The 57671-nt window shown below is 68.2% G+C and carries 55 protein-coding genes, 2 tRNA genes and 1 pseudogene (1 of these 58 running past the window's edge); 27 read left to right on the forward strand and 31 right to left on the reverse strand.

Annotation, left to right across the window (positions count from 1 at the left end):
• The coding region (locus A5752_RS03740; RefSeq protein WP_197500533.1) for an Rv3626c family coenzyme F420 biosynthesis-associated protein at positions 1-592 on the reverse strand (592 nt) is incomplete at its 3' end.
• The gene (gene dacB / locus A5752_RS03745; RefSeq protein ID WP_067082303.1) at positions 589-1968 is read right to left on the reverse strand and encodes a D-alanyl-D-alanine carboxypeptidase/D-alanyl-D-alanine endopeptidase; all 1380 of its coding nucleotides are present in this window, start codon (positions 1966-1968) and stop codon (positions 589-591) included. The genes A5752_RS03740 and dacB, both read right to left, overlap by 4 nt.
• A 114-nt stretch (positions 1969-2082) precedes the next feature.
• On the opposite strand from dacB, the gene A5752_RS03750 reads away from it, so the two are divergent.
• Positions 2083-2568 carry an inorganic diphosphatase gene (locus A5752_RS03750; protein ID WP_067082307.1) on the forward strand — a complete coding sequence of 162 codons (486 nt, stop codon included), beginning with the start codon at positions 2083-2085 and terminating at the stop codon, positions 2566-2568.
• Between the two features lie 83 nt (positions 2569-2651).
• On the forward strand, positions 2652-3173 hold the full coding sequence (locus A5752_RS03755; RefSeq protein WP_502686642.1) for a 2-oxo-4-hydroxy-4-carboxy-5-ureidoimidazoline decarboxylase: 522 nt from the start codon (positions 2652-2654) through the stop codon (positions 3171-3173).
• Positions 3174-3189: 16 nt separating this feature from the next.
• Here A5752_RS03755 and A5752_RS03760 read toward each other — a convergent pair whose 3' ends face one another.
• Positions 3190-3729 (reverse strand): hypothetical protein, encoded by a 540-nt coding sequence (locus A5752_RS03760; protein ID WP_067082310.1) that lies wholly within the window; start codon positions 3727-3729, stop codon positions 3190-3192.
• Positions 3723-3959 (reverse strand): hypothetical protein, encoded by a 237-nt coding sequence (locus A5752_RS03765; protein ID WP_067082313.1) that lies wholly within the window; start codon positions 3957-3959, stop codon positions 3723-3725. Before A5752_RS03765 ends, A5752_RS03760 begins: the two co-directional genes overlap by 7 nt.
• A gap of 108 nt (positions 3960-4067) precedes the next feature.
• On the opposite strand from A5752_RS03765, the gene A5752_RS03770 reads away from it, so the two are divergent.
• The gene (locus A5752_RS03770) at positions 4068-5219 is read left to right on the forward strand and encodes a serine hydrolase domain-containing protein (protein WP_067082316.1); all 1152 of its coding nucleotides are present in this window, start codon (positions 4068-4070) and stop codon (positions 5217-5219) included.
• Here A5752_RS03770 and A5752_RS03775 read toward each other — a convergent pair.
• Both A5752_RS03775 and A5752_RS03780 read right to left on the reverse strand, forming a co-directional pair.
• On the reverse strand, positions 5201-5593 hold the full coding sequence (locus A5752_RS03775; protein ID WP_067082319.1) for a hypothetical protein: 393 nt from the start codon (positions 5591-5593) through the stop codon (positions 5201-5203). The genes A5752_RS03770 and A5752_RS03775 overlap by 19 nt on opposite strands.
• Positions 5594-5638: 45 nt before the next feature.
• On the reverse strand, positions 5639-6646 hold the full coding sequence (locus A5752_RS03780; protein WP_067082420.1) for a TerC family protein: 1008 nt from the start codon (positions 6644-6646) through the stop codon (positions 5639-5641).
• 288 nt (positions 6647-6934) lie between these two features.
• On the opposite strand from A5752_RS03780, the gene A5752_RS03785 reads away from it, so the two are divergent.
• The 6 genes from A5752_RS03785 to A5752_RS03810 all read left to right on the forward strand — a co-directional run bounded on the left by A5752_RS03785 (position 6935) and on the right by A5752_RS03810 (position 16656).
• Positions 6935-10840: a Pls/PosA family non-ribosomal peptide synthetase gene (locus tag A5752_RS03785; protein ID WP_231983320.1), complete on the forward strand. Its 3906-nt coding sequence runs from the start codon at positions 6935-6937 to the stop codon at positions 10838-10840.
• Complete coding sequence (locus A5752_RS03790; RefSeq protein ID WP_067082321.1) at positions 10837-12168, forward strand: M1 family metallopeptidase; 1332 nt, start codon at positions 10837-10839, stop codon at positions 12166-12168. Before A5752_RS03785 ends, A5752_RS03790 begins: the two co-directional genes overlap by 4 nt.
• On the forward strand, positions 12126-13442 hold the full coding sequence (locus A5752_RS03795; RefSeq protein ID WP_502686643.1) for a polysaccharide biosynthesis protein: 1317 nt from the start codon (positions 12126-12128) through the stop codon (positions 13440-13442). Before A5752_RS03790 ends, A5752_RS03795 begins: the two co-directional genes overlap by 43 nt.
• A gap of 64 nt (positions 13443-13506) precedes the next feature.
• Positions 13507-14484 (forward strand): UDP-glucose 4-epimerase GalE, encoded by a 978-nt coding sequence (gene galE / locus A5752_RS03800; RefSeq protein WP_067082424.1) that lies wholly within the window; start codon positions 13507-13509, stop codon positions 14482-14484.
• Between the two features lie 7 nt (positions 14485-14491).
• A complete protein-coding gene (locus A5752_RS03805) occupies positions 14492-16258 on the forward strand; it encodes a hypothetical protein (RefSeq protein ID WP_156613588.1) in 1767 nt (588 codons plus the stop codon).
• A gap of 26 nt (positions 16259-16284) precedes the next feature.
• The gene (locus A5752_RS03810; RefSeq protein ID WP_067082327.1) at positions 16285-16656 is read left to right on the forward strand and encodes a carboxymuconolactone decarboxylase family protein; all 372 of its coding nucleotides are present in this window, start codon (positions 16285-16287) and stop codon (positions 16654-16656) included.
• A 15-nt stretch (positions 16657-16671) separates the two neighbouring features.
• Here A5752_RS03810 and A5752_RS03815 read toward each other — a convergent pair.
• Both A5752_RS03815 and A5752_RS03820 read right to left on the reverse strand, forming a co-directional pair.
• A tRNA-Thr gene (locus A5752_RS03815) sits at positions 16672-16747 on the reverse strand.
• A 69-nt stretch (positions 16748-16816) separates the two neighbouring features.
• On the reverse strand, positions 16817-18025 hold the full coding sequence (locus A5752_RS03820; RefSeq protein ID WP_067082330.1) for a DNA polymerase III subunit delta': 1209 nt from the start codon (positions 18023-18025) through the stop codon (positions 16817-16819).
• Positions 18026-18113: 88 nt separating this feature from the next.
• On the opposite strand from A5752_RS03820, the gene A5752_RS03825 reads away from it, so the two are divergent.
• A complete protein-coding gene (locus A5752_RS03825) occupies positions 18114-19748 on the forward strand; it encodes an adenylate/guanylate cyclase domain-containing protein (protein ID WP_156613597.1) in 1635 nt (544 codons plus the stop codon).
• Positions 19749-19775: 27 nt separating this feature from the next.
• On the opposite strand, the gene topA is transcribed toward A5752_RS03825, so the two are convergent.
• The 3 genes from topA to A5752_RS03840 all read right to left on the reverse strand — a co-directional run bounded on the left by topA (position 19776) and on the right by A5752_RS03840 (position 23633).
• Positions 19776-22574, reverse strand: a complete 2799-nt coding sequence (gene topA / locus A5752_RS03830) for a type I DNA topoisomerase (protein WP_067082335.1) — start codon at positions 22572-22574, stop codon at positions 19776-19778.
• 134 nt (positions 22575-22708) lie between these two features.
• A complete protein-coding gene (locus A5752_RS03835) occupies positions 22709-23299 on the reverse strand; it encodes a hypothetical protein (protein ID WP_067082338.1) in 591 nt (196 codons plus the stop codon).
• A 130-nt stretch (positions 23300-23429) separates the two neighbouring features.
• Positions 23430-23633, reverse strand: a complete 204-nt coding sequence (locus A5752_RS03840) for a cold-shock protein (RefSeq protein ID WP_006243848.1) — start codon at positions 23631-23633, stop codon at positions 23430-23432.
• A 278-nt stretch (positions 23634-23911) separates the two neighbouring features.
• Here A5752_RS03840 and A5752_RS03845 point away from each other — a divergent pair, with 278 nt between their 5' ends.
• Both A5752_RS03845 and A5752_RS03850 read left to right on the forward strand, forming a co-directional pair.
• Positions 23912-26239, forward strand: coding sequence for a DEAD/DEAH box helicase (locus A5752_RS03845; protein ID WP_067082341.1), 2328 nt, complete (start codon positions 23912-23914; stop codon positions 26237-26239).
• A 153-nt stretch (positions 26240-26392) separates the two neighbouring features.
• Positions 26393-27418 (forward strand): PAS domain-containing protein, encoded by a 1026-nt coding sequence (locus A5752_RS03850; RefSeq protein WP_067082344.1) that lies wholly within the window; start codon positions 26393-26395, stop codon positions 27416-27418.
• Here A5752_RS03850 and A5752_RS03855 read toward each other — a convergent pair.
• The 7 genes from A5752_RS03855 to ssd are packed head-to-tail and all read right to left on the reverse strand — an operon-like array spanning position 27415 to position 31868.
• Positions 27415-27828, reverse strand: coding sequence for an Rv3654c family TadE-like protein (locus A5752_RS03855; protein ID WP_353612295.1), 414 nt, complete (start codon positions 27826-27828; stop codon positions 27415-27417). The genes A5752_RS03850 and A5752_RS03855 overlap by 4 nt on opposite strands.
• Positions 27752-28033, reverse strand: a complete 282-nt coding sequence (locus tag A5752_RS27665) for a TadE family type IV pilus minor pilin (RefSeq protein ID WP_197500534.1) — start codon at positions 28031-28033, stop codon at positions 27752-27754. The genes A5752_RS03855 and A5752_RS27665 overlap by 77 nt, the downstream gene beginning before the upstream one ends.
• 41 nt (positions 28034-28074) lie before the next feature.
• Positions 28075-28275, reverse strand: a complete 201-nt coding sequence (locus tag A5752_RS03865; RefSeq protein WP_067082347.1) for a DUF4244 domain-containing protein — start codon at positions 28273-28275, stop codon at positions 28075-28077.
• 29 nt (positions 28276-28304) lie between these two features.
• Entirely contained in the window at positions 28305-28874 is a 570-nt protein-coding gene (locus A5752_RS03870) for a type II secretion system F family protein (protein ID WP_067082350.1), read from the reverse strand.
• On the reverse strand, positions 28871-29647 hold the full coding sequence (locus tag A5752_RS03875; protein ID WP_067082353.1) for a type II secretion system F family protein: 777 nt from the start codon (positions 29645-29647) through the stop codon (positions 28871-28873). Before A5752_RS03875 ends, A5752_RS03870 begins: the two co-directional genes overlap by 4 nt.
• The gene (locus A5752_RS03880; protein ID WP_067082356.1) at positions 29644-30810 is read right to left on the reverse strand and encodes a TadA family conjugal transfer-associated ATPase; all 1167 of its coding nucleotides are present in this window, start codon (positions 30808-30810) and stop codon (positions 29644-29646) included. Before A5752_RS03880 ends, A5752_RS03875 begins: the two co-directional genes overlap by 4 nt.
• Positions 30807-31868 carry a septum site-determining protein Ssd gene (gene ssd / locus A5752_RS03885; protein WP_067082359.1) on the reverse strand — a complete coding sequence of 354 codons (1062 nt, stop codon included), beginning with the start codon at positions 31866-31868 and terminating at the stop codon, positions 30807-30809. Before ssd ends, A5752_RS03880 begins: the two co-directional genes overlap by 4 nt.
• A 417-nt stretch (positions 31869-32285) precedes the next feature.
• On the opposite strand from ssd, the gene A5752_RS03890 reads away from it, so the two are divergent.
• On the forward strand, positions 32286-33143 hold the full coding sequence (locus tag A5752_RS03890) for an HAD-IB family hydrolase (RefSeq protein ID WP_067082362.1): 858 nt from the start codon (positions 32286-32288) through the stop codon (positions 33141-33143).
• A 415-nt stretch (positions 33144-33558) separates the two neighbouring features.
• On the opposite strand, the gene A5752_RS03895 is transcribed toward A5752_RS03890, so the two are convergent.
• Complete coding sequence (locus A5752_RS03895; protein WP_156613592.1) at positions 33559-34326, reverse strand: Fic family protein; 768 nt, start codon at positions 34324-34326, stop codon at positions 33559-33561.
• Between the two features lie 104 nt (positions 34327-34430).
• Between A5752_RS03895 and acs the strand changes: the two genes are divergently transcribed.
• A complete protein-coding gene (gene acs / locus A5752_RS03900) occupies positions 34431-36389 on the forward strand; it encodes an acetate--CoA ligase (RefSeq protein ID WP_067082365.1) in 1959 nt (652 codons plus the stop codon).
• A gap of 9 nt (positions 36390-36398) precedes the next feature.
• Here acs and A5752_RS03905 read toward each other — a convergent pair whose 3' ends face one another.
• Entirely contained in the window at positions 36399-37067 is a 669-nt protein-coding gene (locus A5752_RS03905; RefSeq protein WP_067082439.1) for a S1 family peptidase, read from the reverse strand.
• Positions 37068-37299: 232 nt separating this feature from the next.
• Here A5752_RS03905 and A5752_RS03910 point away from each other — a divergent pair, with 232 nt between their 5' ends.
• Positions 37300-37809 (forward strand): phage holin family protein, encoded by a 510-nt coding sequence (locus tag A5752_RS03910; RefSeq protein WP_067082367.1) that lies wholly within the window; start codon positions 37300-37302, stop codon positions 37807-37809.
• Positions 37810-38751 carry an alpha/beta fold hydrolase gene (locus A5752_RS03915; protein WP_067082370.1) on the forward strand — a complete coding sequence of 314 codons (942 nt, stop codon included), beginning with the start codon at positions 37810-37812 and terminating at the stop codon, positions 38749-38751.
• On the opposite strand, the gene marP is transcribed toward A5752_RS03915, so the two are convergent.
• The 4 genes from marP to nth are packed head-to-tail and all read right to left on the reverse strand — an operon-like array spanning position 38748 to position 42066.
• Positions 38748-39935, reverse strand: a complete 1188-nt coding sequence (gene marP, locus A5752_RS03920) for an acid resistance serine protease MarP (RefSeq protein WP_067082373.1) — start codon at positions 39933-39935, stop codon at positions 38748-38750. The genes A5752_RS03915 and marP overlap by 4 nt on opposite strands.
• Positions 39932-40708, reverse strand: coding sequence for an NUDIX hydrolase (locus A5752_RS03925; protein ID WP_067082376.1), 777 nt, complete (start codon positions 40706-40708; stop codon positions 39932-39934). The genes marP and A5752_RS03925 overlap by 4 nt, the downstream gene beginning before the upstream one ends.
• On the reverse strand, positions 40705-41364 hold the full coding sequence (locus tag A5752_RS03930; RefSeq protein WP_067082378.1) for a TlpA family protein disulfide reductase: 660 nt from the start codon (positions 41362-41364) through the stop codon (positions 40705-40707). The genes A5752_RS03925 and A5752_RS03930 overlap by 4 nt, the downstream gene beginning before the upstream one ends.
• Before the next feature lie 21 nt (positions 41365-41385).
• Positions 41386-42066 (reverse strand): endonuclease III, encoded by a 681-nt coding sequence (nth, locus tag A5752_RS03935; protein WP_197500536.1) that lies wholly within the window; start codon positions 42064-42066, stop codon positions 41386-41388.
• 231 nt (positions 42067-42297) lie between these two features.
• Between nth and A5752_RS03940 the strand changes: the two genes are divergently transcribed.
• Together A5752_RS03940 and crp are read left to right on the forward strand one after the other, a co-directional pair.
• Positions 42298-42630 carry a hypothetical protein gene (locus A5752_RS03940; RefSeq protein WP_067082383.1) on the forward strand — a complete coding sequence of 111 codons (333 nt, stop codon included), beginning with the start codon at positions 42298-42300 and terminating at the stop codon, positions 42628-42630.
• An 88-nt stretch (positions 42631-42718) separates the two neighbouring features.
• Entirely contained in the window at positions 42719-43393 is a 675-nt protein-coding gene (gene crp / locus A5752_RS03945) for a cAMP-activated global transcriptional regulator CRP (RefSeq protein WP_064347819.1), read from the forward strand.
• Between the two features lie 20 nt (positions 43394-43413).
• On the opposite strand, the gene A5752_RS03950 is transcribed toward crp, so the two are convergent.
• The 3 genes from A5752_RS03950 to sp36 are packed head-to-tail and all read right to left on the reverse strand — an operon-like array spanning position 43414 to position 44800.
• A complete protein-coding gene (locus A5752_RS03950) occupies positions 43414-44190 on the reverse strand; it encodes an MBL fold metallo-hydrolase (RefSeq protein WP_067082386.1) in 777 nt (258 codons plus the stop codon).
• A complete protein-coding gene (locus tag A5752_RS03955) occupies positions 44187-44642 on the reverse strand; it encodes a RidA family protein (RefSeq protein ID WP_067082390.1) in 456 nt (151 codons plus the stop codon). Before A5752_RS03955 ends, A5752_RS03950 begins: the two co-directional genes overlap by 4 nt.
• Positions 44639-44800 carry a Sp36 family protein gene (sp36, locus tag A5752_RS27385; RefSeq protein WP_090278496.1) on the reverse strand — a complete coding sequence of 54 codons (162 nt, stop codon included), beginning with the start codon at positions 44798-44800 and terminating at the stop codon, positions 44639-44641. Before sp36 ends, A5752_RS03955 begins: the two co-directional genes overlap by 4 nt.
• Positions 44801-44876: 76 nt before the next feature.
• Between sp36 and bagA the strand changes: the two genes are divergently transcribed.
• Positions 44877-45896, forward strand: a complete 1020-nt coding sequence (bagA, locus tag A5752_RS03960) for an ATPase BagA (protein WP_067082393.1) — start codon at positions 44877-44879, stop codon at positions 45894-45896.
• 31 nt (positions 45897-45927) lie between these two features.
• Positions 45928-47055, forward strand: coding sequence for an ATPase BagB (bagB, locus tag A5752_RS03965; RefSeq protein ID WP_067082397.1), 1128 nt, complete (start codon positions 45928-45930; stop codon positions 47053-47055).
• A 34-nt stretch (positions 47056-47089) separates the two neighbouring features.
• Here the strand turns inward: bagB and A5752_RS03970 are convergent, their stop codons facing one another.
• Positions 47090-47446: a WhiB family transcriptional regulator gene (locus A5752_RS03970; RefSeq protein WP_064399335.1), complete on the reverse strand. Its 357-nt coding sequence runs from the start codon at positions 47444-47446 to the stop codon at positions 47090-47092.
• A gap of 295 nt (positions 47447-47741) precedes the next feature.
• On the opposite strand from A5752_RS03970, the gene ponA2 reads away from it, so the two are divergent.
• The 4 genes from ponA2 (at position 47742) to A5752_RS03990 (ending at position 52690) form a co-directional block, all read left to right on the forward strand.
• Positions 47742-50204, forward strand: a complete 2463-nt coding sequence (ponA2, locus tag A5752_RS03975; RefSeq protein ID WP_067082400.1) for a transglycosylase/D,D-transpeptidase PonA2 — start codon at positions 47742-47744, stop codon at positions 50202-50204.
• A gap of 71 nt (positions 50205-50275) precedes the next feature.
• Positions 50276-51238 carry a metallophosphoesterase gene (locus tag A5752_RS03980; protein ID WP_067082403.1) on the forward strand — a complete coding sequence of 321 codons (963 nt, stop codon included), beginning with the start codon at positions 50276-50278 and terminating at the stop codon, positions 51236-51238.
• Positions 51235-52341 carry an L-cysteine desulfhydrase Cds1 gene (cds1, locus tag A5752_RS03985; RefSeq protein ID WP_067082406.1) on the forward strand — a complete coding sequence of 369 codons (1107 nt, stop codon included), beginning with the start codon at positions 51235-51237 and terminating at the stop codon, positions 52339-52341. The genes A5752_RS03980 and cds1 overlap by 4 nt, the downstream gene beginning before the upstream one ends.
• Positions 52342-52616: 275 nt before the next feature.
• Positions 52617-52690: transfer RNA gene (locus A5752_RS03990), tRNA-Pro, on the forward strand.
• Between the two features lie 209 nt (positions 52691-52899).
• On the opposite strand, the pseudogene A5752_RS28200 reads toward A5752_RS03990, so the two are convergent.
• A pseudogene (locus tag A5752_RS28200) lies at positions 52900-53913 on the reverse strand (tyrosine-type recombinase/integrase); the annotation flags it as partial.
• Positions 53914-54080: 167 nt separating this feature from the next.
• On the opposite strand from A5752_RS28200, the gene A5752_RS26975 reads away from it, so the two are divergent.
• From A5752_RS26975 to A5752_RS04005, 3 genes are all read left to right on the forward strand, one after another.
• Positions 54081-54278, forward strand: a complete 198-nt coding sequence (locus A5752_RS26975; RefSeq protein WP_082696698.1) for a helix-turn-helix transcriptional regulator — start codon at positions 54081-54083, stop codon at positions 54276-54278.
• 134 nt (positions 54279-54412) lie between these two features.
• A complete protein-coding gene (locus A5752_RS04000; protein WP_064403602.1) occupies positions 54413-55975 on the forward strand; it encodes an AICE element replication initiation protein in 1563 nt (520 codons plus the stop codon).
• Between the two features lie 87 nt (positions 55976-56062).
• Entirely contained in the window at positions 56063-56524 is a 462-nt protein-coding gene (locus A5752_RS04005; RefSeq protein ID WP_064403601.1) for a hypothetical protein, read from the forward strand.
• Between the two features lie 14 nt (positions 56525-56538).
• On the opposite strand, the gene A5752_RS26980 is transcribed toward A5752_RS04005, so the two are convergent.
• Positions 56539-57423 (reverse strand): hypothetical protein, encoded by an 885-nt coding sequence (locus tag A5752_RS26980; protein ID WP_082696697.1) that lies wholly within the window; start codon positions 57421-57423, stop codon positions 56539-56541.
• 120 nt (positions 57424-57543) lie between these two features.
• A protein-coding gene (locus A5752_RS04010; RefSeq protein WP_064403600.1) for a hypothetical protein crosses the window boundary here: on the reverse strand, positions 57544-57671 show its end. 1108 nt of this gene lie beyond the right edge of the window; the window shows 128 of its 1236 coding nt (coding positions 1109-1236); the start codon falls outside the window, past its right edge — the gene reads right to left on this strand; the stop codon is at positions 57544-57546.

The raw sequence follows: 57671 nt of genomic DNA on the forward strand, positions 1-57671 counted from the left end.
TGATGTCGTCGGAGCCTTCTTCGGTGAGCACGCCGAGGGCACGCGACATGTGGTCGGCCAGCCATGGGTTCGCGCGGAACTGCACCCGGTGGGTGACCTCGTGCAAGCAGACCCACAGCCGGAAGTCGTAGGGCTGCACCCGCAACTGGCGCTCGACGGCGATCACGTTCGGGTAGACCAGCAACAGTTCGCCTCCGCCGGGACCGAACGGATCGTACTGCCCGAGGATCCCCGAGGAGATGAACGCGAGCACCGCCCCGGTCTGCGCACCCGTGATACGTCCGCTGATGGCGCCCCGCGGCTTCTCCGACCCACCGGTCATCACCCGCATCGACTGGGTGGCCGCGCGAATCCACTGCGGCCGGTCGACGATTCGCGCCTCGGGGATGTCGCCGCCCTCCGTCATCCCGGTGACCTCGCGCACCGGAAGCTCCGCCGAACGCGAGGCCTCGGCCAACTGCTCGATCACCTGGCGGCGCGTGTAGTCGGTCGACGCCGGTCCGGGCCGCGCCAGCCTCTCCCCCACGGTCGCCGCGAAGTTCCAGTCGACGGCGCGCCCGACCGAGAGCGAGGACTTGGCAGACGGGCTCATGCGCTGCATCCGCATGCCCGCAGTGTCGCCGCCAGGTTGTCGAGTGCGATGCGCCCGGTCGGGCCGGCGTTGTTGGAGATCAGCGCGAAGGTGAGCACCCGGCCGCTGGAGTCGGTGATGATGCCTGCCAAGGAGTTGGTGCCGGTCAGCGAGCCCGTCTTGGCGCGCAGGAAACCGGCGGCGGGTTTGACGATGTCGGTGTCCAGATAGCGGTTCGACAGGGTTCCGCTGCCACCGGCGATGGGAAGCAGGTCTACCAGTGGTCGCAGCTTGGGGTGGTCGTCCCCTGCCGCGGCCTGCACCACCTCGTCGAGTGTCTCCGCGGTCAGGCGGTCGTCGACGGACAGGCCGCTGGAGTCGAACAGGCTCGCGCCGGTGGTGTCGACCCCGGCATCGCCGAGCGCGCCCAGGACCGCGCGCACGGCGCCGTCGAAGCTCTGCGGACGGTTGAGCGCGGCGGCGACCTCACGCCCGATCGCCTCGGCCATCACGTTGTCCGAGGCGTTCATCATGTCGCGCAACCGCGACATCAGCGGCGGCGACTGGACGGAGCCGAGTTCCTCGCCGCCGTTCGCGCTGCCCGGCGCCACGCTGACCTTCGCGGGATCGATCTTCAGCGCCGCCGCCAACGCCCGTCCGGCGTCGAGCGCCGGCGTGCGCGACCGGGCCGAGTCGACGCTCACGGGCTGAGTGCGGCCGCCGTCGAGCATGACCGACTCCATCGGCGCGATATCGCCGCCGTCGATGTCGAGCGGGTCCCAGCCCGGCGCCATGGTGGGCCCGCTGTAGCTGCTGGTGTCGACCAGCACCGACGTCACCTCGATGCCGCTACCGGTGACCTGCTCGGCGAGATCGCTGATGCGCGCGGCGTCCCGGTACCAGGTTTCCTCTCCAACGAGCGCTGCCGACAGCGTCGGGTCGCCGCCGCCCTTGAGCACCACGACACCGGGCCTGCTCCCGCTGAACACCCGCGTGGTGAGTCGGGCCTCGCGGTCCAGGGTCAGCAGCGCGGCGGCGGCGGTCAGCGTCTTGTTCGTCGACGCCGGCTGCATCGGCACGTCGGCGCGCTGCTCCCACAGCGGGGCCGCGGTCTTCGCATCGGTGACGCGTCCTGCCAGGTCACCGAGGTTCGGGTCGGCCAATGCGGGCCCTAGCTTGGCGGCCAGCCGATCCGGCAGCGGTTTGGGCGCCGCGTCCGCAACCGGGACGACGGCGGGATTGGCAGTCGCGGCCGGAGGTGCCGGCTTACCCGCCGCGGCCTCGGTCGACCGACCCGTCGTGAGCACCGCGGCCACGGCCACGACCACGGCAACCAGCAGCAGTACCGCCACCGATACCGCCACGTGTGTGGATCGCCGCCACTGACTGGGCCGCATAACCCTCCTGCTCAACCTGGACCGCCCCCGTACAGCAGCGTATCCCTCGATTAAGGTTGATCCGATTTGTCACAGGACGACCCAGACCAGAGCACAGGGCAAGGAGCCGCTGCCGTGCAGTTCGACGTAGTCATCGAGATTCCCAAGGGTTCGCGCAACAAGTACGAGGTGGACCACGACTCCGGCCGGGTGAAGCTGGACCGCTACCTGTACACGTCGATGGCCTATCCGACCGATTACGGGTTCTTCGAGAACACCCTCGGCGAGGACGGCGATCCGCTCGACGCGCTGGTGCTGCTGCCCGAGTCGGTGTTCCCCGGCTGCATCGTCGAGGTCCGCCCGGTGGCGATGTTCAAGATGACTGACGAGGCCGGCGGTGACGACAAGGTGTTGTGCGTCCCCGCCGACGACGGGCGCTGGGACCATATTCAGGATCTCGGCGACGTGCCCCAGCATGAGCTCGAGGCGATCAAGCATTTCTTCGTGCACTACAAGGACCTCGAACCCGGCAAGTACGTGAAGGCGGCCGACTGGGTGGGCCGCTCGGAGGCCGAGGCCGAGGTTCAGGCGTCGGTGGAGCGGTTCAAGAAGGAGCACTGAGCCCGATTGACGGGCGCGCTGATTTTTCCTCGCTGTAACACGACGTAACCTGGACGTTCTCGTCGCGATCGATCATTGCTCTCGTGTTGATGCATCAGGGGATCGGCCTCGAAGTGTTCAACGCGATGCCGATGCGCAGGGCGGTGCACGCCGTCTACGAATGCTGCTACAGCGTGCCGCTGGCCGCCGATCTGGCGCGCGGCCGCCCGTACGCCGACCACGACTCGTTGTTTCGTGAAGCCGACGCGTTGTTGTTCGGCCTCGGCGAGGACTCGATCGACACGATCCTGCAGGCGTACCCGGACGTCGGGCGGCGGCCGGGCAGCGAGAAGTCGGCCGCCGAGCAGTGCGCGATCTGGTGTGACCAGCCCGAGCTGATGGAGCGGCTCGGCACCGCCTCGAAGCGCTACCTCGAACATTTCGGCTTCGGCTTCGTGATGTTCGTCAACGGCTACGACGCCACGCAGGTGCTGGCGACGATGACCGACCGGGTGCATAACGACATCGAGACCGAACGCAAGATCGTGCGCAACGAACTGGCCCGCATCAACCGCACCCGGCTCGAACGCATGCTGGGACCCGAAGGCGGCTACGACAACTGGTGAGGGACCGCCCGCGCGGCTACGCCGTCTGCCAGGTCTTGATCGCCGCGGCCTGCCTCTGACCCAGTTCGGTGACCAGGTCGGCCGGCGCGGGATCGTTTGCGGGACCTTCGAATTCGATCGTCGTCGCGGTGTTGCCCTCGGTGAAGGTCAGCACTGCCACGGATTCGGTGCCGTCGGGCGACGTGCCGGTGACCATCGTGCCTCCGGTGCCCACATCGACGGGTCGCGACTGCTGGTTAGCGACGTCGGCGGCCACACCGTCGAGCGCCGCCGTGGCGGCCGCGGGGTCGGCCAGCACCAGGATGGTGGTGGTGATCTGCCGTGTGCCGCCCTCGCGGTGGGTGTACTCGGTCCGCACGCCCGGCTGACCGTCTGGATTGATCGCGGGCGGCGCCGCGGTGTAGGCCAACGAGTCGGTGATCGAGTTCGGATCGACCGGCAGCCTGCTGTAGTCAGTCGATTGTGCTGCGGCCGAACCGATCCCGAGCGCAGCGGCGAACGTCGTCGCCGCGATCGCACAGGAGGCCTTGACCGCCGTCGCCGTCGCCGTCAGCATGGGTAGCACCCCCAGCCCCGCCAGCCGTCGCGCCAAAACCAGCCGGGACCGCATCCCATGTTCCCGGTCGTGCCCTGGCAGTCGAACGCCTGCACCCTCGACTCGGTGGGAACCGTCGGGACCGGGGCGATGGTGTCGGGGGCTACCGCAGCGGCACCCGCGGACTGTGCCGTCACGAGCGGACCCAGGATCAGCGCGCCTACGGCGACCGCCGTCGCGAACCTGCGCATCGCAGACCTCCTGACTATTGACGCTTACGTCAATCACGGTACCGGTGCGGGCGCGTGGATCGGGGCAGTTTTCTCCATAAATCCGCTGGGCAGCGGCATGATGAGCCGATGCACGAGACCGTTCACGGCCACTGGGACAGCCGGTTCGACAGCCTCGCCGATGCGCTGGCCGACGAGATCGCCAAGGGTGAGGAGTTGGGGGCATCGATCGCGGTCGACGTCGACGGCGACTCCGTCGTCGACGTCTGGGGCGGCCATGCCGACCGCGCCAGGACGACCCCATGGCGCGAAGACACCATCGTGAACTTCTGGTCGTGCACCAAGACCCTCACCGCGCTGGCTGCCCTGATCCTCATCGACCGGGGGCTGCTCGACCCCTCCGCCGCGGTGGCCGAGTACTGGCCGGAGTTCGCGGCGAATGGCAAGCAGGACATCGAGATTCGGCATCTGCTGGCGCACACGTCCGGAGTGTCCGGATGGGAGGCGCCGTTCGATCTGAACCTCATGTACGACTGGGAGCGCTCGACCAGCCACCTCGCAGGCCAGGCGCCGTGGTGGCCTCCCGGCGCGGCGTCGGGTTACCACGCGCTCAACTACGGCCACCTCATCGGTGAGGTGATCCGGCGCGTCACGGGCAGGTCGCTCAAGGAATTCGTGCGCGACGAGATCGCCACTCCCCTCGGCGCCGACGTCCAGATCGGTGCCCGGCCCGAGGATGACGCCCGCATCGCCGAGCTCATCGCTCCTCCGCCCCTCGAGCTGCCGTACGACCTGCTGCCACAGGATCACCCGATGATCAAGACGTTCGGCACCATCCGGCCCGACCAGGATGTCGCCTCGATCGCCGAGACGACCGCGTGGCGGCGCGCCGATATCGGTGGCGCGAACGGCCACGGCAACGCGCGCGGGCTGGCGCGTGCCCTGTCGCCGATCGCGCTGGGCGGCAGGGCCAACGGCGTGCAGCTGCTCGGCCCCGCAACGATCGACATGATCTTCGACGAACAATCGCACGGCCTCGACCAGGTGCTCATGATCCCACTGCGCTTCGGCATCGGATTCGGATTGCCCTGCCCCGAGAGCGTTCCCGCCATACCCGAGGGCAGGATCTGCTGGTGGGGCGGCTGGGGTGGTTCGGCGATCGCGATGGATCTGGACCGCCGCGCGACGTTCGCCTACGTGATGAACCGGATGGGACCCGGAACAACGGGAACCGAACGCACGAACCGGTACGCCGGGCTGCTCTACGAGGCTTTGGCCTGAGCCCGTGAGGCCAGGCGGTCCAGCACCGCGCGGCCCAGTGAGTGCACATCAAAGTGCGGCGACACCGGTACGAGGGTGACGCCGTCGGCCACCCCGGCCGACTCGATGTCGGCGATCAGGCCGGCGAGGCCGTCGACGGTGCCGGCGTAGCGCACCCCGTCGGCCGGTTCGAGGACGTCGCGCACGGACCGGAAGTCGGCCGCGACGGCGACCGTGACGTCCAGAATGACCGCGACGTCGCCGGCGGCACGCACCCGCGCGCGGACCCGTCGCGCATGCTGCAGGTCGTTTGCCGCGACGCGGACGGGCGGAACTCCGCCGTCGGTCAGTTCATCCCAGCCCCCGTCGGGGGTTTCGGTCACGAATAGGCGCACCCGGCAAGGCTTCCAGAGCCCGCGACGTTTGGTCGAGCGTTGCGCTCAGCGAGAATCCAACGATTCCTCGGTGTCGTCCGTGCCGTTCTTCACGTCGTGCACCCGCGTCTTGTAGAGGCTCGCCGCGGTGGTGATGGCCAGGGTCACGACGATCACCCCCAGCGAGAGCAGGGTCGGGATCTCCGGCACCGGAACGTGCTCGCCACCGTTGATGAACGGCACCTCGTTCTCGTGCAGGGCGTGCAGAAGCAGCTTCACCCCGATGAACCCGAGGATGAACGCCAGGCCCTGGGACAGGAAGACCAGTCGTTTGAGCAGATCGCCCAGCAGGAAGTACAGCTGGCGCAGGCCCATCAGCGCGAACACGTTGGCCGTGAAGACCAGGTACGGCTCCTGGGTGAGCCCGTAGATGGCGGGGATGGAGTCGAGCGCGAAGATCAGGTCCGTGGTGCCCAGCGCGACGATGACGAGGAACATCGGCGTCATCAGCCGCTTGCCGTTCTCCTTCACCCAAAGCTTCAGCCCGTCCCATTTGTCGGTCATGCTCAGGTGGTTGCGGGCGAACCGGACCACGATGTTGTCGCCGTCGTCGTCGTGGTCGGTGTCGCGGGCTAGGTTGATCGCGGTGTAGATCAGGAACGCGGCGAAGATGTAGAACACCCACGAGAACTGGTTGATCGCCACGGCGCCCAGCGCGATGAAGATGCCGCGGAAGATCAACGCCAGGATGATGCCCACCAGGAGGGCCTGCTGCTGGTACTTCCTGGGCACGTTGAAGCTCGCCATGATGATGATGAAGACGAACAGGTTGTCCACCGACAAGCTGTACTCGGTGAGCCACCCGGCGAAGAACTCGACGCCGTACTGGCTGCCGTGGAAGAACCAGGTCCACAGGCCGAAGATGATCGCGAGGCTGACGTAGATCGTCAGCGCGATACCGGTCTCCCGTTTCGACGGCTCGTGAGGGCGCCGGCCTATCACGATCACGTCGAACAGCAGGATGGCGGTCGTCACGCTCAGCGTGATGATCCATTCGAGGGTGGAAACGTTCACTGATCCTCCGGTCGTCAAAGCGCCGGAGGTCTCTTCCACCGCCACGATCACTCGTGTCGGCCCGCAGCACCGGTCGTCCGATGACGGCCGACGTGATGACGACACCGCGGCGAAGGAATACTCCCCTCCGCAGGCGATTCTGCCAGGTACTTGCGGATGACCGGAAGCGGAGGAAATCAAACCTCTCGAGGCGGCCCAGTCGGCCTCGCCGAGCGGTGTCGTAATCGTGATCGCGACGCCGCGTGCGGCTCAGCGGACACGGGCGCTCGGCTGAGTAGCTTTATAGCCGTGACTGGGGAGTTGCGGCAGGAGATCCCACCTCAATATCTGTTGTCCCCGTTCGCGCCGGAGCCGCGCACGCTCATCGACATCCTCTACGAGACCGCGATGCGCTACCCGGAGGCGCCCGCGATCGACGACGGCGATGTCCAGCTCACCTATGCCGAGCTGATCACCGACATCGAGGACAGCGTGCGGTGGCTGGCCGCGCGGGGAATCGGCCGCGGCGACCGGATCGGCATCCGGATGTCGTCGGGCAGCTACGCGCTGTACGTGGCGATACTCGCTGTGCTGGCCACCGGCGCCGCCTATGTTCCCGTGGACGCCGACGATCCGGCGGACCGCGCCGAGCTGGTGTTCAGAGAGGCCAACGTCGTCGCGATCATCACCGAGGCGGGGCTCTCGCGCGGGCCGGGCTCGTCACGGGGTTGGCGGGCGGCGGCGCCGATCGGTCGCGACGACGCGTGGATCATCTTCACGTCCGGCTCCACCGGCACCCCCAAGGGCGTCGCGGTCACTCACCGCAGTGCGGCAGCCTTCGTCGACGCCGAGGCACGGTTGTTCCTTGCGGACAATCCGCTCGGGCCGGGCGACCGCGTGCTGGCCGGTTTGTCGGTGGCGTTCGACGCCTCTTGCGAGGAGATGTGGCTGGCCTGGCGCCACGGCGCGTGCCTGGTGCCCGCGCCGCGTTCGATGGTGCGCAGCGGGATGGACCTGGGGCCTTGGTTGGTCGCGCGTGACATCACGGTGGTGTCGACGGTGCCGACGCTGGCCGCGCTGTGGCCCGCCGAGGCGCTCGAGGCGGTGCGGCTGCTGATCTTCGGCGGCGAAGCCTGCCCGCCCGAACTGGCCGAGCGGCTCGCCGTCGAGGGCCGGGAGGTGTGGAACACCTACGGTCCGACGGAGGCGACGGTCGTGGCGTGCGCCGCCCGGTTGTCGCCAGCCGGGCCGGTGACCATCGGCCTACCGCTGGTCGGCTGGGACCTGGCCGTCGTCGACTGGCACGGTGAGCCGGTGCCGTACGGCGCGGTGGGCGAGCTGATCATCGGCGGCGTCGGCCTGGCCCGCTACCTCGACCCCGACAGAGACGCCCAGAAGTACGCGGAGATGCCGACGCTCGGCTGGAAGCGCGCCTACCGCAGCGGTGACCTGGTCCGCCTGGAATCCGACGGGCTCTATTTCGTGGGCCGCGTCGACGACCAGGTCAAGGTCGGCGGGCGTCGCATCGAACTCGGTGAGGTGGACACCGCGCTCGTCAACCTGCCCGGAGTGAGCGGCGCAGCCGCCGCGGTCCGCAGCACGGCCACCGGCACACCGCTGCTGGTCGGCTACGTCGCGAGCACCGATCCCGCGTTCGACCTCGCCAAGGCCCGGGTGTCGCTTTCCGAGACCTTGCCCGCGGCGCTGGTGCCCCGCCTCGTGCTGGTCGACGAACTACCGACCCGCACCTCCGGCAAGGTCGACCGCGACGCGCTGCCGTGGCCGGTCGACGTCGGCGACGACGAGGGCGCAGAGTTGACCGGGACCATGGGCTGGCTGGCCGGCCTGTGGCGCGACGTCCTGGCCGCGCCGGTAGACGGTCCGGAGGCCGACTTCTTCGCGCTCGGCGGCGGCTCACTGTCCGCGGCGCAACTGGTCGCCGCGTTACGTCGCCGCCACCCCCAGGTGACCGTCGCCGACCTCTACGACCATCCCCGTCTGGGTTCGCTCGCGGGCTACCTCGACGAGCTCGATCCCCCGCCGCAGGTGCGTGCGCGCGAGGTGAAGCCGACGTCGCGCCTGACACAGGCCGTGCAGGTGGCGCTGTCGCTGCCGCTGGCCACGTTGACCGGATTGCAGTGGGTGGTGTGGCTGGCAGCGGCCAACAACGTGCTGGCGGGGTTCGTCCCCTGGACTGCCCCGCTGAACTGGTGGTGGGTCGGCGTGGGCTTCCTGCTGTTCGTCACCCCGCTGGGCCGCATGGGTATCGCGGCCCTGTGCGCCCGGCTTCTGCTCGACGGGCTGGCACCGGGAACCTACCGGCGCGGCGGGTCCGTCCACCTCCGGGTGTGGCTCGCCGAACGGCTCGCCGAGGCCAGCGGCGCCGAAAACCTCGCCGGTGCACCGTGGTTGGTGTACTACGCACGCGCGCTGGGCAACAAGGTCGGCAAGGGCGTTGACCTGCATTCCACCCCACCGGTCACCGGCATGCTCAAACTCGGACACCGCAGCTCGATCGAACCCGAGGTCGACCTGTCCGGTCACTGGATCGACGGCGACCTGTTCCACATCGGGCCGATCACCGTCGGAAACGATGCGACGATCGGCGCGCGGACCACGTTGCTGCCCGGCGCCGTTGTCGGCAAGAACGCCGATGTCGCCCCGGGATCCGGCGTCGTCGGCAAGGTGAAGAACGGCCAGTACTGGAAGGGGTCGCCTGCGGTGAAGTCCGGCAAGGCCCGCCACCCCTGGCCGCAGGACCGCCCGCCCCGGGCGCCGCTGTGGGTGGCGGTCTACGGCGTCACCTCCATCCTTTTCAGCGGGCTTCCGATGCTCGCGCTCGCGGTCGGCCTCGCCGTCATCGGATATGCCGTGCGCCATACGGATTCGGTGACGGCGCCGATCGGGCCCGCGGCACTGTGGACGCCGATAGCGACCTTGACGGCCGCCCTCACCTACGCCGCGCTGACAGTCGTCGGGGTGCGTGTGCTCTCACTGGGGCTGCGCGAGGGATATCACCCGGTGCGCAGCCGGTCGGGATGGCAGATCTGGGCCACCGAACGGCTGATGGACGCCGCGCGCACGTACTTGTTCCCGATCTACGCGAGCCTGCTCACGCCGTGGTGGCTGCGGGCGCTGGGCGCGAAGGTCGGTCGCGGAACCGAAATCTCGACGGCCCTGTTCACGCCGAAGTTCACGGTGGTCGAGGACGGCGCGTTCCTCGCCGACGACACCATGGTGGCGTCCTATGAGTTGGGCGGCGGCTGGATCCACGTCGCGAAGGCCACGATCGGTAAGCGGGCGTTCCTCGGCAACTCGGGCATCACCCAGCCCGGTCGCAAGGTTCCCGACGACGGGTTGGTGGCCGTGTTGTCGGCGGCCCCGCACAAGGCCAAAGCGGGCTCGTCCTGGCTGGGCAGCCCACCGGTTCGGTTGCGCCGCAAGCCGACCGCCGCCGATGCGCTGCGCACGTTCCACCCGTCCGCTCGCCTGAAGGTGCTGCGCGGCCTGGTCGAGACCTGCCGGATCGTCCCGGTGATTGTGACGTTCGCGATCGGGGTCGCCGTGCTGCTCGCCCTCCAGTGGCTGGCCGTCGAAACCGGTTGGGGGTGGGCCGCGCTGGGTGCCGGCGCGTTGCTGTTGACCGCGGGGGTGGTTGCGGGCGCGGCCGCCGTGATCGCGAAATGGCTTGTGGTGGGCCGCATCGAGCCCGACGAACACCCGCTCTGGTCGCCGTTCGTCTGGCGCAACGAGGTCTACGACACCTTCGTCGAGACCGTCGCCGCCCCGTGGTTCGCGCGCGCGGCCAGCGGCACCCCGGTGATGAACCTGTGGCTGCGGGCGCTCGGCGCCAGGATCGGCCGTGGCGTGTGGTGCGAGACGTACTGGCTACCCGAGGCCGACCTGGTCACGCTCGAGGAGGGCGCCACCGTCAACCGTGGCTGCGTGGTGCAGACCCACCTGTTTCACGACAGGATCATGCGGATGGACAGCGTTGTGCTGGAGCGGGGTTCGACGCTAGGGGCGCATGGTGTGGTCCTGCCCGCCGCGCGGATCGGCGCGGCAGCGACCGTCGGTCCGGCGTCGCTGGTCATGCGCGGCGACGAGGTGCCCGCGTCGACCCGGTGGCAAGGTAACCCCATCGCACCGTGGCACGCGCCGCGCAAGAAGCGCCGTGACACGCAGGCATCCGCGACCGAAGTAACCGCCGCGTGACGCGAAGTAAGAAGAAGTCGACACCGGTCATCGACCCGTATCTGCCCTCCAGCGGGAATTTCGGCTACCGGGTGTCGCGCTATGAACTCGACCTCACCTACAAGGTGGCGATCAACCGGCTGACGGGTACGGCGACGATCACCGCGGTGACGCTCGCGACGCTGCGTGCCTTCACCCTCGACCTCGCCGACGCGCTGTCGGTGACGAAGATGAGCGTGAACGGGGATCGGCCCCAACAGTTCCGCACCTCCGCGGGAAAGCTGCACATCGCGTTGCGCGATCCACTGCCGCCCGGTGCGGCGATGACGATCGTCGTGCGGTACGGCGGCACGCCCCGGCCCATCCGCTCGCTGTGGGGCGAGGTGGGTTTCGAGGAGTTGACCGATGGCGCGCTGGTGGCGGGCCAGCCGAACGGGGCCCAATCCTGGTTTCCCTGCGACGACCACCCGAGCGCGAAGGCGAGCTTTCGAATCCAGATCTCGGCCGAAAGCCCGTATCGGGTGATCGCCAACGGCGAGTTGGTGTCTCGACGAGCGCGGGCGGGGATGACGACATGGACCTACGAATTGCCCGAGCCGACCTCGACCTACCTGATCACGCTGCAGATCGGGATGTACGAGCACCGCAAGCTGGCCAAGAACGGGGTTCCGATTCACGCGGTGCTCCCCGGCCGACTGCGCGAAGAGTTCGACCACGACTTCGCCGACCAACCGCAGATGATGAAGTTGTTCGTCAAGCTGTTCGGCGACTACCCCCTGAGCGAGGGCTACACGGTCGTGGTCACCGACGATGAACTCGAGATTCCGCTTGAGGCGCAGGGAATTTCGGTCTTCGGAGCCAACCATTGCGACGGTAAGGGGGGCGCCGAGCGACTGATCGCACACGAGCTCGCGCACCAGTGGTTCGGCAACTCGGTGACCGCCAAGCGCTGGCGGCACATCTGGCTGCACGAGGGATTCGCTTGTTACGCCGAGTGGTTGTGGTCGGAGAATTCCGGCGGCCGCCCGGCCGACGAGTGGGCGCGGCACTACTACCAGCGGCTCGCCAACTCGCCGCGAGACCTTGTCCTGGCCGATCCGGGTCCACGCGACATGTTCGACGACCGCGTCTACAAGCGTGGCGCGCTGACCCTGCACGTGCTGCGGCGAGAGCTTGGGGACGACGGCTTCTTCACGCTGTTGCGGGACTGGACCGCGCGCCACCGGCACAGCACGGTGGTGACCGACGACTTCACCGGTCTGGCATCGCATTACGCGCACGAATCGCTGCGCCCGCTGTGGGATGCATGGCTGTATTCCGCCGAGCTTCCGGAGCTGGATGCGCCGTGACCGACGCCGGCGCGCCCTTCGATCCGCTCACCGCGAGCGGCGCATCACCGACCGGCCCGGCCACCCGCGGCAGCGTCGTGCGGGTCGGGGCGGCCACCGCAGTGATCGCGCTGTGCGGTTACACGGTGCTCTACCTGGCCGCGCGTGACCTCGAGCCCGCGGGTTTCTCGGTGTTCGCGGTGTTCTGGGGTGCGTTCGGTTTGGTCTCGGGTGCTGCGTTGGGGCTGTTACAGGAGGCAACCAGGGAAGTGCGGTCCGCGGCGCAAGCCACGGGGGCCAAAGGGCCACACAGCCACCCGATGTGGGTGGCCGCCGGCGTCGGTGCGGTGTCGGCCGCGGTGATCGCGATCAGCTCACCGTTGTGGTCAGGCCACGTGTTCGTCGAGCTACGGTGGCTCTCGGTGGCGCTGTTGGCGGTCGGGCTCGCCGGATTCTGTTTGCACTCAACGCTGCTCGGCATGCTGGCGGGGCTGGACAGATGGACCGCGTACGGGTCGCTGATGGTGACCGACGGTGTGATCCGGGTGCTGGTGGCCGTCGCGACCTTTCTGATCGGCTGGGGCCTGGCCGGGTACCTGTGGGCCACCGTGGGCGGTTCGGTGGCATGGGTGCTCATGCTGATGGTGTCGCCGTCCACCCGGCGGGCCGCGAGTCTGCTGACCCCCGTCGGCACCGCGGCCTTCCTTCGCGGCGCATTCCACTCGATCACCGCGGCGGGCGCCAGCGCCATCCTCGTGATGGGGTTTCCCGTGCTGCTGCAGGCGACCGCGGGTGACCTCGGCGCGGTCGGCGGCGTCGTGATCCTGGCCGTCACGCTCACGCGGGCGCCCCTGCTCCTGCCGCTCACCGCGATGCAAGGCAACCTCGTCGCCCATTTCGTCGACCAGAGCGCGCACCGGGTGCGTGCCCTGTTCACGCCCGCGGTCGCCGTGACCGGTGTCGGCCTGCTCGGCGTCCTCGCCGCGTGGTCCGCGGGGCCCTGGTTGCTGCGCAGTGCGTTCGGTCCCGACTACCGTGCCGACGGTGCGCTGCTGGCATGGCTGACGGGCGGGGCGATCGCCATCGCACTTCTCACGCTCACGGGGGCTGCGGCTGTGGCAGCAGCACTGCATCGCGCATACGCGCTGGGCTGGGTGTCGGCGACCGTCGCGTCAACGCTGTTGCTGCTGTTGCCGCTCGACCTCGAGACGCGGACCGTGATCGCGCTGCTGTGCGGTCCGGCGGTCGGCATCGCGGTGCACCTGAGCGCGCTGTCGCGCGACCGCGCCTCATGACGCCGGTTCGGACCAGAGGCCGCCGATCCGTATGCTGGCCCCGTTCTACGGTGAGGAAGATCGAATGACTTGGCTGGTGACCGGCGGGGCGGGCTACATCGGGTCCCATGTCGTCCGCGCCTTGTCGGACGCCGATATGCCGGTGGTGGTGATCGACGACCTCTCGACCGGCCTCGAGCGGTTCGTTCCTCCGGCGGTTCCGCTGGTGCGCGGCACGCTGCTCGACAGTGACCTCGTCGTCCGCACGCTCGACGAGCATCGCGTCGACGGCGTCATCCACATCGCGGGTTTCAAGTACGCCGGCGTCTCGGTACAACGACCGCTGCACACCTACGAGCAGAACGTCTCGGCGATGGTCACGCTGCTCAAGGCGATGGAGGCCGCCGGCACCGACAAGATGGTGTTCTCCTCCAGCGCCGCGACGTACGGCACCCCGGACGTCGACACCGTCACGGAGCAGACGCCGACCGCGCCCGAGTCGCCGTACGGAGTCAGTAAGTTGGTGGGCGAGTGGATGATTCGCGACGCCGGGCGCGCGTCCGGGTTGCGCCACACCAGCCTGCGGTACTTCAACGTCGTGGGGTCGGGGTCCGACGAACTGTTCGACGTCAGCCCCCACAACCTCTTTCCGCTGGTGTTCGACATGCTGTGCCGCGACGAGACGCCGAGGATCAACGGCGCCGACTACCCCACGCCGGACGGCACCTGCGTGCGCGATTATGTGCACGTATCGGATCTCGCGCTGGCTCACGTCGCCGCCGCGCGGCGGCTGGAGGCCGGCGACCCGATCGAGCCCGTCTACAACCTCGGCAGCGGCAGCGGCACCTCCGTTCGCGAAATCATGACCACCATCCACGATGTCACCGGTTTCGATTTCGAGCCGGTCGTCGGTCCGCGCCGGCCTGGCGACCCCGCCCGTATCGTCGCGTCGGGTGATCTGGCCGCGCGCGACCTCGACTGGCGCATGCGGCATTCGCTGGAGGACATGGTGCGGTCGGCATGGATCGCGCGCCGGCAAGCAGGGGACGCGTATCCGCGGTAAGTACGCGTTGGGCAACTGGGTCGCGCGCACCGCCGTCGCCCTGATCGTCGTGCAGCTGGCGATCCGGGCGGTCCTGGCGTTCGGCGGCTACTTCTATTGGGACGACCTGATTCTCATCGGCCGCGCGGGCACCCAGTCGCTGCTCTCGCCGGCATACCTGTTCGACGATCACGACGGCCACGTCATGCCGGGGGCGTTTCTCGTCGCCGGCGTGATCACCTTGATTGCCCCGCTGAATTGGGTCGGCCCTGCGATCAGCCTGTTGATTCTGCAGCTGCTGGTGTCGCTGGCGCTGCTGCGCACTCTGCATGTGATCCTCGGATGGCGACCAGTGCTGTTGCTGCCCTTGACATTCGCATTGTTCACACCGCTGGCGGTGCCGGGCTTCGCGTGGTGGGCAGCGGCACTGAACTCGTTGCCGATGCTCGCGGCGATGGCGTGGGTTTGCGGCGACGCGATCCTCCTCGTGCGCACCGGCGACCGCCGCCACGCGGTGACGGCCCTGCTGGTCTATGTCGGGGGGCTGCTGTTCTTCGAGAAGTCGGCGGTGATTCCGTTCGTCGCATTCGCGGTGACGGCGCTGCTGTGCCACGTGACGGGCTCGGGGTCGGTGAAAGCGGTGTGGCGTCGCGGCATTCGCCTGTGGGTGCCGTCGCTTGTGGTCACGGCCGGCTGGGTCGGCGTGTACCTGATCGTGGTCGACCAGAAGCGGTGGACCCTCGATTTGGCGATGACGTGGGATCTGCTCGCGAGGTCGGTGACACACGGAATCGTGCCGGGTCTGGTCGGCGGCCCGTGGGATTGGCAGCGGTGGGCGCCGGCCTCGCCGTGGGCCACTCCGCAGGCGACGGTGATGGTGCTCGGGTGGACGGCCCTGGCCGCGGCGGTCGCGGTCACGGTGCTGCGCAAGCGGCGGATCGTCCCCGTGTGGCTGGTGGCGGCCGGTTACGCGGTGGCCTGCCAGGTCCCGATCTACCTCATGCGGGCATCGCAGTTCACCGCGTTGGAATTGGCGCAGACGCTGCGCTATCTACCCGACCTCGTCGTCGTACTCGCGCTGCTGGCGGCGGTCGGGCTGTGCGCGCCGAACCGCGAGGGCACGCGGTGGATGGACGCCTCGCGGTGCCGTACGGCGCTGATCTGTGTTCTCACATCGGCCTTCACCGCCAGCAGTCTGTACTCGACGGCGACGTTCCTGACGGCGTGGCGTGACAACCCGGCGCAGGCGTATCTGCGGAATGCGCTGTCCGGCTTGACCACTGCGGCGAGGATGTCGACTGCGCCGATGCTCGACCAGGAGGTCGACCCGATGGTGCTGCAGCGGGTGGTCGGCCCCGAGAACCGGGCCAGCCACATGTTCGCGCTGGTCCGCGACCGTCCCGAATTCGCCTCGGCCACAACCGAACTGCGGATGTTCGATCACACGGGCCGGGTCGTCGACGCGAAGGTCACCTGGGTGCGCAGTATCGTGCCGGGACCGCAACCGGACTGCGGATATCTGGTGCAGCCGGAGACTGAAGTCCGCATGCCGTTGGACGGCCCGCTGCTGCCGGCCGATTGGACGGCGGAGATCAACTATCTGGCCAACAGCGACGGTTCGATGATGATGTCGTTGTCGGAGGGTCATGAGGTGAAGGTGCCGGTGCGACCGGGACTGAACCGGGTGTTCGTCCGGCTGCCGGGAGCGGGCGACGCAATCAACGTGCGGGCGAACACCGCGGCGTTGTCGGTGTGCATCGCTTCCGGACCTGTCGGTTTCGTGGCGCCGAAATAGCGGGCGTTCATGCCACGCTGTCTGCCATGACAGACGTACGTGAACAAGGGCTGCAGGTTTTCCGGGAATTACTTCCGGGAGTCCTCCCCGACGGCGACGTGGAGTTGCCGTCCGGTGCTTTCGGCGGCGAGATGCTGGGCCTAGCGATGGACAACGTGTTCGGCCGGCTGTGGACCCGCGAGGGGTTGAGCCGCCGCGACCGCAGCCTGGTGACGCTCGGCGTTCTCATCGCGCTGCGCGCCGACGACGAGCTGCGGATCCACGTCCAGATCGCCCGCAACAACGGCCTGACCGACGACGAGATCGCCGAAGTGATCTATCACTGCACCGGTTACGCCGGGTTCCCGGCCGCCAACTCGGCGATGAAAGTCGCTCAGGACGTGCTACTGGACACGTGAGCGTGGACGTCGCTCTGGAGCCACCTAGGAGAATCGAACTCCTGACCTGCTCATTACGAGTGAGCCGCTCTGCCGACTGAGCTAAGGTGGCGTGCCCGGCTCACACATGTGTCAGCCACAGGCGGGACGAGTCTACGGCAGGGCCCGCCGCCGACCCAACTCAGTCGCGCAGCGCCCGTCCGACCGTCGCCACCATCGCGTCGACCGCGAACTTCGGCTTGACGTTGACCGCCAGCGCCTCGCGGCACTCCAGCACAGCTTCGATGCACCGCAACAGCTTGTCCGGCGGTGCGTGCGCGGCCAACCTGGCGATCTCCTCGCCCATGTCGGGATGGTTGTGCGCAACGCCGCCCGCGTTCGATGCCACCAGCAGCGCGTCGCGGAAGTAGGTGGCCAGGTCGATCAGCGCCCGGTCGAGGGAGTCGCGCGAGGCGCGCGTCTTGCGCGACTTCTGCCGCCGCTCAAGGGCACTCAGCGCGCCCGCCGCCCCGCGCAGCGAACCGGCCGTCCCCTTGCCGGTGCCGCCGGCCCCGAGCGCGGTCCGCAATTCCTCGGTCTCGGCCTCGTTGCGCTCCACCGTCAACGCCAGCGCCTCGTCCTCGGCGGTCTTCACCAACTCCTCCGCCGCGGCGTAGGCGCGCGACGGCGTCGCCGCGTCCCGCGCCAGCCCCAGCGCCCGTTTCCGGCGCTCCCGGGCCGTCTCGTCGGTGGCCAGGCGCCGGGCCCGCCCGACATGACCGCCGCTGACCGAGGCCGCCCATCGCGCATCGGCCTCCGGAAGCCCGTCGCTGTCCATCAGCACACCGGCGATCGCGTCCACGGTCGGCGTCACCAATGCGACATGACGGCAGCGCGACCGCAGCGTGATCGCGATGTCCTCCGGATCCACCGACGGCGCGCACAGCAGGAACACCGTCGACGGCGGCGGTTCCTCGACCACCTTCAGCAGCGCGTTCGCCGCGCCCTCGGTCAACCGGTCGGCATCCTCGATGAGCACGACCTGCCAGCGCCCGGTTCCCGGCCGCCGCGATGCGATCTGGACGATCGTGCGCATCTCGTCGACACCGATCGACAGCCCCTCGGGGACGATCCGCCGCACGTCGGCGTGGGTGCCGGCCATCGTCGTCGTGCAGGCCCGGCACTCCCCGCACCCAGGCACGCCGTCGGACGTGCACTGCAACGCGGCGGCGAAGCACAGCGCCGCCACCGACCGGCCCGAACCCGGCGGGCCGGTGATCAGCCAAGCGTGTGTCATGGTCCCGATCGCCGCCCCGCTGTGAGCCGCCTCACCACGCGCCGCGCGCGCCGCGGCCACCAACTCGGCCTCAACGGCCTGCTGACCCACCAGACGCGAGAAAACACCGCCCATCGGAGATAACAGTAATGCTGCGAACCGACACGTCCGTCTCACAGCACCCGTACCCGTCGCCGATGCCCGATACGGTTGACGCGTGGCCATGGAAGAACGACCGATCGGGCGAATCAGCGCATTCGTCCGGTGGGCCGCGCGCACCCCGTGGCCGGTGTTCACGCTGGGCATGGTGCAGGCCGACATCATCGGCGCCCTGTTGGTCCTGAGCTTCCTGCGATTCGGCCTGCCACCCGAGGACCGCATCCAGCTGCAGGATCTGCCCGCCTTCAACCTGGCGGTCTTCCTCGGCTTCCTTTTCGTCTCCTTCACCGTCGCCGCGTACTGGAGCCTGCGGCTGCTGATCCCGGTCATGCGATGGCAGCGCCGCGACATGCTGCTCGGCGACCGGGACCCGGCCGACACCGAGGTGGCGCGCACCCGCGCGCTGAAAATGCCGTTCTACCGGTCGGTGATCAACGTCGCGAACTGGTTCCTGGGCTCGGTGGTGTTCATCGTCGCGAGCTGGCCGGTGGCCAGTAAGTCGGCGCCGGTGGTCGCGGTCGCCACGGGGCTGGGTGCCACCGCGACGGCGATCATCGGCTACCTGCAGTCCGAACGCGTGCTGCGCCCCGTTGCGGTGGCCGCCCTCCGCGGCGGCGTCCCGGAGAACTTCCGCGCCCCCGGCGTGATCGCGCGGCAGGTGATGACGTGGGTGCTGTCCACCGCGGTCCCGATCATCGCGATCGTGCTGGCGGTCGTGGCCAGCAAGTTCGAGATCCTCACCGCGCCCGCCGATCGGCTGACCACCCCGATCCTGATCCTGTCGATCTCCGCTCTGGTGGTCGGGCTGGCCGGCACCGTGCTGGTGGCGATGTCGATCGCCGACCCGCTGCGCCAGCTGCGCTGGGCGCTCGGCGAGGTGCAACGCGGCAACTACAACGCCCACATGCAGATCTACGACGCCAGCGAGCTGGGCCTGCTGCAGGCCGGGTTCAACGACATGGTCCGCGACCTGGCCGAACGGCAACGGCTGCGCGACCTGTTCGGCCGGTACGTCGGCGAGGACGTGGCCCGGCGCGCGCTGGAGCGCGGGACCGAGCTCGGCGGGCAGGAACGCGACGTGGCGGTGCTGTTCGTCGACCTGGTGGGTTCGACGCAGCTGGCGGCGACCATCCCGGCCGCCGATGTCGTCAACCTGCTCAACGACTTCTTCCGCGTGGTGGTCGACACGGTCAACCGGCACGGCGGCTTCGTCAACAAGTTTCAGGGCGACGCGGCGCTGGCCATCTTCGGCGCCCCGATCGAGCATCCCGACGCCTGCGGCGCCGCCCTTGCGGCCTCGCGCGAGCTGCACGACGAGCTCATCGAGGTGCTGGGCCAGACGGAGTTCGGGATCGGGGTGTCGGCGGGCCGGGCCATCGCCGGGCACATCGGCGCGCAGGCCCGCTTCGAGTACACGGTCATCGGTGACCCCGTCAACGAAGCGGCGCGGCTGACCGAGTTGGCCAAGCTCGAGGAGGGGCACGTGCTCGCCTCGGCGATCGCGGTCAGCGGGGCTCTCGACGCCGAGGCACTGTGCTGGGATGTCGGCGAGATCGTCGAACTGCGGGGCCGTGTCGCCCCGACGCAGTTGGCCAGGCCGCTGAACCTGGCATCGACCGACCGCACCGAGCGGAACGATACTGACGCCGAGGTCGAGCAAGACGCCGAACGTGAGGTGGTGTCCGAGGATTCGCGCTGACCCCGAGCACGTCCGCGCGTTCGCGGACTAGCCCTTCTTGGCGGCCTTCTTCGCGGCGGCCTTCTTGGTGGTCTTCTTCGCGCTCGCCTTCTTCGTCCGCTTCACCGGACCGCGCGCACGGCGGTCGGCGAGCAGTTCGGCGGCGCGTTCGTCGGTGATGGACAGGACGTCGTCGCCCTTGCGCAGGCTGGCGTTGGTCTCACCATCGGTGACGTAGGGGCCGAACCGGCCGTCCTTGATCACCATCGGCTTGCCGGTCGCCGGATCCTCGCCGAGCTCACGCAGGGGCGGGGCCGCGGCCCGTTGACCGCCGCGGCGTTTGGGCTCGGCGTAGATCTTCAAAGCCTCGTCGAGCGTGATGTCGAACATCTGCTCTTCGGTGGCCAACGACCGGGAATCCGTGCCGCGCTTGAGATATGGGCCGTAGCGGCCGTTCTGCGCGGTGATCTCCTCGCCGGTGTTCGGGTCGACACCGACGACGCGCGGCAGCGACAACAACCGCAGCGCATCCTCGAGCGTCACCGTCTCCAGATCCATCGACCGCAACAGCGAACCGGTCCGCGGCTTCGGGCCCGTCGGCTTCTTGCCCTTCTTCGCCGTCGACCCGGCATCGCCGTCCTCGGGCGGTTCCGGAAGGATCTCGGTGACGTACGGCCCGTAACGGCCGTCCTTCGCGACGATCTCGTGCCCGGTCGCCGGGTCGACACCCAGCGATCGGCCCTCTCGCGGTGTGGCGAAGAGCTTTTCGGCGAGCTCGAGGGTCAGCTCGTCGGGCGTCAGCTCGTCCTTGAGGTTGGCCCGCTGCGGTTTGAGCTCGCCGTCATCGCCGGCAACCATCCGCTCAAGGTAGGCACCGTTCTTACCCACTCGGACGTAGATCGGGCGGCCCTGGTCGTCGTCGAAAAGCCTGATGGAGTTGACTTCTCGGGCGTCGATCTCCTCGAGGTTCACCCCGACCAGCTTCTTGAGCCCACCCGCGCGCGCGATCGAATCCTCGACGCCGTGGTCGCCGCCGAAGTAGAAGTTGTTGAGCCAGTTGGTCCGTCGCTCGTTGCCCGCGGCGATCTCGTCGAGCTCGTCTTCCATCGCGGCGGTGAAGCCGTAGTCGACGAGGCGGCTGAAATGCTGTTCGAGCAACCCGATCACGGCGAACGCCACCCACGACGGCACCAGCGCGCTGCCGCGCTTCACCACGTAACCGCGATCCTGGATCGTCTTGATGATCGACGAGTACGTCGACGGCCTGCCGATGCCGAGGTCCTCGAGCGCCTTGATCAGCGACGCTTCGGTGTAGCGGGCGGGCGGCGAGGTGTTGTGCCCGTCGGCGGTGAGGTCCTTGGCGTCGACGCGCTGGCCCTGCTGCAGGTTCGGAAGCCGGCTCTCGGCGTCGTCGGCCTCGCCGCCGGCCTGCTCGTCGATGCTCTCGACGTAGGCCTTCAGGAAGCCCGCGAAGGTGATCGTGCGGCCGCTGGCGTTGAACACGACCTGCTCGCCCGAACTCGCCGCTCCGGAGATCCGCAGTGACAGCGTCGTGCCGCGCGCATCGGCCATCTGCGAGGCCACGGTGCGCTGCCAGATCAGCTCGTAGAGCCGGAACTCGTCGGTGTCGAGCGCTCCGTGCAGCTGACCCGGGGTCTGGAAGACGTCACCGGCGGGGCGGATGGCCTCGTGCGCCTCCTGGGCGTTCTTGACCTTGCGCGTGTACTGCCGGGGCGTCGGATGCAGATACTCCTCGCCGTAGAGCTGGCGGGCCTGGTTGCGGGCGGCGTCAATGGCCGACTGCGACAGGGTCGTCGAGTCGGTACGCATATAGGTGATGTAGCCGTTCTCGTAGAGCCGCTGAGCGATGCTCATCGTGCGCTCCGAGGAGAACCGCAGCTTGCGACCCGCCTCCTGCTGCAGCGTCGACGTCATGAACGGCGCGTACGGCCTGCGGGTGTAGGGCTTCTGCTCGACCGAGCTGACCGCCAGCTGCGCGCCGCGCAGACCGCCTGCCAACGCCGTTGCGGCGGACTGGTCGAGGACCAGCACCTCGTCGGGCTTTTTGACCTGGCCCAGCGAGTCGAAGTCGCGGCCGGTCGCCACGCGGCGACCGTCGACCATGTTCAGCTTGGCGGTGAACGTCGGTGGCGATGCCTGCGGATCGGAGACGCTGGCGTCCAATTCGGCGGTGACGTCCCAGTAGCCCGCGCTGCGGAACGCCATCCGTTCGCGTTCGCGCTGCACGATGATTCGCGTCGCGACCGACTGCACCCGGCCGGCCGACAGCTTCGGCGCGACCTTCTTCCACAGCACCGGGCTGACCTCGTAGCCGTACAGCCGGTCCAGGATGCGGCGGGTCTCCTGCGCGTCGACCAGGTCGTTGTCCAGGTCGCGGGGGTCCTCGGCGGCGGCCCGGATGGCCGGTTCGGTGATCTCGTGGAACACCATCCGCTTGACCGGGACGCGCGGTTTGAGCGTCTCGAGCAGATGCCAGGCGATGGCCTCGCCCTCGCGGTCGCCGTCTGTGGCCAGATACAGCTCGTCGACGTCCTTGAGCAGGTCTTTCAGCTCGGCGACGGTGCTCTTCTTCTCGGGGCTGATGATGTAGAGCGGCTCGAAGTTGTGGTCGACGTCCACCCCGAGGCGGGCCCAGGGCTCGGATTTGTACTTCGCGGGCACGTCGGCGGCGTTGCGCGGCAGGTCGCGGATGTGTCCACGGGACGACTCGACGATGTAGTTGGAGCCGAGGTAGCTCGCTATTTTGCGCGCCTTGGTCGGCGACTCGACAATGACGAGCCGCCGGACGCTTCCGTTACGGCCGCTCCCGCGGTCCCCGTCAGCCACCTTTTACTTACGCTCCACTTCTTCGGTCGCCCACAGCGCAGATTCCGTACTCGACGGCGCTTCGACCCTGTCGGCAACTGACAATTTCGCACCCCGCGCGAGCCGACGCAAACTGACCCCCCTCGCAACGGCCGTCAGACCCGCGGCCATTCTCCGAACGCCTCCACACTCCCCGGAGGTTCCCCCACGTTCTCTACCAGGCGCGATAGCCGTCGTCTACCGCTGATCCTCAGCGCCGGGCGCGACCCGCGGGTCCCGATCAGCGTCGGCGCGATTCCCACCCGCATCATCGCCGACGCCAGGGGCGAATGCGTGTCGGGCGCGTGCGGGTCCAGGCCGAGCAGGTAGCGGTCGGCCTCCGGCGTGCCCGCGGCCAGTGTCCAGGCACGCAGCTCACGCGGACCGGGCAGCCAGTTGGGCGGAACGGTCTTGACTGCGCCTCGGGTCCACTCCGAGGCGATGCCGACCAGCCGGGGGTCGACCGCGGTGCGCACCAGCGGGGTGTTCTCGTCGGTGCGGGCGATCTCGGGCTGCAGACCGGCCTCGACGATCATCTCGGCGAGCGCCTCCGCCCGCCACAGCCGCTCGACGACGACCGACAGCCGCGCACCCTGCTCGCCGCCCGAGCCCACCACAACCACTTGGCCCGGCCCAGCGAGCAGCCCGGTGAGGTCGGCGACCGCGGGGGGCACCGACTCCGCCGAGAAGAACGACAGCTGGCTCACGAATCGACAGTAAGCCAGTCACCGGCGTCTGCCGCGGCGGCCGTGCCGTAGCGCGCCGGAATAGCGAACACCCCGCGGCTGCCGATTCTCGACGCTCGCGGGGTGTTGCCTTTCGATCGTGTTGGTCGCTCTAGACGGCCCGAACACCGGTGGCCTGGGGCCCCTTGGGGCTCTGGCCAACCTCGAACTCGACCTTCTGGTTCTCCTCCAGGGTGCGGAAGCCGCTGCCCTGAATCTCCGTGTAGTGGACAAAAACGTCGGCGGAGCCGTCCTCCGGGGCGATGAAGCCGAAGCCCTTCTCCGCGTTGAACCACTTCACAGTTCCCTGTGGCATTTCCTGTTGTTTCCTTCTCTTATTCACCGGGTGCGGTCCACCGTGTTTCGGTACACCGGGCCCGTTCCGACCGCTCTCCTTCGTGGAAGCTCGGAACTCAACCCGACCTACAACCCTCGCAGGAACCGCGATCGCAACGACGATCCTGCGAGTGCTAATACACGAACACAGAAGCTGCGACCGCGATAAGTCAATCACGTTCGTGGCTGCGGCGACAGTCTCGGCGTTTCAAATCGGCAACAATTCACCTAAACAGGAGTCTCGAGGAGGAACGATCGATGGCTGATTTCGGCCGCGAGCTGCTCGCGTGCGCGGTCGAAGGCACGGTCGGCGCCGGCCCGAACCCGCTGCGCCACGTGGCGGATATCCCGCCGCGCACGGGGCGTCCGATGAAGTGGCCGCACTGGGCCGACCCAGATGTGGTGCGGGCGTTTGTTGATCGGGGTATCGAGGCTCCGTGGTCACATCAGGTCGCCGCCGCCGAACTCGCACACGACGGACGCCATGTCGTGCTGTGCACCGGCACCGCGTCGGGCAAGTCGCTCGCCTACCAGTTGCCGATATTGACAGACCTGAAGGCAAATTCGCGGGCCCGGGTGCTCTATCTGTCGCCGACCAAGGCGCTCGGCCACGACCAGCTGCGCGCCGCGGTGACGCTCACCGAGGCCGTGGGGTTGGCCGATGCCGCCCCGTGCGCCTACGACGGCGACAGCCACAGCGACGTGCGACGGTTCGCGCGGGAGCGATCGCGGTGGATCTTCTCCAACCCCGACATGATCCACCTGTCGCTGTTGCGCAACCACGCTCGATGGGCGATGTTCCTGTGCAACCTGCGCTACATCGTCGTCGACGAATGCCATTACTACCGCGGGATATTTGGCTCGAACGTGGCGATGGTGCTTCGCCGGCTGCTGCGCTTGTGTGCGCGATATTCGCCGAACGGCGACGTGCCGACCGTGATATTCGCCAGCGCCACGACCGCATCGCCGGCGCAGACCGCCTCCGAGTTGATCGGACAGACGGTCGAAGAGGTTACCGAGGACGGTTCACCGCAGGGCGCGCGCACCGTGGCGTTGTGGGAACCTCCACTGCTCGACGACCTGGTGGGTGAGAACGGGGCGCCAGTAAGGCGTTCGGCGGGAGCCGAGGCCGCCAGCGTGATGGCCGACCTGGTCGCCGAGGGCGCGCGGCTGCTCACCTTCGTGCGGTCACGACGCGGCGCCGAACTCACCGCGTTGGGCGCGCGGGCCCGATTGGGCGAACTCGCACCGGATCTCGCCGACCGGGTCGCGTCGTATCGTGCGGGCTATCTTTCCGAGGATCGCCGGGCGCTCGAACGCGCGCTGGCCGACGGTGAGCTGCGGGGGTTGGCGACGACGAACGCGTTGGAGCTCGGCGTCGACATCGCCGGGCTGGACGCCGTTGTGCTCGCCGGGTTCCCGGGCACCGTGACCTCGTTCTGGCAACAGGCGGGCCGGTCGGGGCGCCGCGGGCAGGGGGCGCTGATCGTGTTGATCGCCCGCGACGATCCGCTCGACACATACCTGGTGCACCACCCGTCCGCACTGCTGGACAAGCCCATCGAACGCGTGGTCATCGATCCGACCAACCCGTATGTGCTTGGGCCGCAACTGCTCTGCGCTGCCGCCGAACTGCCGCTCACCGACGCGGAGGTGCGGTTGTGGAACGCCGAGGAGGTCGCCGCGGCTCTCGTGGACGACGGACTGTTGCGGCGACGGGCCAACGGTTACTTCCCCACTCCGGGCATGGACCCGCATCCGGCCGTCGACATCCGGGGGTCGTCGGGCGGCCAGATCGCGATCCTGGAGGCGGGCACGGGACGCATGCTCGGCAGCACTGGCGCGGGGCAGGCGCCGGCTTCGATCCACCCGGGCGCGGTGTATCTGCATCAGGGCGAGACCTACGTCGTCGACTCGCTCGACTTCGAGGACGGCGTGGCCTTCGTGCACGCCGACGACCCGGGTTACACCACATCGGCGCGGGAGATCACCGACATCTCGGTCACCGGTGCCGGCAAGCGAAAGACGTTCGGCGCGGTCACTGTTGGCCTCGTGCCGGTGTCGGTCACCAATACCGTGATCGGATATCTGCGGCGTCAACTGACGGGCGAGGTGATCGACTTCGTCGAGCTGGAGATGCCCACCCGCACGCTCGAGACGATGGCGGTGATGTGCACGATCACGCCAGAGGCGTTAGAGCACAACGGAATCGATTTTCTTCACGTGCCCGGCGCGCTTCATGCCGCAGAACATGCCGCTATCGGCCTCCTGCCGTTGGTCGCCAGTTGCGACCGCGGCGACATCGGCGGAGTCTCGACGGCGGTGGGACCGGTGCAGGGATTGCCGACGATCTTCGTCTACGACGGTTATCCCGGGGGTGCGGGTTTCGCCGACCGCGGCTACCACCGGCTGACCACGTGGTGGGCCGCGACGGCCGATGCGATCGAGGCATGCGAATGCCCTGCGGGCTGCCCGTCGTGCGTGCAGTCGCCCAAGTGCGGCAACGGCAACGACCCGCTGGACAAGGAAGGCGCGGTGCGCGTGTTGCGGCTGGTCCTCGGCGAAATTGCCGATCACTCGCTGTGAACCGGGGACATGGGCGATCGACCCCTCAACGATCGCCTCGCGGATTTCCGGGAACCGGCCCGGTCCAGCGAAAGCTACCGCCTCGGTGAAGGCCGTCGCAACCGCTACGAGAGCGCCACGAATCGCGTTCACCCGCGCCGGTAAAGTGGCCCCATGAGCCACGACTGGCTGCTCGTGGAGACGCTGGGCAGCGAGCCCGCCGTGGTCGCGCAGGGTCGTCGCACTCAGGAACTGGTTCCGATCAGTGCTTTCCTGAGGCGTAATCCGCACCTGATGGCGGTTCAAACCGCGATCGGCGAAACGGTGCGCGCACGGCAGGGCTTGAGCAGCATCACGCCGAAGAACGACCGTGTCATTCGCACCGAGGTCGTGCAGATGACCGACGGCCGGATCCACGGCGTGCACGTATGGATCGGCCCGCCCGATATGGAACCACCGGAGCGGCCGGTGCCCGGCCCGCTGGTCTGGGACCTCAACACCGGCATCGCGACGGCCACGCCGGAATCATTGGTCAACAGTGGCTGGGACTCACCCCCGGAACCGACGCTGAACCGCACATTCGCCGACGACTTGCCGATGCGCGAACTCAACCCGAGCGAAGCCAGGGTCTTGACCATGGCGATCAAACGCGAACCGGGCGCGACGTTCTGCAGCACCTGGAACGTCACTGACCACCACGGCGAACCGATCAGTGTCGGCTTCGTCACGCGGACGGTGGCCGAATCCGACGAGGACGACGGCCCGGATCGATTGTTGTGCCGAGCGATGAACTGGCGCAGCGAGCGTGAAGAGGAGGCGCCGCAACAGGATCGCCTCGCCCAGCGAATCCTCAACGGCTTGGCGCAGCCGGGTGTGCACCGCGCACTGGTGGACCCCAACAACTGGACCTTGCTGAAGTGGCTCGACGATCCCGCTCCGTTCTTCGACTGGCGGGTGAGCCTGGCCGGTGAGCACGCGGTGCATCCCGACGACCGCGCCGAGATGGAGCGGATGGCAACGGAGTTCACCACCGGTATCGCCTCCGGTGTGCTGAGGATGACCGGTGTCGACCACGAGTGGGCACCGGTGCATGTCACCGTGAATCGCGTCGAACTCGACGACGACGTGTACGCCGCGTTGGCGACGCTGCGCCGACCCAATGCCACCGAGATCGCCGGCTTGCAAGGACGCGAGACCTAGGTTCCCGCCGGCCCGGCGCGGGCCAGCGCACGCGCGGTGCCCACACCAAATCGGCCCAGTGTCACCGGAACCTGCACTGCGACAACGATATCGAGATCGTCTGCTTCGCACTGTGCCATCTCGGTCCGCATGGCTTCGGCCACGGCGGCGGCCCATGTGCAAGCCTCTCCGATTCCCGACGCGAACCGGCGTGCAGCGGCCAACGCCGCCAAATCCGCCGCCGCCTGGGCTCGGTGCCGGGCCGTCACCGCCACTCCGAGGTTAGCCGCGTAGACGGCGGTCGTCACCACCACGGCGATCATCGCGGCGGCGATCAGGCTTGCCGAACCTCGGTCAGCGCGAACCCGGTTCCACAGCCGCCACCGCTCGCGCCTCGACGGCGAGTCCGGGCAGCAGCGCCGAACGCGCACTGACGGTGGAGACGACGAACCGACCGTCGCGACGGATGTCGACGGTGGCTCCATCGGGCGCGAGGCCACGGGCAGTGTCGCGACCGTCGTCACCCCGGGCGGCGAGGCGCGCGGCCTCGCGCGCGGCGTCGACACATCGGATGTGCATCGACACCGCCGCGAGTCCGGCCACGCACAGCACGAGGACGCTGACCAGCGCGGCCACCGCGAACGCCGCCTCGACGGTGGCGCCACCACGCTCACCGACTAGACGTTTGTCTTCAGCGCGCGGGTGATGATGTTGGTCAACGCGCTGACGATCGAGTCGCCGGTGACGACCGTGTACAGGATCGCGCCGAACGCGGCGGCTGCGATCGTGCCGATCGCATACTCGACTGTCGACATCCCGTCGTCTGCAACGACCAGCAGGGTCAGTCGCGCCTGAAGCGCACGGATCTTGTTGTCCACCCTCGTTTTTCCTTCCCACTCGCTGCCCTTCACAGGATTCCGGACCGCAACACGTCTCCGGCCAAGCCGGCGATGACCGGGACGATGCCCAGACAGAAGAACGCCGGTAGATAGCACACCCCCAGCGGACCGGCGATCAACACCGACGCCCGCTCGGCCGCGGCCCGCGCCGCATCCGCCGCATCGTCGCGCGACCGGGTCGCCAGCGCGGTGACCCCCTGCGCCAGAGCCGTTCCCGAGACCGCCGATCGTCGCGCCAACCGCAGCAGCGCGTCGACGCTGCGGTCGCCATCGGGTGCACTCGCCCACGCGGTCGACGGGTCGGCACCCAGCGCAAGGAGGTCTGCAGCACGGGCCAGCACCCGCGCCAAACGCGGCGGTGCCGAGGGAACCGCCGCCGCGGCGGCGCCGGCCACCGCCATTCCTGAATGCAAGCAGGCGGCGAGCACGTCGAGCGCGGACGCGAATGCCAAGGGGTCATTCGACCGGACACTGTCGTGGGTCCGCGGCGCCATGTTGCGAGCGTTTCGGATCCGCGCCCGCGCATCCGTACCCGCGACCAGCGTGGCCATCGCGAGAAGCATTGCGGCGAGTGTCATTCGAGCACCCCGCTGGTGATGCGATCCGACCACGCCAACCCCGAACACGTCAGCGCTACACCGATGACCAACAACCACTGGCCGGTCGAGAACAGGAAGTGCAGCGGTTGCGCCCCGATCAGCTCGCCCAACCCGACGCCGAGCAGTGGAAGCGCGGCGAGCACGGTCGCGGTGGTGCGAGCACCGGCCATCCCGGCGTTCACCTGTGCCGAGAACCGCTCCCGCGCAACGATGTCGCATTGTGCCGTGTGCACGAGCGTCGCGATGGCGAGGCCGTGGGATTGCGCCAGCTCCCAACAGACCGCGAGTCGTCGCCAGTAGGCGGGCAGCGCCGACCCCGCCGCCACACTCCGCAGCCCGGCCGCGACGTCTGCTCCCATTCGCGCCCTGGCCGCCACTGTCCGAAGTGACGCCGCCGCAGTTCCCTCGGTCTCCGCTGCCGCAGTGTCGAACGCGGTCACCGGGTGAGCGCCGATGCGCAACTCTCCGACCAGAACATCGAGCGCGCCCTCCACCGCGGCCGCCTCCGCGGCCCGGTCGCGCTTCCGGCGACGGCGCCGCGTGCGTGCCGCGACGGTGCCGGCGGCCATCGCGGCCGCGACGACGACGCCGAGCGGGGCGACAACGGTCAGCGCGGCGAGGGCTCCGATCAGCCACAGCGCGAGCGGTATCCGGAAGGCACGCCGGTGTCGGCGGGGCTCCGGCACCCACCGTCGGCGCGGCCCGGGTGCCGTCAGGAGCGCCAACGCGAGGGCCAGCGCCGCGACGCTCACGAGCGGCCCCGCTCGTGGATGAGAGCCTTCAACCGCAGGGCTCCCGGGCCGGAGCCGGATCCGAGGCGCCACGCCGTCGCGGCGCCGACCCGGCCCTCGGTACCCGCCGTCAACACCGCGATCTCGCTGAGCCGCCGCGCGCCCAGCCGATCGCGGTCGACGTGGATGACCACCTGCACGGCGGCCGCCAGCTGACTGTGCAACGCGGCCCGGTCGAGGCCGCCGAGCGCCGCCAAAGCCTCGAGACGGGCGGGCACCTCGGTGGGACTGTTGGCGTGCACAGTGCCGGCGCCACCGTCGTGACCGGTGTTGAGCGCTCCGAGCAGATCGACCACCTCGGCGCCGCGGACCTCGCCGACGATGATGCGGTCGGGTCTCATCCGCAGCGCCTGCCTGACCAGGTCGCGCACGCTCACCTCACCCGCGCCCTCGACGTTGGCGCAGCGAGCGACCAGCTTCACCAGGTGCGGATGCCGCGGAGCCAGTTCGGGGGCGTCCTCGACGCAGACGATGCGTTCGGCGGCGGGAACCGCGCCGAGCAACGCGGCCAGCAACGTCGTCTTGCCCGCGCCGGTACCGCCCGAGACCAGAAACGCCAGCCGGGCGTGGACGATGCCGTCGAGCAGGGAGGCGGCGGCCGGCTCGATCGCCCCCGCGGCCGACAGCGACGCCAGATCCTGGGTGGCCGGACGAAGCACCCGCAGCGACAGACACGTGCCCGCGGAGGCGATCGGTGGCAGGACCGCGTGCAGGCGCACCGTGAACTGTCCGGTCCCGAGCCCGGTCAACTGTCCGTCGACCCACGGCTGCGCCTCATCGAGGCGACGCCCCGCGGCCAGCGCGAGCCGCTGTGCGAGCCGTCGTACCGAGTTCTCATCGGGGAATCGGATCCCGGTGCGGCGCAACCCGTTCCCGTCGTCCACCCATACCGCGTCCGGCGCGGTGACCAGGACGTCCGTCGTGTCGTGAGCGCACAGCAACGGTTCGAGCACCCCCGCGCCGGTCAGCTCCGTCTCCAGAAGTCGCAGCCCGCTGAGCACTTCACTGTCACCGAGCACACCGCCCGATTCCGCGCGGATCGCGGCGGCCACCACCGTCGGCCGCAGCGGAACGGCCTCCGCGGCGAGCCGCTCGCGCACCCGGTCGATCAACGAGTCGCTCATGAGGCGACCGCGGGGCGCTGATGCAGGATCGCCAACACTTTGCGTGCGGCGCGGCCGAGCGGTGACCGTCGGCCGGCACGCAGGCCGCCGCGCTCGAGGGTGACAGCCATACCCGGTTGCGGCCGCATCCTCGCCAGCAGCGGCAGGCCGACGATCTCGGCGACCTCCGTCGACCTCAGCCCGCCCGGCGCCGGGCCTCGCACCACCACACCCGCGTTGGGGTTCAGCGTGGAGACCCACCGCGCCACGACGTCGGCCGCGGCGCAGGACCGAACGTCGGCCGGCGTCATCACGACCGCTAGATCGGCGGCGGCCAGGGCGGTCTCGGCCGCCGCGGTCGACCGCCTCGGGACGTCGCACACGACGGTCGCGCCGCTGCGACTGCCGGCGTCGATCAGGGCGCCGAGCGGTCGCGGGTCGACATCGGCACCGCCACGGCTGCCGGACAACACGCTGACGCCCTGCACGCGCGGCAGCGCCTCTCGCAGCGACGCAAAGTTCAGTCGTCCGCCCTGCAGCTGCAGGTCCGGCCAGCGCAGCCCGGACTCGGCCTCGCCGCCCATCACCAGATCGAGGCCGCCGCTCCACGGGTCGACATCGATCAGCAAGGCTTCGGGGGCGGCCAGCGCGAGCGCCGACGCGAAGACCGATGCGCCCGCGCCACCGCGGCCGGCGATGACCGCGGCCACCGCGCCGCGGTCCGCCTCGTCGTGCAGTCCCTCGGAGGCCTCGGCCAACTCGGCCATCAGCTCGCCATCCTGAGCAGGCAGGGTCAGCACCCGTTGCGCGCCCACCGCGATCGCCACCCGCCAGTCCGCTTCCGCCGGTTCGCCGCGGCCCACCACAACCACCCGGGTGCGACGGGGCAGCGCGCGGGCGACACATCGCTGAGCGCCCGTGGTGTCGAGCACTATCGCCGCCGCATCGGTCCAGACTTTGCGGCTTGACGGTTCCGGCGCGTGAACGACCGATACGCCCGCCGCGGCGCACACCCGGTCCACGTCGTCCCGCAGGACGGGGTCCGCGACGACCACGAGATATCCACTGAGCGAAGCCACCCCTTCACCCTGCGGTCTGCCGTCGTGGCGGCGCTACGGACGGCGCCTGATCTGTGTATTAACCCGGGCTTGGGGATGGCACGGCAACGCGATCGCGCACCGAAAACGAGATTCCGCAACCGCCGTGAATGGCAACACATATCCGGATTGCGAAAGGTCCCGAAAAAGGGACGACCCCCGCCAGGGGGGGAGGAGGCGGAGGTCGTCGTGTATCAGCCCCGGGGGGTCGGGCTGATGCACACCCGACATAAGCCGGGTAAGGCTCACTATACACACGCCAGTCCGCCTCGGCGCAAGTGCTGAACCCGCACAAAACCGGGTCGTTTCGCAGAAGTGTGGTCCCCCGACACCTGTCATAACCTGCCACTTTGTACACTCCTCCGGCGTTTGTCACACGCGGCCCCCTATGCTGGCGGCGTGAGCGCATCTGGTCCGGCTGCCGAGGCGGGCGACGCTCCGCAGTCGGCCGCGTCAACACACCCCCCGGTCCGAACCGCCGCCTTCTTCGATCTCGATAAAACGGTCATCGCCAAATCGAGCACTCTGGCCTTCAGCAAACCTTTTTTTGAGCAAGGACTTTTGAATCGGCGGGCCGTCTTGAAGTCCACGTACGCCCAATTCCTGTTTTTGATGTCCGGCGCCGACCACGATCAGATGGACCGTATGCGCGCTTATGTGACGAACATGTGCACCGGTTGGGACGTCGAGCAGGTCAAGTCGATCGTCAGCGAAACCCTGCATGACATCGTCAACCCCTTGGTCTTCGCCGAGGCGGCGGAGTTGATAGCCGACCACAAATTGTGCGGCCGTGACGTGGTCATGGTGTCGGCTTCGGGTGAGGAGATCGTGGCGCCGATCGCCCGGGCGCTGGGCGCCACGCACGCGATGGCGACCCGGATGGTGGTCGAGGACGGCAAATACACCGGAGAGATCGCCTTCTACTGTTACGGCGAGGGCAAGGTCGCCGCGATCAGGGAACTGGCCGCGCGCGAGGGCTACGCGCTCGAGCATTCCTACGCCTACTCCGACTCGATCACCGACCTCCCGATGCTCGAGGCCGTGGGACATCCGAGCGTGGTCAACCCCGACCGCGCGTTACGCAAAGAGGCCGTCGCCCGGGGCTGGCCGGTGCTCAACTTCTCCAATCCGGTGTCGCTGCGGGACCGGATCCCGGCGCCGTCGGGCGCTGCGGTGGCCACCACTGCGGCGGTCGGGATCAGTGCCCTGGCGGCCGGCGCACTGACGTATTCATTGCTGCGGCGCTTCGGTTTTTAACCAACTCTTCGCGCGCCAGCTACCGGCTCTCGTAACGATCCGGACTACTGCAGATTTGGCCCTTGATGTGACCGCGGTCACGGGGTACAAAGGAACCACGGAAGCTTGGAGAGGCCAAGGCCGAGCCGGAAGAGAAGGCTCGGACTCCCGCTTCAGGCTCCCCAGCACGGAACCCGGCACCCACGCGGAGCACATGCCGCGGAATAGGCAAAAGTGTTGCGGGCCTGCGTATTTGCGAAGAGCGGACGACTATAGCGGCCCTTTGGGTGGGGTTGCAGTCGAAGCGCATCGACAAGACGCCGAGGCCACCCACGCAACCCACACGAGCACGCATGGTAACCGGTGTCCGTGCTAGCGGGCGACGAGCCGAACCACGTTCGGAGCGTCGCCCGCTTCGCGTTTTCCAGCAACTCTTTTAGGACGACGCAGCGGCCTGCGCGATCGACAGCGCTTCGCGGGCGCCATCGTGCAATGCGCGGCAGCTCAACAGGATCCACGCCGTGAGGCCGTCGGGCGTTCCCGACGAGAAGCCGCGGGCCGCGGCGGTGTAGTCACCCGACTTGCGCATCCAGTGCACCTCCGGAACGCCCAGCCCGTGCGGATCGAGCCCGGTGGTGATCGTCACCAATCGCGACGCCGCTCGCGCCACCACACCGTCGGCTATACCGAACGGCGCGAGCGTGAGCAGTTCGCCGTGCACGACGGCGGCGAGCACGGGGGCGGGCACCCGGGTGCCACCGGTGACGATGTCCGCCAGCAGCGTCAGCCGCGTGCTCACGTCGGGTTCCTCGCGCGGACGGCCCAATCGGTCGTCGTCGGCGCGGTCCGCGGCCGCTAACGCGTGCAGGCGGGCGACGGCCTGCAGCGGCGCGCGCTGCCACACTCCCACCAGGGCGGTGGCCCCACCCTCGACCGCCTCGGACACCCGCAGCGCCCCGGCCAGAACCGGGTCGGCGGTGCCGTCGTCGGACAGTTGGAGTGCACCCCCGTCCAGCACCGAGGACGCGCGCGCGGCCCGCAGCGCAGCCTCCGCGGCGCTCTTCGGCCAGCCTCGAAGGTTGGTCCGGTGCCGGTGCGCGCGGCCCAGCGCTTCACGGGCCTCCTCGGCCGCCTCCGCGACCCCCGGCAGTTCCGCCAGCGGCGCCAACGGGTCCCTCGCGAAGCCACCGGTCACGGCGCACACGCTAGCCCACCGTCTAGCGCCCCAGCCACGACGCTTCGCACCGCCGGCGAAGCGGATGTGGCATGCCAACGTGTGCGGCCGGCAAGGTGACTACCCTCACAGACATGGCAGAGTCATCGGCGCAGCACGCTCACGGTCCGTCCGTCTATCCCCCTTCCCCCGAGTTCGCCGCACAGGCGAACGCGACCGAGGATCTCTACCGCCAGGCCGAGAAGGACCGGCTCGCGTTCTGGGCGGAGCAGGCCAACCGGCTGTCGTGGGAGACCCCATTCAGCGAGGTGCTCGACTGGTCGGAGGCTCCGTTCGCCAAATGGTTCGTCGGCGGAAAGCTCAACGTCACGTACAACTGCGTCGACCGGCACGTCGAGGCGGGTAACGGCGACCGCGTGGCCATCCGCTGGGAGGGTGAACCCGGCGACAGCCGCGACATCACCTACTCCGAACTGCTCGCGGAGGTCTCCAAGGCGGCCAACACGCTCACCGATCTCGGGCTCGAGGCCGGCGACCGCGCCGCCATTTACATGCCGATGATCCCCGAAGCGATCGTGGCGATGCTGGCCTGCGCCCGGCTCGGCGTCCTGCATTCGGTCGTATTCGCCGGCTTCTCCGCCTCAGCGCTCAAGGCGCGCATCGAGGACGCCGAGGCCAAGATCGTCATCACCACCGACGGACAGTACCGGCGGGGCCAGGCGGCGTCGCTGAAGGAGTCCGTCGACGAAGCCTGTAAGGGCCAGAAGTCCGTCAACCACGTTCTGGTGGTGCGCCGCACCGGAATCGACACCCCCTGGACCGAGGGTCGCGACCTGTGGTGGCACGACACGGTCGAGAAGGCCTCGCCCGAGCACACACCGGAGGCGTTCGACTCCGAACATCCGCTGTTCCTGCTGTACACCTCGGGCACGACCGGCAAGCCGAAGGGCATCGTGCACACCTCGGGCGGGTTCCTGACCCAGGCGTCGTATACGCACTACAACGTCTTCGACATCAAACCCGAGACCGACGTGTACTGGTGCACCGCCGACATCGGATGGGTCACCGGGCACACCTACATCGTGTACGGCCCGCTTTCGAACGGCTGCACCCAGGTCGTTTACGAGGGCACGCCGAACTCACCCAACGAGCACCGGCACTTTGAGGTGATCGAAAAGTACGGCGTCACAATCTATTACACCGCGCCCACACTGATCCGGATGTTCATGAAGTGGGGCCGCGAGATCCCCGACGCGCACGACCTGTCCAGCCTGCGGTTGCTCGGCTCGGTCGGCGAGCCGATCAATCCCGAGGCCTGGCGGTGGTATCGGGATGCGTTCGGCGGCAACCGGACTCCGGTCGTCGACACCTGGTGGCAGACGGAGACCGGCGCGATCATGATCTCCCCGCTGCCCGGTGTCACGGAGAGCAAGCCGGGCTCGGCGATGCAGCCGCTGCCGGGCATCTCGGCCATGATCGTCGACGAGGAGGGCAACGAACTCGTCCCCGGTGCCGACGAAGCCGAGCACGTCACCGGCTACCTGGTGCTCGACCAGCCGTGGCCGGCGATGTTGCGGGGAATCTGGGGCGACCCGGAGCGGTACAAGGAGACGTACTGGTCCCGCTACGCCGAAAAGGGTTGGTACTTCGCCGGTGACGGCGCGCGCGTCGACTCGGACGGCTCCATCTGGCTGCTCGGCCGCATCGACGACGTGATGAACGTGTCCGGACACCGCATCTCGACCACCGAGGTGGAGTCGGCTCTGGTCGGGCACTCCGGCGTCGCCGAGGCCGCGGTCGTCGGCGCCAGCGACGAGACCACCGGCCAGGGCATCTGCGCGTTCGTCATCCTCGAATCGCACGCCAAGGACAGCGGCGACGACATGGTGGCCGAGCTTCGCGAGCAGGTGGCCAACGAGATCGGAAAGATCGCCCGGCCCAGGGAGATTCACGTCGTTCCGGAGCTGCCGAAGACCCGCAGCGGCAAGATCATGCGTCGGTTGCTGCGCGACGTGGCCGAGGGCCGCGAGCTCGGCGACACCTCAACCCTGGTGGACCCCAGCGTGTTCGAGGCGATCCGGGCCAGCAAGTAGCGGAGCGGCTCAGCCGGCAGAACCGATCGGGACGAAACCCTTTCCCGGCCGGTTCTTGGCCGTGATGTCGGCCAGCTGTGTGTTGAACGACATGGTCACCGCGGGCGTGTGCAGCGGGATGTACTTGATGACACACGTCGGCAGGGCCTCGGAGAACGCCCCGTGGATCATGCCGACGAGACGGTTGTTGACCGTGACGGGCGCGCCCGAGTCGCCGGGCTGACCGCACACCTGGTTGACGATGGTGCCCGGATCCTTGCCCGGGCCCCAGGTGACCCCGCAGGAGTAGCCGGTCGTGCGGCCGAGTTTGCACGCGATGTCACCCGAGACCGGATCGGGGCCCAACCCGTCGATCTGAAATCCGTTGACGTTGTTGACCGGGCGCACCTTCTGCGGGTCGAACTGGATGACGGCGTAGTCGAGCGCGTCATTGCCGGCCACCATCGTGCCGACCACACCGGCTGCGTCGGCGCCCTCGGCGCTGACTTTGGCGCCCGGGCCACCGCAGTGTGCGGACGTGAAGCCGATGAGCCGCCCCTGGCTGTCGTGGCCGATCGTCGTGAGAGTGCACAGCGTCTCGCCGTCGACCACCAGGCCCGAGCCGCCACCGAGCGGGACCGGCTCTTGCGCCTGACCCACAGCGGGCGTCGATATGAGGGCGGCCGCGACGATGGCGATGGCGGCGGCGAGACGGCACAGGAACAGGCCGCTGGTCTTCACGTGAACGTTTCCCCTATCGACGCGCCCCGACCTGCCCTGCCAGTGATCCGGCCAGTCTATCGTCGGCCGGGATCGTTTGAGCGCGCGCCACATGGCAACATGAGTCGCGACCGACTCCATTGCCGGCGGCGCCGGCAGTGGAACCAACGCCGGGACAGCCGGTGATCCGGCCGATGCGGGAGGAACCGTCGTGAGCGATCGCAGGAATGGCGCGCCGACCACCGTCACGTCGATACCGCTGGTCGACCCGCATGCCCCCAAGGCCGATCCGTCCATCGGCGACCTGGTCAAGGACGCGACCGCTCAAGTGTCGACGCTGGTGCGCGCCGAGGTCGAGTTGGCCAAGGCCGAGATCACGCGCGACGTCAAGAAGGGTCTGACCGGCAGCGTCTTCTTCATCCTCGCGCTGGTCGTGCTGTTCTACTCGACGTTCTTTTTCTTCTTCTTCCTCGGCGAACTGCTCGACCTGTGGCTGGTCAAGTGGGCGGCGTACCTGATCGTGTTCGGCCTGATGGTCGTCGTCACCGCGATCTTCGCGTTCCTGGGTTATCTCAAGGTGCGCCGCATCCGCGGTCCGCAGAAGACGATCGAATCGGTCAAGGAGATCCCCGAGGCACTGACGCCGGGCCACGACAAGTCCAAGGAGCTCGCCTCGGGCGACGGAAAGCCGGCGGCGACGTCCGACCCGTCGGGCTGGTAAATGCCCCCACCCGCCCCGTCGGTCGTCCGCATCGACGGGCCGTGGCGCCATCTCGAGGTGCACGCCAACGGGATTCGCTTCCACGTGGTCGAAGCACAGCCCGAGACGCCCGCGGGTCCCGAACGGCCGTTGGTGATCCTGCTGCACGGCTTCGGCTCGTTCTGGTGGTCGTGGCGCCATCAGTTGCGCGGGTTGACCGGTGCCCGGGTGGTCGCCGTCGACCTACGTGGTTACGGCGCCAGCGACAAGCCCCCGCGGGGTTACGACGGCTGGACGCTCGCCGGTGACACCGCCGGTCTGGTGCGCGCGCTGGGGCACACGTCCGCCACCCTCATCGGGCACGCCGACGGCGGCCTGGTGTGCTGGGCCACCGCGGTGCTGCATCCGCGCGCGGTCCGCGCGATCGCAGTGGTGAGCTCCCCGCATCCGGCCGCGCTGCGCGCCTCCGCGCTGCGCCGCCGCGACCAGGGCCGCGCGCTGTTGCCGTCGATGCTGCGCTACCAGGTGCCGATGTGGCCCGAGCGAACGCTGACGCGACATAACGCCGAGGAACTGGAGCACCTCGTGCGCAGCCGCGCGGGCAGTAATTGGCTTGCCTCCGAAGACTTCTCCGAGACCATCGGACATATGCGGCGCGCCATCCAGATACCCGGTGCCGCGCACTCGGCATTGGAGTACCAGCGCTGGGCCGTCCGCAGCCAACTACGCGGCGAAGGACGCCGTTTCATGCGCTCGATGGTGCGGCCGATCAACGTGCCCGTGCTGCACATGCGCGGCGACGTCGACCCTTACGTGCTCGCCGATCCGGTGTACCGCACCCAGCGCTACGCACCGCACGGTCGTTACGTATCCATCGACGACGCAGGACATTTCGGACACGAGGAAGCACCGGAGAAGGTCAACGCGCAACTGTCGCGGTTTCTCAGGCAGGTCTACGGCTAGGCGACACAGGCGCCGGTGGGCACCCGCTCGCTGTTGCCGAGTTTGGCCAGTTGATGCGACACCTCGTCGGCGGTGAGCACAAAGCCGGTGTCAGCATCGTCGACCGCTGCGCCGAACACCACGCCCAGCACCCGACCGTCCTTGTCGATCATCGGGCCACCCGAATTACCCTGTCGCACACTACCTCTGATGGTGTAGACCTCGCGCTCGACGGTGGTGGTGCGGTAGATGTCGGGACCGCTCAGCTCGATGATCTCGCGCACACGCGCCGGTGTGGCGACGAAGTTGCCGCCGCCGGGGTAGCCCATCACCACCGCGTCGGTTCCGGTGGTGGCGGGGGTCTCGGCGAACGACAGCGGCGCCGACGGCAGGTCCGGCACGTCGAGGATCGAGATGTCGGCCTGCGGGTCGTAGGAGACGACGAACGCGTCGTAGGTCTGCCCGTCGGCCTCGACGGTGACGCTCTCCGATCCGGCCACCACGTGGGCGTTCGAGATCACGCGATTGCTGGCGGCGACGAAGCCGGTGCCCTCGAGCACCTTCTGGCAACCCGGGGCCACCCCGCGGATCTTGACGACGCTGGGGCGGGCCGCCGCCACCACCGGATCGGCGGCGAGCGCGGCGTCGGGGGCGTCGACCGCGACGATCGGGGTGCGACCGAACGGTTGCAGCACATCCGGCAGGCCCGAGGTGTCCAACAGCGCCGAGAGGCGGGTCGGCACCTGCCGCAGCCATCCCGGCGCGGCGTCGTTGACCTCTTTGAGCACCTTCGAACCGCGCACCGCCGCGGCGAGGTTCGGCTGATCCGACGATTGCAGCGGGTAGGTCAGCATCCAGGCGGCCACCAGGACGGCCACGATCTGGATCGCGACGCCGACCAGCGAGTCGACCGCCCGCAGCGATCGGTTCCGGATGGCGCTGCGCACAGCGCGGCCGAGTACGACGCCCGCGATCTCGCCGACGACGACCAGCGCCAGGATCAGAAACAGGGTGACGAATAGCTTGGTGCGCGGCCCCTCGATGCTGGCGACCAGGTGCGGCGCCAGCAGCACACCGGCGACCGCGCCGAGCACCACCCCGAGGAACGACAGCATCGAGCCCAGCGCGCCCGAGCGCCAGCCCGAGATGCCCGCGACGAAGGCGATACCGAGGACGACGAGGTCCACCCACTGTGACGAAGTCATGATTGTGCATCACCGTAACCGCCGCCGCGGCCGACGAGCGCCATTGCGTCCTCCAGTTCGCGCACGTCGTCGGTATTCCACGGCTGCGCCCAGCCGGCGACGTCGAGCATCGCCGAGATCACCTGACCGGTGAAACCCCACACCAGCATCTCGTTGAGCAGGAACGCCGGGCCCGCGTAGCGGCGGGTGTTCGCGCTGCGGTACACCATGATGCGGTTTTCGGGATTGACGAACGCGCGCACCGGCACCCGGGCGACGTGCGCGGTCTCGGCCTCGTCGACGACGCGCACCGGACCCGGGTCCGGAGAGTAGGCGAGCACCGGTACGACGTGGAAGCCCGACGGCGGGATGAACAGCCGCTCCATCGTGGTGAGCGGATGCAGCCGACCGCCGTCGATCCCGGTCTCCTCATTGGCCTCTCGCAGCGCCGTCTGCACGGGGCTGTGGTCGCCGACCTCGACGGCGCCCCCGGGAAACGCGGCCTGACCCGCGTGATGCCGCAGCGTGCCCGCGCGCACCGTGACCAGCAGGTCGGCGTCGTCGGGGACACCACCGGTCGGGGAGTCGGCGGGCCCGGAGAACAGCACCAGCACCGCCGCCTCGCGCGCGTCGGCCTGTGCGGGTTTGCCTTCGCTGGTCACCATCGCCAACAGTTCGGGCGGCACCCGCCTGCGATAGGCCCGCTTGATGTCGCCGGCGTTGTCCAGCAGCGGCTTCAGCCAGGCCGGGGCGGCGTCGGGCGTCAGACCACTGCCCTCGCTGACCCAGCTCACCTCGGCTCTCCCGTCCTCACGCCGACCTGCGGCCCCACCGCCGCGGCGATCTCATCGGCGCTGGTGAAGGAGCGCGGCAGGACGTCGGCAACGGTACCGTCCGCGCGCAGCACCACGGTTGCGGGCATGACGTTGGGCACCCGCAGCGCGGCGGCGATCAGCCGCCTGCCGTCCTGCAGCGTGGGCAGCCGCACGCCGAGTTCGGCCAGCCGCAACAGCGCCGCCGTCTCGTTCTCGTCCTGGTGCACGGTCAGCACGGTGACTGCAGTACCCATGCGCCGCTGGTATTCGGCCATCGCCGGAAGTTCCGCGGTGCACGGCGCACACCAGTACGCCCACAGGTTGAGCACGACGACGCGGCCGGCCAGCGCCTTGGCCACGTCGACCATCGCACCGTCGCCCGCGCATTCCAGCGTGATCCCCCGCAGGTCCTCCGGGCCCGCACCAGCGCCGGGGCCGGGACACGGCGGCAGATCGGCCTCGGCGCGGGGACCTGCCAGCGCCTCGGCGGTGTCGGCGGCGCGGCGGTCACGTGCCGTGGGCTGCGACGGCGTCCCGGTGGACCCCGTGTCGCGGTCCAGCTGCGCCCACAGGGCCCACCCAAGCGCCACGAGGACCACGAGCACCACGACGGTCCAACGGGTCGAGGTACGCACGGTCGGTCGGGTCGGCGCGGGCTACAGACCGGCCATGGCCAGCAGGTGTTCGGTCTCGGGGCCTTTGACCAGCGCCGCGGCGGTCACAGGATCGGTCGGTCCGATGCCGAACGACGGGCAGTCGTTGGCCAGTACGCATACGCCGCACGCCGGTTTCCGGGCGTGGCAGACCCGCCGGCCGTGGAAGATCACCCGGTGGCTGAGGTCGGTCCACTCGCGGCGCTCGATGAGCTCACCGACCGCGTGCTCGACCTTGACGGGGTCCTCTTCGGTGGTCCACCCCCACCGGCGCACCAGCCGTCCGAAATGGGTGTCGACGGTGATTCCCGGGACGCCGAACGCGTTGCCGAGGATGACGTTGGCGGTCTTGCGCCCGACACCGGGAAGGGTGACGAGCTCGTCCATGGTCGCCGGCACTTCGCCGTCGAACCGCTCGACGAGTTCCTGCCCCAGCCGGATGAGCGAATTCGCCTTGTTGCGATAGAAGCCGGTGGGCCGGATGAGCTCCTCGAGCTCGGTGCGGTCGGCCTGCGCGTAGTCCAGGGCGGTGCGGTACTTCTTGAACAACGCAGGGGTGGTGAGGTTGACCCGCTTGTCGGTGCTCTGCGCGGACAGGATCGTGGCGACGGTGAGCTCGAGCGGGTTGGTGAAATCCAGCTCGCAGTACACGTGCGGAAATGCCTGCGCCAGCGTGCGATTCATTCGCCGCGCGCGGCGAACGAGACCGGTGCGCGTCTCGCCGTCGCGCTTCTTGGCACGCTTGAGCGTGCCCGCCTTCTTTGCCGACGCCTCGCTTACGGTCACGACTGCCAGCGTACTGAGACGCTCGGACAAAGCCACCGAAAAGGTGGTGGCAGCCGCCGTCGCGAAGTGGTGCGGACCGGTGACGATTCGTGATCCCGCTGAGACCTTGGGCGTGTTTACTTCTGCGTTGTGTCGTGGTTGCTCGTTGGCCTGATTCCGGGGTTGCTGATGGCGGTGACGCTCGGGCTGCAGCGGCTCGAAGCGGGCCTCAACCCCGATACGGTGTCGGCCACCGACGTGGCGAAATTCTTTGAGCGGGCCGAACCGTCCGACGTCGACAGGCTGGCGCGGGACGGGATGAGCCGGGCCCTGGACGGTATGCGCCAACGGCAACACGTCGAACATCCGATCGCCAACGGGTCAACCGCGCATTTTCGGGCTGCGGATCTGCCGGTTCGGGCGTATGCCCAGCACCGGATCAATCCGGAATTTCAGCAGACCCGACATGCCGATCGTGTGTAGCGTGGGCTGGTCACGAAATCGGGTACCTCTAGACTTATCTCGCTTACCGATAGAGGTCGGCTTCACCTAACAGCTTAAGAGGGGCAACGTGGACGAGATCCTGGCGCGGGCCGGAATCTTCCAGGGGGTCGAACCCAGCGCCGTCACCGCGCTGACCAAGCAATTGCAGCCAGTCGACTTCCCCCGTGGACACACCGTGTTCGCCGAGGGTGAGCCCGGCGATCGGCTCTACATCATCATTTCGGGCAAGGTAAAGATCGGCCGCCGGTCGCCGGACGGCCGCGAGAATCTGCTCACCATCATGGGCCCGTCGGACATGTTCGGCGAGCTCTCCATCTTCGACCCGGGTCCGCGGACGTCGAGCGCGACCACCATCACCGAGGTCCGCGCGGTGTCGATGGACCGTGACGCGTTGCGCGCGTGGATCGCCGACCGGCCGGAGATCGCCGAGCAGCTGCTGCGGGTGCTGGCCCGCCGGCTGCGCCGCACCAACAACAACCTCGCCGACCTGATCTTCACCGACGTGCCCGGCCGCGTGGCCAAGCAACTGCTTCAGCTGGCGCAGCGCTTCGGCACCCAGGAGGGCGGCGCGCTGCGGGTGACGCACGACCTCACCCAGGAGGAGATCGCCCAACTCGTCGGCGCCTCGCGTGAGACCGTCAACAAGGCGCTTGCCGATTTCGCCCACCGCGGCTGGATTCGCTTGGAGGGCAAGAGCGTTCTGATCTCGGACTCGGAGCGCCTGGCCCGCCGAGCGAGGTAACGAGCGCACCTGGCGCGAGATCACGCGCGCAGAAAATCGAGCTGCGCCTGAACGCTCCATTCCGCTACGTCCCACAGCTTCTCGTCGACGTCGGTGTAGACGTGTTCGACGACCTGGCGGGTGGTGGCGTCGTCGCCGAGCACCCGCAACGCCGCACGCACCTGTTCGAGCCGCTCCTTGCGGTGGGCCAGGTACATGTCGCTGACGGCTTCGATGTCGTGGAGATCGGGTCCGTGCCCCGGCAACACGGTGCGCCGCCCGAGGCCGCGCAGCCGTCGCAGTGACTCCAGGTAGTCGGTGAGGCTGCCGTCTTCTTTGTCGATGACGGTCGTCCCGCGGCCGAGCACGGTGTCGGCGGTCAACACGGCGTCGTCGAGCAGGAACGACACCGAGTCGGCGGTGTGCCCCGGTGTGGCCATCACGGTGATGCGCAGCCCCGCCGCGTCGATGACCTCGCCGTCGGTGAGCGGCCCGCCGAGCCCCCGCAGGAACCCGCTGCCCACCGATCGCACCACCGCGCCCGTGCTGTCGACGATCTTGTCGATGGCGCCGGTGTGATCCTCGTGCTTGTGGCTGATCAGCACCAGCGGGATGGTGCCCAGCTCGAGGATCTTCTCGATGTGCGCGTCGTCGTCGGGGCCCGGGTCGACGACGACCATCTCGTCGCTCCCGGGGCCGCGCAGCACCCACGTGTTGGTGCCTTCCAGCGTCATCAGGCCGGGGTTGTCGCACAACAGCACGGAGGCGGCGTCGGTGACCGGGCGCAGCCGCCCGTATGCCGGATGCTCCGGCGTCACGCGACCTCCACGATCACTTCGACCTCGACCGGGGCGTCCCTCGGCAGCTCCGAGACGCCGACGGCGGAACGGGCATGCGCCCCGGCGTCCCCGAACACCTCACCGAACAGTTCCGAGGCGCCGTTGATCACGCCGGGCTGGCCGTGGAATCCGGGCGCCGAGGCGACGAATCCGACCACCTTGACCACCCGGGTCACCGAGTCGATGCCGACCAGCGAGTGCACCGCGGCGAGCGCGTTGAGCGCGCACACCCGGGCCAGGGCGTGGGCCTGTTCGGGGTTGACGCCGGCGCCGACCTTGCCGGTCTGCAGCAGCTCGCCGTCGCGGATCGGCAACTGGCCCGCGGTGTAGACGAGGTTGCCCGTGCGTACCGCCGGCACGTAGGCCGCAAGGGGCGCCACCACCGGTGGCAACTCGATGCCCAGCTCGGCCAGCCGCGCGGAGGTCGTCATTTCGGGCGCTTGAGGTATGCGACGTGCTGTTCACCCGTGGGGCCCGGCAGTACGGACACCAACTCCCAGCCGTCCTCACCCCACTGGTCGAGGATCTGCTTGGTGGCGTGGGTCAGCAGCGGGACGGTGGCGTATTCCCACCGGGTGGATTCACTCATGGGCCGAGCTTATCTCCGGGCCGATACCGGGCCGCGGACCTGCGGACGCCGAGAATCCGTTGGCTAGCATGCACGAGTGGCTTCCACTACCAATGGCGGTAGATCCGTCGGCTGGCCGTCCCGGCTGAGCAAAGCTCGCCTGCACTTCGTCACCGGCAAGGGTGGCACCGGCAAATCCACGATCGCCGCATCGCTGGCGCTGGCGCTGGCGGCGGGCGGCCGCAAGGTCCTGCTGGTGGAAGTCGAAGGGCGCCAAGGCATCGCGCAGCTGTTCGACGTCCCTCCCCTGCCTTATCAGGAGGTCAAGATCGCGACCGCCGAGGGTGGCGGTCAGGTCAACGCGCTGGCCATCGACACCGAGGCCGCGTTCCTCGAGTACCTCGAGATGTTCTACAACCTGGGCCTGGCCGGCCGTGCGATGCGCAGGATCGGCGCCGTCGAGTTCGCGACCACGATCGCGCCGGGTCTGCGCGACGTGCTGCTGACCGGCAAGATCCGCGAGATCGTGACCCGCGCCGAGAAGGGCAAGCAGCCGGTTTACGACGCGGTCGTCGTCGATTCGCCCCCGACGGGCCGCATTGCGCGCTTCCTGGACGTCACCAAGGCAGTGTCGGATCTGGCGAAGGGCGGCCCGGTCCACGGGCAGGCCGAGAGCGTGGTCAAGGTGCTGCACTCCGACATGACCGCGATCCACCTCGTCACGCTGCTCGAAGCACTGCCCATCCAGGAGACGCTCGAGGCCATCGAGGAACTCAAGGAACTCGACCTGCCGATCGGCAGCGTCATCGTCAACCGCAACATCCCCGCGTACCTGCCCCCCGATGCGCTGGCCAAGGCCGCCGAGGGAGACATCGACGCCGACACCGTGCGCGCCGGCCTGACCGAGGTCGGAATCACGTTGTCCGACTCCGACTTCGCCGGCCTGTTGACCGAGACCATCCAGCACGCCACCCGGATCGAGGCGCGTGCCGAGAGCGCGGAACAACTCGATGCCCTGGACGTGGCGCGGCTGCAGTTGCCGCAAATCGTGGACGGCGTCGACCTCGGCAGCCTCTACGAACTCGCCGAAGAACTCGAACGGCAGGGGGTGCGCTGATGAGCGCTCGCGCAAAGAAGGGCCGGATCCGATGAGCACCACTCCACCGGCCCTCGACATGGGCACGATTCTCAAGGACACGTCGAACCGCGTCGTGGTGTGCTGCGGCGCAGGAGGTGTCGGTAAGACCACCACCGCGGCGGCGATGGCGCTGCGCGCGGCGGAGTACGGCCGGACCGTCGTGGTGCTGACCATCGACCCCGCCAAGCGGCTCGCCCAAGCGCTGGGCATCAAGACGCTCGGCAACACCCCGCAGCGGGTTCCGCTGGCCCCCGAGGTGCCGGGCGAACTGCACGCGATGATGCTCGACATGCGCCGCACGTTCGACGAGATGGTCATCCAGTACTCGGGAACCCAACGGGCACAAGAGATTCTGGACAACCAGTTCTATCAGACGGTGGCCACGTCGCTGGCGGGCACGCAGGAGTACATGGCCATGGAGAAGCTCGGCCAGTTGCTCGCCGAGGACCGCTGGGACCTGGTCGTCGTCGACACGCCGCCGTCGCGCAACGCGTTGGACTTCCTGGACGCGCCGAAGCGGTTGGGCGGCTTCATGGACAGCCGGCTCTGGAAGCTGCTCCTGGGTCCGGGCCGGGGCATCGGCCGGTTGGTCACCGGTGCGATGGGACTGGCGATGAAGGCGCTGTCGACGGTTCTGGGCTCGCAAATGCTCTCGGACGCAGCGTCTTTCGTGCAGTCACTCGATTCGACGTTCGGGGGGTTCCGCGAGAAGGCCGACCGCACATACGAACTGCTCAAGCGGCGCGGGACGCAGTTCGTGGTGGTGTCGGCGGCCGAACCGGACGCGCTTCGCGAGGCGTCCTTCTTCGTCGACCGGCTCTCGGAGGAGAGCATGCCGCTGGCCGGCCTGATCCTCAACCGCACGCATCCGATGCTCTGTGATCTGCACGCGGAGAAGGCCGAAGAGGCCGCCGAGACCATCGAGAAGAACGATCCGGATTCGGTGACGGCCGCGGTGCTGCGGATTCACGCCGACCGGGCGATGACCGCCAAACGCGAGATCCGGCTGCTGTCGCGGTTCACCGGCGCCAACCCGCACGTGTCGATCGTGGGAGTGCCCTCGCTGCCGTTCGACGTGTCGGACCTAGAGGCGCTGCGGGCCATCGCCGATCAGATCACCGGCGAGACCGCCGCTTAGCGGCGGCGCAGAGACGCGGACTTATCCGCGCGGATCAGACCGCGTTGCGGTGCTTGCGCTGGGCGTTGAAGAACTCCGCCCAGGAGACGACCTCGGGATGCTGCTTGAGCAGAGCGCGGCGTTGCCGCTCGGTCATCCCACCCCAGACCCCGAACTCCACCCGGTTGTCGAGCGCATCGGCCCCGCACTCGAGGATCACCGGGCAATGCCGGCATATCACCGCGGCTTTGCGCTGTGCGGCCCCCCGGACGAACAGCTCATCAGGATCGGTCTGGCGGCATCGGGCTTGCGACACCCAGGCGATGCGGGCCTCGGCCTCAGCACCGTGCACAACGCTGTGAGCCGACGACGTCATCGCGGTTCTGCGCGCCGCGGGCCTAGTTGCTGACACCAGAGTTCCCTCCGTTCCAACCGCCCCCCGGCCAACACCGGTACGGCGCGATCCCTGGTAGTAGAACGCTGATGCGATCTACGCCACATTGCGAGGGGTCAGTGTGACCTGCATCGCACTGTTCGACCAAATTAGATGGTCAAAGCCGTTCTGCGCAATACGTGAGAACCCTATTTTTTGGGACGACCGTGCCGTCACGCGGCAGAATTGACGTCAGCGCCGCTAAACGCCGTTTTTCTAGGCCCACGTCGCCCGCGGCAAGCCGGTGTTTTCCGACGTCGTTAGTCTGTAGGTCATGCCGGAGCGCCCGCCGAGTTCATCGCCGACTGTGCCTCCGCGGACGGTCACGGTGATCAAGCTCGCGTGGTGCGTTCTGCTGGCCGCCGTGATCACCGCGGCGTTGCTGTTCCCGGTGGTCGGCGGGTTCGGCCTGGTGTCCAACCGGGCCTCCGATGTGGTGGCCAACGGTTCGGCGCAGCTCGTCGAGGGCGAGGTGCCGCAGGTCTCGACGATGGTCGACGCCAAGGGCAACGTCATCGCCTGGCTCTACAACCAGCGTCGCTTCGAGGTGCCCAGCGACCAGATCGCCAACACGATGAAGCTGGCGATCGTCTCCATCGAGGACAAGCGGTTCGCCGAACACAACGGCGTCGACTGGCAGGGCACGTTGACCGGCTTGTCCGGCTATCTGTCCGGCAACCTGGACACCCGCGGCGGTTCGACGATCGAGCAGCAGTACGTCAAGAACTACCAGCTGCTGGTGATCGCCCAGACCGACTCCGAGAAGCGGGCCGCGATCGAGACCACCCCGGCCCGCAAGCTGCGTGAGATCCGGATGGCGTTGACGCTGGACAAGACGTTCACCAAGTCCGAGATCCTGACCCGCTATCTGAACCTGGTGTCGTTCGGCAACGGCGCGTTCGGTGTGCAGGACGCCGCGCAGACGTACTTCGGTGTCAACGCTTCCGAGTTGAACTGGCAGCAGGCGGCCCTGCTGGCGGGCATGGTGCAGTCGACCAGCACGCTGAACCCCTACACCAACCCCGAGGGCGCGCTGGCTCGGCGAAACCTGGTGCTGGACACCATGATCCAGAACATCCCCGAGGAGGCGGAGGCGCTTCGTGCCGCCAAGGAGCAGCCTCTCGGCGTTCTTCCGCAGCCGAAGGAGCTGCCGCGCGGCTGCATCGCCGCGGGTGATCGCGCGTTCTTCTGCGACTACGTGCTCGAGTACCTGGCGCGCGCCGGGATCAGCAAGGAACAGGTCGCCAGGGGCGGATACCTGATCAGGACGACGCTCGACCCCGACGTCCAGGGGCCGGTGAAGGCGGCGGTCAACCAGTTCGCCAGCCCGGACCTCAACGGCGTCGCCAGCGTGATGAACGTGATCAAACCGGGCAAGGAGTCACACCCGGTGCTGGCGATGGCCAGCAGCCGCACTTACGGACTGAACTCCGAGGCCGGCGAGACCATGCAACCGCAGCCGTTCTCCCTGGTGGGCGACGGTGCCGGGTCGACGTTCAAGCTGTTCACGACGGCCGCGGCGCTGGAGATGGGCATGGGCATCAACGCCCAGCTCGACGTGCCTGCGCAGTTCCAGGCGAAGGGCCTCGGCAGCAGCGACACCCCGGGCTGTCCGGCGGCGACGTGGTGCGTGAAGAACGCCGGCGGCTACCGCGGCACGATGAACATCACCGACGCCTTGGCGACGTCGCCGAACACCGCCTTCGCCAAGCTGATCTCGCAGGTCGGTGTGCAGCGCAGCGTCGACATGGCGGTGCGGTTGGGGCTGCGGTCCTACGCGCTGCCGGGCACCGCGCGCGACTACGACCCGGACAGCAACGAGAGCCTCGCCGACTTCGTCAAACGGCAGAACCTCGGATCGTTCGTGCTGGGCCCGATCGAGGTCAACGCGCTCGAGTTCGCCAATGTCGGCGCGACGCTGGCCTCCGGCGGCGTGTGGTGCCCGCCGAACCCGATCGCGCAGGTCATCGACCGCAACGGCGAGGAGGTCTCCGTCACCACCGAGACATGCGAACAGGTGGTTCCCGAGGGTCTTGCCAACACGATGGCCACCGCGATGAGCAAGGACCACGAGGGAGCGGGCACCGCGGCCGCCGCGGCCGGTTCGGTCGGCTGGGACCTGCCGATGGCGGGTAAGACCGGTACCACCGAGGCCCACCGCTCGTCGGCGTTCCTCGGATTCACCAACACGCTCGCCGCCGGGAACTACATCTACGACGACTCCACCGCCCCCGGCGAACTGTGTTCGTTCCCGCTGCGCAAGTGCGGTTCCGGCAACCTGTACGGCGGTAACGAACCGGCCAGGACGTGGTTCGCCGCGATCAAGCCAATCGCCACCAACTTCGGCGAGGTCCGGCTGCCGCCGACGGATCCGCGCTACGTCGAGGGCGGCCCCGGCTCGCGCGTGCCCAGCGTGTCGGGCATGACGGAGAGCACCGCCCGCCAGCGCCTGCGCGACGCCGGCTTCCAGGTCGCTGACCAGTCATCCTCGGTGAACAGCAACGCACCCAGAGGCTCCGTGGTCGGCACGTCGCCCGCCGGGCAGACGGTGCCGGGCTCGATCATCACGATCCAGGTCTCCAACGGCATCCCGCCTGCACCGCCGCCGCCTCCGCCGGGAGCGATACCCGGACTCCCCGCGCCCGTCGGCCAGACGGTGGTCGAGATCCCCGGACTCCCGCCGATCACGGTGCCCGTGCTCGGCCCGCCGCCGCCGGCGCCACCGCCGCCGCCGTGATGCTGTGCGTTTGCCCACGCCCGGCCGGGCGAGGACGCTGAGTCGGCGGCTCTGGCAGTAGGCTCTGCAGCATGTCCGCTCGTTCGACGACGATCCTGAAGAACTCCGCCGCGGCGTCGGCAGGCGCGCTGGTCGCCGGCATCGGCTACGCATCGGTGATCGAGCGAAACGCCTTCGTGGTGCGGGAAGTGACGATGCCGGTGCTTTCGCCGGGGTCATCGCCACTGAAGGTGCTGCACATCAGCGACATCCACATGCGTCCCGGCCAACGTCGCAAGCAGGCGTGGCTGCGCGACCTGGTGACGCTCGAGCCCGATCTCGTGGTCAACACCGGCGACAACCTCGCGCACCCGAAGGCCGTGCCCGCTGTGGTGCAGTCGCTGTCGGAGTTGCTCTCGGTCCCCGGGGTGTTCGTATTCGGCAGCAACGACTACTTCGCACCGCGGGCGAAGAACCCCCTGAACTACGTCACCCGGCCGAGCCATCGCATCCACGGTGAGCCGCTGCCCTGGCAGGACCTGCGGGCGGCGTTCACCGAGCGCGGCTGGCTGGATCTGACCCACACCCGCCGCGAGCTCGAGGTTCGCGGCCTGACGATCGCGGCGGCCGGCGTCGACGACCCGCACCTGTCGCGCGACCGCTACGACACCATCGCCGGCCCGGCAAGTCCCGCCGCCAACCTGACGCTGGGGCTGACCCATTCGCCGGAGCCGCGGGTGCTCGACCGCTTCGCCGCCGACGGCTACCAGCTGGTAATGGCGGGCCACACCCACGGCGGCCAGCTGTGCCTGCCCTTCTACGGAGCGCTCGTCACCAACTGCGGCCTGGACCGTTCGCGGGTGAAGGGCCCGTCGCGCTGGGGTGCACGCACCCAGCTGCACGTCTCGGCGGGCATCGGCACCTCGCCGTACGCGCCGCTGCGGTTCTGCTGCCGCCCCGAGGCGACGCTGCTGACTCTGGTCGCGGCGCCGATCGGCGGCCGGGACACGGGCGCTCGGGAGGGCACGTCCCACCCGAGTGTCTCGGTGCGGTGACCGACAAGGCACACACAGCAAGTCGTAGCGGACCGCGCGCGTGGGCGGACGAAGCGGTCCGGTTGATCGAGGCCGACGCCCGCCGCAGTGCCGACACCCACCTGTTGCGGTATCCGCTGCCGTCGGCGTGGTGCGACGGTTGCGATCTGCAGCTGTACCTCAAGGACGAGACGACCCACATCACCGGCAGCCTCAAGCACCGGCTGGCGCGTTCGCTGTTCCTCTACGGCTTGTGCAACGGGTGGATCGACGAGAACACCACGATCATCGAGGCGTCGTCGGGATCCACGGCGGTGTCCGAGGCGTATTTCGCAGCGCTGCTGGGCCTGCCGTTCATCGCCGTGGTGCCGTCGTCGACGAGTGCCAGCAAGATCGCCTTGATCGAATCCCAGGGCGGCCGTTGCCATTTCGTCGCCGAGTCCAGCCAGGTGTACGCGGAGGCCGAACGGCTCGCCGCGGACACCGGCGGCCATTACATCGATCAGTTCACCAACGCCGAGCGGGCCACCGACTGGCGCGGAAACAACAACATCGCCGAATCGATCTTCGAGCAGATGCGCGACGAGGCGCACCCGGTGCCCGACTGGATCGTGGTGGGGGCCGGTACCGGAGGGACGAGCGCCACCATCGGCCGCTACATCCGCTACCGGCGCTACGCCACGCGGTTGTGTGTGGTGGACCCGGAGAACTCGGCGTTCTTTCCGTCCTACGCGCAGGGCCGCGGCGATGTGGTGACGGGTATGTCATCGCGGATCGAGGGGATCGGGCGGCCACGGGTGGAGCCGTCGTTCCTGCCGGGCGTCGTCGACCGGATGGTGGTCGTGCCGGACGCCGCCTCGGTCGCCGCCGCGCAGCATGCCAGCAGGGTGTTGGGCCGTCGGGTGGGTCCGTCAACGGGAACGAATCTGTGGGGGGCGTTCGGCCTCTTGGCCGAGATGAGGGCGGAAGGACGAAGCGGATCAGTGGTCACGCTGCTCGCTGACAGCGGCGACCGCTACGCGGACACCTACTTCTGCGACGAGTGGCTGACCAGCCAGGGGCTGGACCCCTCGGAGTCCGCGTCGGTGTTGGCCGAATTCGAACGCTCCGGCCGCTGGCCCTGATCGTCCGCCCCGCCGATCAGCGGGCCGTCGGAGGTCAGGAACAGCCACACCGCGGCGAGCACGAAAAAGCCCAGGTAGATGGATGCGCCTAGCCCAGTCATCTCGTCCTCGCTTCGTCGTTTGCCTTCAATGATGAACAACGCCACCGACAACTCTTTGCTTCCCGCGGCGTGTCGCGAATCACGACTTCGACCGGACGCCCTATCGCCGTCGCCGTCGGCCGTGGGCGTTTGGCTTAGCTGCCCGCCGGTGCGATACGCTGTCGTGGCTTCACGCGGGGTGTGGCGCAGCTTGGTAGCGCGCTTCGTTCGGGACGAAGAGGTCGTGGGTTCGAATCCCGCCACCCCGACTCGTGTTATCGCAGGTAAGAGGCCCTGACTGGTTGTACTGGTCGGGGCCTTCGTCCTTTCCAGTCCGCAGCTGGTCCGCAGCAGCTTCCAGCGATTGAGTTCGAGCTTCGTCGAGAGCCGCCGAAACCATCTCCAAGTCATCCGGAAACAGATCGGCGTAGGTGTCCAACGTGAGGACCGCCGAGGCGTGCCCCAGCATGGTCTGAACGGCCTTGACGTTGGCGCCGGCGCTGATGGCCAGAGACGCGGCGGTGTGACGGAGATCGTGGGGGGTCACCACCGGGAAGGTTGCATCTTTGGCGACGAGCCGCTTGACCGCCTTGTTGAACACTCGGCGTCGCCAGTTCGACACTCTCAGAACTCCGCCCTCGGGCGCGGCGAAGACTAGGTCATCGGGCTTCTTCCCGACCATCAGTGCGGCCAGTTCGTGAGCAAGGAATGCGGGAAAGGGCACCATCCGCTGCTCATAGGACTTGGGTGATGACCATTCGAGTTGACCTTCGACCTCCGTGACGGACTCACGCACGTGGACGCGACGTCGAAGCATCTTCGCGTCACCGACACGCAGTGCCGCCATCTCTCCCCAGCGCAATCCGGTGTAGGCCAGGAAACGCACGACCGTCGCATCCGTCCCGACTTCAATCGCGAGCTGCTCAACCTGCCGGTGAGTCAGGTAACCGCGCGGCCGCCGTTTGCGGCGAGGAAGCTTGATTCCCACACACGGATTGCGTGCGATACGGCGGTCCTCGACCGCCATCTCCAGCACCTGACGCAAAATTCCCACAGCATTCTCGATGGTGGCCGCGCCGGCACCGGCAGACGTCAGCGACTGGACCCACGTCCGGACGTCGGTCGTCTGCACGTCGGCGACAGCTACAGCTGACCACCGAGGCTCGACGTACACCGGCCACGTGTATCGCCGCGTCGATGCCGTCGTCTTCTTGAGATGGCTCTGCGTCCCAAGCCATTTCGCGTAGAGCTCGCCGACGCTGACGCGTCCCGCCTTCGGAGCGACGTAAGCGCCCGTCACCTGCATGGCTGTGATCTCGTCGAGCCAGGCCTGCGCATCCACCTTCCGCTCGAAGGACCGTGTGTTCTCCTGGCCCTGGTCGTCGACATAACGTGCCAGCCAGCGACGCCCCTTGCCTGCCCGCGCAGTAGGGCCACCGTCTGCCCGCCGCCAGCGGTCCTCCACGCCGCCACGGCGATTACGTCTCTGCATAGCTGCTCCTCTGCCAACGCAAGTCTGGCACCGACCACCGACAGTCGGTGAGAAGAACCGACCGGCACCAATTTCAGCGTGAATTCCACGCTACTGGTGGACAGATTGATAAGGCCACCAGCAGGGTGAGATCCGTACGGAGCAAGTTTGATCCAGGAGGAATCACAATGGAACTGCTTGGAGCTAAACAGGTATCGGAGCTGACAGGAGTTCCGGTCGGGACGCTGCGGTACTGGCGCCATTCGGATATCGGCCCTGCGAGCTTCACGCTCGGACGCCGAGTCGTCTATCGGCGCGACGAGGTACTGCGGTGGATATCGCAGCGGGAGAATGCAACCCGTCGAGGAGGCGGCGACGCGGCATGACGACCATCCAAGCGAAAAGCCCCGGGGACTAGCCGAGGCTTTTCGTTCGAACCACCCGAACCTCACACACGGAAGTTCCTTATGAGAATAGCTCGCCATGCCTGCCTGCAGAAGCAGCACGGGCAGGAAATCCTATGAGCGCCAAGGAAGAAGCGGACAAGCGGTCAGTTGCCGCCCGCCTGGTCGGCATGGCGCAGGAACGCTACCTTCTCGGGGTGTCGGAAGACGGCGAACCGTTTGGCGCCGAACGTACGCGTCCGCATATTGCGATGCTCCTTCGCGGTGGCCGAACAGGGCTGCGTGCCGACCTTGCCGCCCGATACTTCGCCGAGACCGGCGCAGTCGCCGGCGGTCAAGCACTCACCGACGCCACGTTGATCCTTGAAGGCCTGGCAGCTGCCCAGGCCCCGGAGAAGCTGCACCTGCGCGTTGCCGAGCACCACGGGGCGAGCTACATCGATACCGGACGACCCGATGGCAAGGTCATTCGCATCGGCTCGGGCCGTTGGACGGTCCTCGACTCCGCGCCGGTGCGGTTTTCGCGAACCAGGCTGACCGCAGCCATGCCCTTACCTCTGGCCGATGGTGATCTGGAGCGGCTATGGGATTTCGTCAATGTCGCCGTCGAAGACCGGCCCGTGTTGCTCGCGGCGCTCGTCGCTGCATTGATCCAATGCGACGTGCCGCATCCTGTGTTGGCACTCTTCGCGGAGCAAGGCAGCGCCAAGAGCACGACGACACGCATGCTGGTCGACCTCATTGACCCGTCGCCGGTCCCGCTGCGCCAGGCGCCGCGCGACGCCGACTCCTGGGTGACCGCTGCCTCCGGCTCGTGGGTAGTCGCACTGGACAACCTGTCCGCCATCCCGTCGTGGTTGTCGGACTCGCTGTGCCGCGCCGCCACCGGCGACGGCAACGTAAAACGTGCGCTTTACACCGACGCCGATCTCGCGGTTGTGAAGTTCCGCCGCTGCGTCATCATCAACGGCATCGATGTCGGTGCGGTACGTCCCGACCTCGCCGAGCGACTCGCGACGGTCGACCTACGACGCATCGATCACCACATGCGACAACCGGAGGCCACGATGCGACAGATGTGGATGGAGTCTCTACCAGGAATTTTAGGCGGATTGCTCGACTTAGCCTGCGCTGTGCATCGGCGCCTGGCGACCATCGTGGTCGACAACGCGCCACGGATGGCGGACTTTGGCCGCACCCTGGCGGCCGTGGACGAGGCGTTGTCGACCCATGGCTTGCGTCGCTACTTGTCGCGCGCCGATCAGCTCTCCGAGGACAGCCTGTCTGCCGACCCATTTATTGAACAACTGCGGCGGCACGCCCGTGAACCACTCGTCGGGAAATCTGGCGGCGACCTCCTGACGATGGTCACCCCGGTCAGCGACCACTGGCGACGCCCCAAGGAATGGCCGAAGAACGGCAGAGATGTCACAGCAAGTCTGAGGCGGCACGCACCGGCGCTGCGGAGCCTCGGATGGGTCATCGACGACGACGGCGCGCGTAACCATCGGAACGTGTTGCTATGGACCATCTATCCGCCATACAAAGATGTGGTGGCTCAACTAGCCTCGCAATCCTCGCGTCCCTCGCTGCTACCGTCGAGCACCACCACGCTGCGTAATCCTGAGATCGCGGTTGCACCGGTCACCGATGAGAGCCGCGAAGACCTACCCGCGTAGCAGTGCCTGCGTCGTTCTGCGTAATCGCGAGTTGTTCTGTCGGGTCCGGAGGGCATTATCAGGACGTACACGGGAAGGCCAGTTGACATGAATCTCGATAACGATCTGAAGCGGTTGGCCACCGCCGCGGCAACTAATTGGCCGGAGATCGCATTATCGGGCCGTCTCGACGCCGCGATTCGAGACCTCTACCGAACACATCTGCCGTTCCCGCCATCTTGGACTCCCGACGAGCGTGACGAGTTCATCGAGGAGCACGCCGAAATGGACGCGCAACAATTGGTTAGCCGGTTCGACGACCTGATCGACGTCGTGATTGACGGCGTCGGCCACCAGTACGGGTGCCAGCCCAGTCAGGACGACGCTTCATCCACGATCGCTCAAGCGCGAGAGGATGCCGTCTACGAGTTGCAAGCCAGTATCGAATATTTGTCAGATGACCTCGCGCAGAGTGCGATCCACACTGCGGGCCGGACCGTCGCGAGTATGACTGGGTGCAGTCCCGCCGGACGACGTTCCCGGCGGAGGTCGAGACACATGAGCCGCTGATTCGCCTGACCTTCTCACCAGCTACGGTGCGGATGAACGGCATTGGATAGATCCCGCGCGGCCGTCAGAGTTGCCCGATCGAGCTTCTTGAGCCGAGCCTGCTCTGCCACACGTGTGAGCAACTCACACAGCACCCCGGCGTCACCCAGCGCAGTTCCTACGGCATCCACCTGCACGACAGGCTCGTTCCGTCGGCCTGTCGGCTCAGATTGCTCCTGCGACGCAGTGACTTTCGGCACTTCGACGACACGTATCGGTGCGCCGTAGCGTTGCGCGGCTGTGCGCGCCGACGACGCGTCTCGACGACACGTGTCCGAGCAATACAATCGGCGACGGCCACGCCGAGGAGCGGCGTCCTCATCGAGCATCACCGCATCGCAGCGGACACAGCGAGTCGGATCGTAGCCACCGCCAACACCCGCACCGGGCGAACCCCGGGTTACATCCTCTGGCAGTGGATCGACGCTGACTGAGTCGGTGTTCGGACCCAATGCATCAACAGGTCTCGGACTCGCTGCCGCCGAAGCCGTTGAACCCCGTCCACCCTGATCTCCGGTGCGCGCGCGGCGCAGGACAGTCTGAATTTCGCGGACATCCAAGCGGACGAGTTCAGCGATCTGCGCAAAGGTTTGGCCGCGAGCCCGCATCTGGTCGACCACAGCCTGCAGCTCACGAAAGTGAGCAGCCCGCCTCTTCACCGCATCAGCACGGATGTTCTCGGCGGCCTGGTCGAAGCGCTTGCGTTCCCAGGTATCAACGGTGCCGATTCTATGGAGAATTGCCCGGATCTCCTCGGCACCGGCCGCGTTGGCTCGATCACGGCGAACCCGCTCCTCTCTCTTCTTTCGCTGCGCTTCCCATGCCCGGCGCCGCGCAAGAAGCTTCTCATTCGCGCCCATGTCTGCAACCTATGAACTGGCAGCCGGATAAGTCCACCACCACAGCCACATTCGTAAAGACAGTCCGAGACCCACGGCAGGGCGACCTACGAAGCCCGAGCAACCTGCATCACGGTGATGTCAGCGGGAGACTTCGACGACCTCGCCCCGAATCGCCCAGTGCTCATCTATCGGTTCAACCCGGAGTAGCTCGCCGGCGACGCAGAACTCGTCGGCAGGTGCCCAAACGACACCATCGTTAGACAAGC

Source organism: Mycobacterium sp. 852002-51961_SCH5331710, from assembly GCF_001665535.1.
Lineage (GTDB): Bacteria > Actinomycetota > Actinomycetes > Mycobacteriales > Mycobacteriaceae > Mycobacterium.

Excerpts from the sequence above, each read along its gene's own strand:
- dacB (WP_067082303.1), bottom strand. The coding sequence starts at position 1,968 with ATGCGGCCCAGTCAGTGGCGGCGATCCACACACGTGGCGGTATCGGTG.
- A5752_RS03760 (WP_067082310.1), bottom strand. The coding sequence starts at position 3,729 with ATGCTGACGGCGACGGCGACGGCGGTCAAGGCCTCCTGTGCGATCGCG.
- A5752_RS03765 (WP_067082313.1), bottom strand. The coding sequence starts at position 3,959 with ATGCGCAGGTTCGCGACGGCGGTCGCCGTAGGCGCGCTGATCCTGGGT.
- A5752_RS03770 (WP_067082316.1), top strand. The coding sequence starts at position 4,068 with ATGCACGAGACCGTTCACGGCCACTGGGACAGCCGGTTCGACAGCCTC.
- A5752_RS03795 (WP_502686643.1), top strand. The coding sequence starts at position 12,126 with ATGGCTGTATTCCGCCGAGCTTCCGGAGCTGGATGCGCCGTGACCGAC.
- galE (WP_067082424.1), top strand. The coding sequence starts at position 13,507 with ATGACTTGGCTGGTGACCGGCGGGGCGGGCTACATCGGGTCCCATGTC.
- A5752_RS03810 (WP_067082327.1), top strand. The coding sequence starts at position 16,285 with ATGACAGACGTACGTGAACAAGGGCTGCAGGTTTTCCGGGAATTACTT.
- A5752_RS03820 (WP_067082330.1), bottom strand. The coding sequence starts at position 18,025 with ATGGGCGGTGTTTTCTCGCGTCTGGTGGGTCAGCAGGCCGTTGAGGCC.
- A5752_RS03825 (WP_156613597.1), top strand. The coding sequence starts at position 18,114 with ATGGAAGAACGACCGATCGGGCGAATCAGCGCATTCGTCCGGTGGGCC.
- A5752_RS03840 (WP_006243848.1), bottom strand. The coding sequence starts at position 23,633 with ATGCCACAGGGAACTGTGAAGTGGTTCAACGCGGAGAAGGGCTTCGGC.
- A5752_RS03845 (WP_067082341.1), top strand. The coding sequence starts at position 23,912 with ATGGCTGATTTCGGCCGCGAGCTGCTCGCGTGCGCGGTCGAAGGCACG.
- A5752_RS03850 (WP_067082344.1), top strand. The coding sequence starts at position 26,393 with ATGAGCCACGACTGGCTGCTCGTGGAGACGCTGGGCAGCGAGCCCGCC.
- A5752_RS03870 (WP_067082350.1), bottom strand. The coding sequence starts at position 28,874 with ATGACACTCGCCGCAATGCTTCTCGCGATGGCCACGCTGGTCGCGGGT.
- A5752_RS03880 (WP_067082356.1), bottom strand. The coding sequence starts at position 30,810 with ATGAGCGACTCGTTGATCGACCGGGTGCGCGAGCGGCTCGCCGCGGAG.
- acs (WP_067082365.1), top strand. The coding sequence starts at position 34,431 with ATGGCAGAGTCATCGGCGCAGCACGCTCACGGTCCGTCCGTCTATCCC.
- A5752_RS03915 (WP_067082370.1), top strand. The coding sequence starts at position 37,810 with ATGCCCCCACCCGCCCCGTCGGTCGTCCGCATCGACGGGCCGTGGCGC.
- marP (WP_067082373.1), bottom strand. The coding sequence starts at position 39,935 with ATGACTTCGTCACAGTGGGTGGACCTCGTCGTCCTCGGTATCGCCTTC.
- nth (WP_197500536.1), bottom strand. The coding sequence starts at position 42,066 with ATGAATCGCACGCTGGCGCAGGCATTTCCGCACGTGTACTGCGAGCTG.
- A5752_RS03955 (WP_067082390.1), bottom strand. The coding sequence starts at position 44,642 with ATGACGACCTCCGCGCGGCTGGCCGAGCTGGGCATCGAGTTGCCACCG.
- sp36 (WP_090278496.1), bottom strand. The coding sequence starts at position 44,800 with ATGAGTGAATCCACCCGGTGGGAATACGCCACCGTCCCGCTGCTGACC.
- bagB (WP_067082397.1), top strand. The coding sequence starts at position 45,928 with ATGAGCACCACTCCACCGGCCCTCGACATGGGCACGATTCTCAAGGAC.
- ponA2 (WP_067082400.1), top strand. The coding sequence starts at position 47,742 with ATGCCGGAGCGCCCGCCGAGTTCATCGCCGACTGTGCCTCCGCGGACG.
- A5752_RS03980 (WP_067082403.1), top strand. The coding sequence starts at position 50,276 with ATGTCCGCTCGTTCGACGACGATCCTGAAGAACTCCGCCGCGGCGTCG.
- A5752_RS26975 (WP_082696698.1), top strand. The coding sequence starts at position 54,081 with ATGGAACTGCTTGGAGCTAAACAGGTATCGGAGCTGACAGGAGTTCCG.
- A5752_RS04000 (WP_064403602.1), top strand. The coding sequence starts at position 54,413 with ATGAGCGCCAAGGAAGAAGCGGACAAGCGGTCAGTTGCCGCCCGCCTG.
- A5752_RS04005 (WP_064403601.1), top strand. The coding sequence starts at position 56,063 with ATGAATCTCGATAACGATCTGAAGCGGTTGGCCACCGCCGCGGCAACT.
- A5752_RS26980 (WP_082696697.1), bottom strand. The coding sequence starts at position 57,423 with ATGGGCGCGAATGAGAAGCTTCTTGCGCGGCGCCGGGCATGGGAAGCG.